This is a genomic window from Achromobacter arsenitoxydans SY8, assembly GCF_000236785.1.
Taxonomy (GTDB): Bacteria; Pseudomonadota; Gammaproteobacteria; order Burkholderiales; family Burkholderiaceae_B; genus Achromobacter; species Achromobacter arsenitoxydans.
In genome coordinates this window covers 1-55,444 of record NZ_AGUF01000032.1, presented here as the reverse complement: position 1 = coordinate 55,444, position 55,444 = coordinate 1, and the positions used below count along the sequence as shown (strand labels likewise).

General features: G+C 66.5%; 55 protein-coding genes and 2 tRNA genes (1 of these 57 cut by a window edge). 8 read left to right on the top strand and 49 right to left on the bottom strand.

Features of this window, described 5'->3' with window-relative positions:
• The 4 genes from KYC_RS07395 to KYC_RS07380 all read right to left on the bottom strand — a co-directional run.
• Positions 1-1,376, bottom strand: the 5' portion of a protein-coding gene (locus KYC_RS07395) for an ABC transporter substrate-binding protein (protein ID WP_008160517.1). The gene continues 232 nt to the left of window position 1, outside the view; the window shows 1,376 of its 1,608 coding nt (coding positions 1-1,376); its start codon is at positions 1,374-1,376; its stop codon lies off the left edge, out of view.
• A 356-nt stretch (positions 1,377-1,732) separates the two neighbouring features.
• A complete protein-coding gene (locus KYC_RS07390) occupies positions 1,733-3,121 on the bottom strand; it encodes a GTPase/DUF3482 domain-containing protein (protein WP_008160516.1) in 1,389 nt (462 codons plus the stop codon).
• Positions 3,114-4,547, bottom strand: coding sequence for a DUF2868 domain-containing protein (locus KYC_RS07385; RefSeq protein ID WP_050814842.1), 1,434 nt, complete (start codon positions 4,545-4,547; stop codon positions 3,114-3,116). Before KYC_RS07385 ends, KYC_RS07390 begins: the two co-directional genes overlap by 8 nt.
• A gap of 101 nt (positions 4,548-4,648) precedes the next feature.
• Positions 4,649-5,539, bottom strand: coding sequence for a helix-turn-helix domain-containing protein (locus KYC_RS07380; protein ID WP_008160514.1), 891 nt, complete (start codon positions 5,537-5,539; stop codon positions 4,649-4,651).
• Between the two features lie 158 nt (positions 5,540-5,697).
• Between KYC_RS07380 and KYC_RS07375 the strand changes: the two genes are divergently transcribed.
• Positions 5,698-6,600 (top strand): DMT family transporter, encoded by a 903-nt coding sequence (locus KYC_RS07375; RefSeq protein ID WP_008160513.1) that lies wholly within the window; start codon positions 5,698-5,700, stop codon positions 6,598-6,600.
• On the opposite strand, the gene KYC_RS07370 is transcribed toward KYC_RS07375, so the two are convergent.
• From KYC_RS07370 to KYC_RS07350, 5 genes are all read right to left on the bottom strand, one after another.
• Positions 6,597-7,799, bottom strand: a complete 1,203-nt coding sequence (locus tag KYC_RS07370; RefSeq protein WP_008160512.1) for an aminotransferase class V-fold PLP-dependent enzyme — start codon at positions 7,797-7,799, stop codon at positions 6,597-6,599. The two genes, KYC_RS07375 and KYC_RS07370, sit on opposite strands and share 4 nt — an antisense overlap.
• A 20-nt stretch (positions 7,800-7,819) precedes the next feature.
• Positions 7,820-8,293, bottom strand: a complete 474-nt coding sequence (locus KYC_RS07365; protein ID WP_008160511.1) for a RidA family protein — start codon at positions 8,291-8,293, stop codon at positions 7,820-7,822.
• A gap of 107 nt (positions 8,294-8,400) precedes the next feature.
• On the bottom strand, positions 8,401-9,321 hold the full coding sequence (gcvA, locus tag KYC_RS07360; RefSeq protein ID WP_008160509.1) for a transcriptional regulator GcvA: 921 nt from the start codon (positions 9,319-9,321) through the stop codon (positions 8,401-8,403).
• A gap of 138 nt (positions 9,322-9,459) precedes the next feature.
• Positions 9,460-9,535 (bottom strand) — tRNA-Asn (locus tag KYC_RS07355).
• 68 nt (positions 9,536-9,603) lie between these two features.
• A complete protein-coding gene (locus KYC_RS07350; protein ID WP_008160506.1) occupies positions 9,604-10,416 on the bottom strand; it encodes an IclR family transcriptional regulator in 813 nt (270 codons plus the stop codon).
• Between the two features lie 136 nt (positions 10,417-10,552).
• Between KYC_RS07350 and KYC_RS07345 the strand changes: the two genes are divergently transcribed.
• From KYC_RS07345 to KYC_RS07335, 3 genes are all read left to right on the top strand, one after another.
• On the top strand, positions 10,553-11,989 hold the full coding sequence (locus KYC_RS07345) for an amidase (RefSeq protein WP_008160503.1): 1,437 nt from the start codon (positions 10,553-10,555) through the stop codon (positions 11,987-11,989).
• A gap of 31 nt (positions 11,990-12,020) precedes the next feature.
• Entirely contained in the window at positions 12,021-12,986 is a 966-nt protein-coding gene (locus KYC_RS07340; protein WP_008160500.1) for a Bug family tripartite tricarboxylate transporter substrate binding protein, read from the top strand.
• Between the two features lie 195 nt (positions 12,987-13,181).
• A complete protein-coding gene (locus KYC_RS07335) occupies positions 13,182-14,570 on the top strand; it encodes a GntP family permease (RefSeq protein ID WP_008160498.1) in 1,389 nt (462 codons plus the stop codon).
• Positions 14,571-14,620: 50 nt separating this feature from the next.
• Here the strand turns inward: KYC_RS07335 and KYC_RS07330 are convergent.
• From KYC_RS07330 to petA, 6 genes are all read right to left on the bottom strand, one after another.
• A tRNA-Thr gene (locus tag KYC_RS07330) sits at positions 14,621-14,696 on the bottom strand.
• A gap of 68 nt (positions 14,697-14,764) precedes the next feature.
• Complete coding sequence (locus tag KYC_RS07325) at positions 14,765-15,217, bottom strand: ClpXP protease specificity-enhancing factor (RefSeq protein ID WP_008160496.1); 453 nt, start codon at positions 15,215-15,217, stop codon at positions 14,765-14,767.
• A gap of 13 nt (positions 15,218-15,230) precedes the next feature.
• Positions 15,231-15,842 carry a glutathione S-transferase N-terminal domain-containing protein gene (locus tag KYC_RS07320; RefSeq protein WP_006388039.1) on the bottom strand — a complete coding sequence of 204 codons (612 nt, stop codon included), beginning with the start codon at positions 15,840-15,842 and terminating at the stop codon, positions 15,231-15,233.
• A gap of 154 nt (positions 15,843-15,996) precedes the next feature.
• Complete coding sequence (locus tag KYC_RS07315) at positions 15,997-16,848, bottom strand: cytochrome c1 (RefSeq protein WP_008160490.1); 852 nt, start codon at positions 16,846-16,848, stop codon at positions 15,997-15,999.
• Between the two features lie 24 nt (positions 16,849-16,872).
• Positions 16,873-18,261: a cytochrome b gene (locus KYC_RS07310; RefSeq protein ID WP_008160488.1), complete on the bottom strand. Its 1,389-nt coding sequence runs from the start codon at positions 18,259-18,261 to the stop codon at positions 16,873-16,875.
• A gap of 70 nt (positions 18,262-18,331) precedes the next feature.
• Positions 18,332-18,973 carry a ubiquinol-cytochrome c reductase iron-sulfur subunit gene (gene petA / locus KYC_RS07305; protein ID WP_008160486.1) on the bottom strand — a complete coding sequence of 214 codons (642 nt, stop codon included), beginning with the start codon at positions 18,971-18,973 and terminating at the stop codon, positions 18,332-18,334.
• Positions 18,974-19,113: 140 nt separating this feature from the next.
• Here petA and mscL point away from each other — a divergent pair, with 140 nt between their 5' ends.
• Positions 19,114-19,560 carry a large conductance mechanosensitive channel protein MscL gene (gene mscL, locus KYC_RS07300; protein ID WP_008160484.1) on the top strand — a complete coding sequence of 149 codons (447 nt, stop codon included), beginning with the start codon at positions 19,114-19,116 and terminating at the stop codon, positions 19,558-19,560.
• Between the two features lie 126 nt (positions 19,561-19,686).
• Here the strand turns inward: mscL and KYC_RS07295 are convergent, their stop codons facing one another.
• Entirely contained in the window at positions 19,687-20,448 is a 762-nt protein-coding gene (locus tag KYC_RS07295) for an aldolase (protein WP_008160482.1), read from the bottom strand.
• Between the two features lie 145 nt (positions 20,449-20,593).
• On the opposite strand from KYC_RS07295, the gene KYC_RS07290 reads away from it, so the two are divergent.
• On the top strand, positions 20,594-21,616 hold the full coding sequence (locus KYC_RS07290) for an AraC family transcriptional regulator (protein WP_008160480.1): 1,023 nt from the start codon (positions 20,594-20,596) through the stop codon (positions 21,614-21,616).
• Between the two features lie 26 nt (positions 21,617-21,642).
• On the opposite strand, the gene KYC_RS07285 is transcribed toward KYC_RS07290, so the two are convergent.
• From KYC_RS07285 to KYC_RS07275, 3 genes are all read right to left on the bottom strand, one after another.
• Positions 21,643-22,974: an MFS transporter gene (locus KYC_RS07285; protein ID WP_008160477.1), complete on the bottom strand. Its 1,332-nt coding sequence runs from the start codon at positions 22,972-22,974 to the stop codon at positions 21,643-21,645.
• A gap of 50 nt (positions 22,975-23,024) precedes the next feature.
• Entirely contained in the window at positions 23,025-23,651 is a 627-nt protein-coding gene (locus KYC_RS07280; protein ID WP_008160475.1) for a glutathione S-transferase family protein, read from the bottom strand.
• 271 nt (positions 23,652-23,922) lie between these two features.
• On the bottom strand, positions 23,923-24,699 hold the full coding sequence (locus tag KYC_RS07275) for a Nif3-like dinuclear metal center hexameric protein (RefSeq protein ID WP_008160473.1): 777 nt from the start codon (positions 24,697-24,699) through the stop codon (positions 23,923-23,925).
• Between the two features lie 19 nt (positions 24,700-24,718).
• Here KYC_RS07275 and KYC_RS07270 point away from each other — a divergent pair, with 19 nt between their 5' ends.
• Positions 24,719-25,873 carry a trypsin-like peptidase domain-containing protein gene (locus KYC_RS07270; protein ID WP_008160471.1) on the top strand — a complete coding sequence of 385 codons (1,155 nt, stop codon included), beginning with the start codon at positions 24,719-24,721 and terminating at the stop codon, positions 25,871-25,873.
• A 6-nt stretch (positions 25,874-25,879) separates the two neighbouring features.
• Here the strand turns inward: KYC_RS07270 and KYC_RS07265 are convergent, their stop codons facing one another.
• The 26 genes from KYC_RS07265 to KYC_RS07140 all read right to left on the bottom strand — a co-directional run bounded on the left by KYC_RS07265 (position 25,880) and on the right by KYC_RS07140 (position 45,923).
• Positions 25,880-26,287, bottom strand: a complete 408-nt coding sequence (locus KYC_RS07265; protein WP_043517814.1) for a helix-turn-helix domain-containing protein — start codon at positions 26,285-26,287, stop codon at positions 25,880-25,882.
• Positions 26,288-26,396: 109 nt separating this feature from the next.
• On the bottom strand, positions 26,397-27,188 hold the full coding sequence (tatC, locus tag KYC_RS07260) for a twin-arginine translocase subunit TatC (RefSeq protein ID WP_008160467.1): 792 nt from the start codon (positions 27,186-27,188) through the stop codon (positions 26,397-26,399).
• The gene (gene tatB / locus KYC_RS07255; RefSeq protein WP_008160464.1) at positions 27,185-27,715 is read right to left on the bottom strand and encodes a Sec-independent protein translocase protein TatB; all 531 of its coding nucleotides are present in this window, start codon (positions 27,713-27,715) and stop codon (positions 27,185-27,187) included. The genes tatC and tatB overlap by 4 nt, the downstream gene beginning before the upstream one ends.
• 75 nt (positions 27,716-27,790) lie before the next feature.
• Positions 27,791-28,018, bottom strand: a complete 228-nt coding sequence (tatA, locus tag KYC_RS07250; protein ID WP_008160462.1) for a Sec-independent protein translocase subunit TatA — start codon at positions 28,016-28,018, stop codon at positions 27,791-27,793.
• A 14-nt stretch (positions 28,019-28,032) separates the two neighbouring features.
• Positions 28,033-28,401 (bottom strand): histidine triad nucleotide-binding protein, encoded by a 369-nt coding sequence (locus tag KYC_RS07245; RefSeq protein ID WP_008160460.1) that lies wholly within the window; start codon positions 28,399-28,401, stop codon positions 28,033-28,035.
• A gap of 17 nt (positions 28,402-28,418) precedes the next feature.
• Positions 28,419-28,769, bottom strand: coding sequence for a phosphoribosyl-ATP diphosphatase (locus KYC_RS07240; RefSeq protein ID WP_008160458.1), 351 nt, complete (start codon positions 28,767-28,769; stop codon positions 28,419-28,421).
• Positions 28,766-29,170, bottom strand: coding sequence for a phosphoribosyl-AMP cyclohydrolase (gene hisI, locus KYC_RS07235; protein WP_008160455.1), 405 nt, complete (start codon positions 29,168-29,170; stop codon positions 28,766-28,768). Before hisI ends, KYC_RS07240 begins: the two co-directional genes overlap by 4 nt.
• 2 nt (positions 29,171-29,172) lie before the next feature.
• Complete coding sequence (gene hisF / locus KYC_RS07230; protein WP_008160453.1) at positions 29,173-29,994, bottom strand: imidazole glycerol phosphate synthase subunit HisF; 822 nt, start codon at positions 29,992-29,994, stop codon at positions 29,173-29,175.
• On the bottom strand, positions 29,991-30,731 hold the full coding sequence (gene hisA / locus KYC_RS07225; RefSeq protein WP_008160451.1) for a 1-(5-phosphoribosyl)-5-[(5-phosphoribosylamino)methylideneamino]imidazole-4-carboxamide isomerase: 741 nt from the start codon (positions 30,729-30,731) through the stop codon (positions 29,991-29,993). Before hisA ends, hisF begins: the two co-directional genes overlap by 4 nt.
• A 57-nt stretch (positions 30,732-30,788) precedes the next feature.
• Positions 30,789-31,487, bottom strand: coding sequence for an imidazole glycerol phosphate synthase subunit HisH (locus KYC_RS07220; protein WP_008160448.1), 699 nt, complete (start codon positions 31,485-31,487; stop codon positions 30,789-30,791).
• Positions 31,488-31,523: 36 nt separating this feature from the next.
• Complete coding sequence (hisB, locus tag KYC_RS07215) at positions 31,524-32,111, bottom strand: imidazoleglycerol-phosphate dehydratase HisB (RefSeq protein WP_008160445.1); 588 nt, start codon at positions 32,109-32,111, stop codon at positions 31,524-31,526.
• 1 nt (position 32,112) lies between these two features.
• Entirely contained in the window at positions 32,113-33,279 is a 1,167-nt protein-coding gene (gene hisC, locus KYC_RS07210) for a histidinol-phosphate transaminase (RefSeq protein WP_008160443.1), read from the bottom strand.
• Entirely contained in the window at positions 33,276-34,580 is a 1,305-nt protein-coding gene (hisD, locus tag KYC_RS07205; RefSeq protein ID WP_008160441.1) for a histidinol dehydrogenase, read from the bottom strand. The genes hisC and hisD overlap by 4 nt, the downstream gene beginning before the upstream one ends.
• A 55-nt stretch (positions 34,581-34,635) precedes the next feature.
• The gene (gene hisG, locus KYC_RS07200; RefSeq protein ID WP_008160439.1) at positions 34,636-35,286 is read right to left on the bottom strand and encodes an ATP phosphoribosyltransferase; all 651 of its coding nucleotides are present in this window, start codon (positions 35,284-35,286) and stop codon (positions 34,636-34,638) included.
• Between the two features lie 19 nt (positions 35,287-35,305).
• Entirely contained in the window at positions 35,306-36,574 is a 1,269-nt protein-coding gene (gene murA, locus KYC_RS07195; RefSeq protein ID WP_008160437.1) for a UDP-N-acetylglucosamine 1-carboxyvinyltransferase, read from the bottom strand.
• A complete protein-coding gene (locus KYC_RS07190) occupies positions 36,574-36,819 on the bottom strand; it encodes a BolA family protein (protein WP_008160436.1) in 246 nt (81 codons plus the stop codon). The genes murA and KYC_RS07190 overlap by 1 nt, the downstream gene beginning before the upstream one ends.
• 5 nt (positions 36,820-36,824) lie before the next feature.
• Positions 36,825-37,637, bottom strand: coding sequence for an ABC transporter permease (locus tag KYC_RS07185; RefSeq protein WP_008160434.1), 813 nt, complete (start codon positions 37,635-37,637; stop codon positions 36,825-36,827).
• Entirely contained in the window at positions 37,634-38,446 is an 813-nt protein-coding gene (locus KYC_RS07180) for an ABC transporter ATP-binding protein (RefSeq protein ID WP_008160432.1), read from the bottom strand. The genes KYC_RS07185 and KYC_RS07180 overlap by 4 nt, the downstream gene beginning before the upstream one ends.
• Positions 38,447-38,617: 171 nt before the next feature.
• Positions 38,618-39,247, bottom strand: coding sequence for an MlaC/ttg2D family ABC transporter substrate-binding protein (locus tag KYC_RS07175; protein ID WP_008160429.1), 630 nt, complete (start codon positions 39,245-39,247; stop codon positions 38,618-38,620).
• Between the two features lie 37 nt (positions 39,248-39,284).
• A complete protein-coding gene (locus tag KYC_RS07170; protein WP_008160427.1) occupies positions 39,285-40,073 on the bottom strand; it encodes an MlaA family lipoprotein in 789 nt (262 codons plus the stop codon).
• Positions 40,074-40,155: 82 nt separating this feature from the next.
• On the bottom strand, positions 40,156-40,656 hold the full coding sequence (gene mlaD / locus KYC_RS07165; protein ID WP_008160425.1) for an outer membrane lipid asymmetry maintenance protein MlaD: 501 nt from the start codon (positions 40,654-40,656) through the stop codon (positions 40,156-40,158).
• A 12-nt stretch (positions 40,657-40,668) separates the two neighbouring features.
• On the bottom strand, positions 40,669-41,457 hold the full coding sequence (gene mlaE, locus KYC_RS07160; RefSeq protein WP_008160424.1) for a lipid asymmetry maintenance ABC transporter permease subunit MlaE: 789 nt from the start codon (positions 41,455-41,457) through the stop codon (positions 40,669-40,671).
• Positions 41,454-42,290: an ABC transporter ATP-binding protein gene (locus KYC_RS07155; protein WP_008160422.1), complete on the bottom strand. Its 837-nt coding sequence runs from the start codon at positions 42,288-42,290 to the stop codon at positions 41,454-41,456. The genes mlaE and KYC_RS07155 overlap by 4 nt, the downstream gene beginning before the upstream one ends.
• A gap of 321 nt (positions 42,291-42,611) precedes the next feature.
• Complete coding sequence (locus KYC_RS07150) at positions 42,612-43,673, bottom strand: NAD(P)H-dependent flavin oxidoreductase (protein ID WP_043517811.1); 1,062 nt, start codon at positions 43,671-43,673, stop codon at positions 42,612-42,614.
• Positions 43,674-43,691: 18 nt separating this feature from the next.
• A complete protein-coding gene (locus KYC_RS07145; protein WP_008160416.1) occupies positions 43,692-44,669 on the bottom strand; it encodes a Bug family tripartite tricarboxylate transporter substrate binding protein in 978 nt (325 codons plus the stop codon).
• A 24-nt stretch (positions 44,670-44,693) separates the two neighbouring features.
• Entirely contained in the window at positions 44,694-45,923 is a 1,230-nt protein-coding gene (locus KYC_RS07140; protein WP_043517809.1) for a YbfB/YjiJ family MFS transporter, read from the bottom strand.
• A 64-nt stretch (positions 45,924-45,987) separates the two neighbouring features.
• Between KYC_RS07140 and KYC_RS07135 the strand changes: the two genes are divergently transcribed.
• Entirely contained in the window at positions 45,988-46,860 is an 873-nt protein-coding gene (locus KYC_RS07135; protein WP_043517807.1) for a LysR family transcriptional regulator, read from the top strand.
• A gap of 40 nt (positions 46,861-46,900) precedes the next feature.
• Here the strand turns inward: KYC_RS07135 and KYC_RS07130 are convergent, their stop codons facing one another.
• The 4 genes from KYC_RS07130 to KYC_RS07115 all read right to left on the bottom strand — a co-directional run bounded on the left by KYC_RS07130 (position 46,901) and on the right by KYC_RS07115 (position 55,174).
• Positions 46,901-47,542, bottom strand: coding sequence for an OmpW/AlkL family protein (locus tag KYC_RS07130; RefSeq protein WP_008160410.1), 642 nt, complete (start codon positions 47,540-47,542; stop codon positions 46,901-46,903).
• 196 nt (positions 47,543-47,738) lie between these two features.
• The gene (locus KYC_RS07125; RefSeq protein WP_008160409.1) at positions 47,739-49,205 is read right to left on the bottom strand and encodes a glutamate synthase subunit beta; all 1,467 of its coding nucleotides are present in this window, start codon (positions 49,203-49,205) and stop codon (positions 47,739-47,741) included.
• A gap of 8 nt (positions 49,206-49,213) precedes the next feature.
• Positions 49,214-53,953, bottom strand: coding sequence for a glutamate synthase-related protein (locus tag KYC_RS07120; RefSeq protein ID WP_008160407.1), 4,740 nt, complete (start codon positions 53,951-53,953; stop codon positions 49,214-49,216).
• 459 nt (positions 53,954-54,412) lie between these two features.
• Positions 54,413-55,174, bottom strand: a complete 762-nt coding sequence (locus KYC_RS07115) for a hypothetical protein (protein WP_008160405.1) — start codon at positions 55,172-55,174, stop codon at positions 54,413-54,415.
• Positions 55,175-55,444 lie beyond the last annotated feature (270 nt).

Genomic DNA, 55,444 nt, shown 5'->3' with positions numbered 1-55,444 from the left:
TTGAACTGGCCCGCGGCCGTTTTTGCGTCGCGGCATGAGGTCAGGTTGAGCAGCGTGTTGTGGGCGTCGGTCGAGCTGGGCGTCCAGCCCAGCATGTACATGCTGGTCTGGTTGCCGGCCTGCAGCAGGATCTTGCCGAAGTACTTCGACTTGGTCTGCGCCAGCAGGTTGATCTTGATGCCGACGCGCGCCAGCATGCCGGCCACGGCCTGGCAGACCTTTTCGTCGTTGACGTAGCGGTCGTTCGGGCAATCCATGGTGACGGTGAAGCCCTTGGGATAGCCGGCTTCGGCAAGCAGCTTCTTGGCGCGTTCGGGATCGGGCTTGTACGGCGCGCCGAAGGATTCGTCGTAGCCGTTGATGGCGGTGGCGATCAGCGAACCCAGCGGTTTGGCCGCGCCGCGCATGATTTTCTCGTTGATGGCCTTGGTGTCCACGGCCAGCACGACGGCTTCACGCACGCGAGCGTCCTTGAACGGGTTCTTGCCCTTCACGTCGGAGAACAGCAGTTCGTCGCGGTCCTGGTCCATGCCGATGAAGATGGCGCGGGCTTCGGGCGCGGTCAGCGGCTTCACGCCCTTGGCGTCTTCCAGGCGCTTCCAGTCCTGCACGGGCACGGGCTGCACCACGTCCATTTCGCCGGAGATCAGCGCGGCCACGCGCGTGGCTTCCTGCGAGATTGGCTGGAAGATGACCTCGTCGATGTTGCTCTTGATGTTCTTGTTCCAGTAGCCGTCGTAGCGCTTAAGCACGGTCTTTACGTCGGGCTGGCGTTCGGTCAGCATGAACGGGCCGGTGCCGTTGGCGTGCAGGTTGGCGTAGTTGCCCTGGTTGTCGCCCTTGACGTTAGTGGCTTCGGTGGTCTTGTTCTTTTCCGCCCACGTCTTGCTCATGATGTACAGGAACACCCATTCGCGCGGCAGGATGGGGTTGGGCGTGGGGGTGGTGACTTCGATGGTGTAGTCGTCCACCTTCTTGATGTCGGACGCCTTGGCGCCGTAGCCCTTCATGTCGGAGCCGGGCGTCAGGCTGCGCTTCCAGGAGAAGATCACGTCGTCGGCCGTGAAGGGCGAACCGTCGTGGAACTTCACGCCCTTGCGCAGCTTGAAAACCCACTTGATGGGCTCGGGGTTTTCCCAGCTTTCGGCCAGCAGCGGGGTGAGTTTCAGGTTGCCGTCGTAGCCGGCCAGGGTTTCGTAGATATTGCCCTGGAAACCCAGCGTGAAGGTCTCGTTCAGGGCCATCGGATCCATCGACGTGGCGTCGCCCTGATACGACCAATGCAGGGTCTTGGCGGCCGCGCCGGCGCTGAATGCCAGCGAGGCGGCCACGGCAGCGGCGAGCGCCGCTTGCTTGAAGTGGGTAAAAGTACGCATAGCCCTCATGCTCCGTGTGGTGCGCGGATAGCGCGACAGAAGTGACAGGGCCCCGGCCCCATGGGGATCCGGGGCATGGCGTTGCTGCTTACGACGATGGAAAGGTTGGGGCCGGGCGGCGCGCGGCGCGAACTGCGCACGGGCCGAGGCGGGCGTTGCCGGGAATCACTGCGCAGGACTTCGACTTCACGATAGACCCAACCCCTTGTGATTGACATGACGGGGACGGACCCGCGCCGATGCAGATCGAATCTTATCGACGCATTCGTTTAAGCGTCAATCGGTTTGGATTGGGGTTATCACGCGCTTGCCGGATGTCTTGAATGGTGCGTTCGGCGGGGCATGCGGGCGCCGGGTCAATCGGCCGGCAGCGGCGCGGATGCGAGGGTTTTCGCCAATTCATGCAGCACGCGCTTGCGGCGGTCGCTGTCTTCATAGTGTTTACCCAGGGCCGACCATTCGGGCCGGCTGCGGGCTTCTTTCAAGGCTTCCGGCAGCGGGCCCTTGCGCCAGGCTTCATCGTCCGGAAGATCCAGCCTCAATGGTTCACGCGCCGCGTGGCCGCGGCGTTCCAGCGCGTCGATCAGTTGCCTTTGGCGCAGCGCAAGCAGGCGCAGCACGGCGTCGTCCACGCTGATCTCGCGCCAGCCGCGCAGCTTGCCCGCCACGCGCTTGCCCAGCTTTTCGACGCCCTGCCACAGGCCGCCGGCGGCGGCGCCGATCAGCATGCCGGTGCCCAGGCTCAGCCCCGCGCTCATCAGGTCGACAGCGGCGCCCGCCATGGCGCCGGCGGCCGCGCCCATGCCCACCTGCACGCCCATGTCCTTGAGCGCCTGCGGGTGGAACAGATCCATGCCCCAGCGCTCGCCCTGCAGCGGCAGCGCGTCGTCGGCGTAGTCCGAAGAGCGAAAGTTGTAGAGCGCGAGCAAGGCGTTGACGCAGGTCTGCTCGCGCTGGCGCACCTGGTCGCGCAGCTGGCTGGAAGCCGCGGCCAGTGCGGCGTCGTCGCTGGGGCTGGACAAGTGCAGTGCGGCCACGTCGATCAGCAGATCCGCCAGCAATTCATAGGCGGCCGCATGGCGCTCGCGGCGCTGAGCGGCCAGGCTGTCGGACAGCCGGGCCAGCGCGCCGGCGTGGCGGTCCAGCAGCACGCCCAGCTTGGCGTAGAGCTGCTGTTCGCCGTCCAGCGGCGGCGCGACGGTGTCGAATTCGACCACGGCATGCAGGCCCAGGCGCGCCATTGCGTCGCGCCATTCGTCGGCGCGGTGCGCGGGCGCATTCACGAAATTGAGCACCGGCAGCAAGGGGCGTCCGCATGCGGCCAGGATGGCGAGCTCGTCGCGATGCTTGCCCAGCACGGGATCGCGCGCGTCGATCACGTACAGGGCGGCGTCGCAGTCGAGCATTTTGGTCAGGACGCGGGCTTCCTGTTCATAGCGGCCGTGAGCTTCCGGCGTGTCCAGGAAGCGGCGGACTCGCGCGGGTCCGTCCAGCCGTTCGCCTGGACCTTCCAGGCGTTCCAGGTACTCCAGCAGCGCGATGCTGTCTTCCATGCCCGGCGTGTCGAACCATTCCAGCACGGGGCGCCCGTCCAGCCGCAGGCGCGCGCCTTCGACGTGGCGCGTGGTGCCGGGACGATCGGCCACTTCGCCGAAAGAGGTGTCGCGCGTGAGCGTGCGCAGCAGCGAGGTCTTGCCCGTGTTGGTGTGGCCGACCAGCGCGATCTTGATGAGGGGCTCAGCCATGGCTGGACTCCAGCCAGCCGAGCGGCGCGGCGGGCGCTTGCAGGATGGCGTCGGTGTTCAGGCCCAGCGCCAGCAGGCGGTCGCGCCAAAGCGCGGCGCGCGTGTCGGCGCCGGCGCCGGGCGTGATCAGCCAGACGCCGGTCTGGCCCGCGTGGGCGGACAGATCGGCGATCAGGGAGAGCGTGCCGCGGTCGGGTGTCTGACGCGCATCGCAGGCGATCAGCAGGCGCGAGGCCGCGGATTGGGAAAGCGCGTCCAGCACGCGGTTGCGCTCTTCGCGCGTATCCAGGTTGCCGGCCTGGCGGATGCCGGCGGGCAGGTCCGCGGGCGGCCATGGCAGGTCGGCCGGCAGTTCAAGGCCCAGCAGCACGGGCTGGCCGCCCAGACCGTCGAGCGACGGCGATTGCACCCGCGGTTCGTGCAGGGGATCGACGGGGCGGTCGATGCCGGTGGAGAGCGCGGGCGGCTCAAGGCGGTCGCGCAGCGTCGAGAAACCGGCGAGCGCGGGGTCGATGCGCACGGCGCGCAACGCGCGCGCCGTGGCGGCCACGCACAGGGCGCCCGCGAGCAGACGCGGCAGGATGCCATAGACAACCAGGACGCCGATCAGCCAGAGCGACCATTGCGCCTGCGCGCTGGCGGGCAAGGCCTGCGAGCCGTCGCTGGCGCGGATGGTGGCGGCGTCGGGCATGGGAAAGCCCAGATGGGCGGGCAGCCAGCCGATGGCTTGGGTGAGCCAGACGAAGGTGTCGGGCGCCAGCAGCGTGGTGGCCCAGATGAAGCGGTAGCTGGCGGTGGACAGCACGGCCAGCAGCGTCGCCAGCGCCGCGCACAGCGCGGTCAGCCACAGCAGATGGCTGATGCTGCCGAACAGGCCGCGCAAGGCGCCCGCGCGCGTCAACAAGTTCAGAAAGGCCTGAGGCACCAGCGCGCTGTCCGGGCCGCGCGCCAGCTTGCGCGTGGCCCAGAGCCACAGGCGGCCAAGCCCGGTCACGGCGGCGGGTCTGAGCAGGAAGCTGGCCAGCCACAGCGCGAACGTCAGCGCATGCAGGCCTAGCAACGCGCCCAATGCCCACAGGACGTTGACCGGCCGTGATCCGTCGCCCAGGGCGCCCAGCGCCGCGCCCGCGCCCGACGCCAGCGCCAGCAGGAACAGGACAGCCAGGATGGCGGCAGCGCTGCGGCGCCATGCATCCACCAGGGGCGGCAGGTTTTCGCGTTGCGCGAGCAGGGCGGCGCGCGCCAGGATGCGGGATGGCAAATCGGTGTCGAGCTGGCGGACCTGCCGGACGGCCTGAGCATCTTCAAGCGGCCCCCAATGCGCTTCGCGCAGCCGGATCAGTTCGGCCAGCCAGTGCGCGCGCAAGGGGCGTTGGCTGACGCTTTCGGCAAGGAGGGGGAGGTCGCGAGAGGTCGGGGACGGCATCGCGTCGGTCGGGGCGAGGTCAGGCCGAGTGAGCCCGCTAGGGCGATGCGCCATTGTAGACCGGGCATTGCGTAAAAACGGACCCGCGCGAAGGTTCGGGTTCAGTGCCCGCCGCGCGCGCTGCGGAACTGGCCGGGGGTGACGCCGACGGTGTCGCGGAACACCCGCGACAGATGGCTTGCGTTGCCGAAACCGCTGGCCTGCGCGATGCCCGCCAGATCGCCCTTGTCCGCCGCCAGCAGGCACTTGGCGCGAGCCAGGCGCCTTCCCCGGACCCAGGCGTGCGGGGGCTCGCCGAAAGAGGCGTGGAACATGCGGGCAAAGTGATATGTAGACAGCGCCGCCACCCGCGCCAGTTCGTCCAGCGTCAGGGCTTCGGCCAAGTGCGCGTCCACGTAGTCCATGATGCGGCGCCGCACGCCCGGCGCCAGGCCGCCCCGAGCCGGTTGTGGCGTCTTGCGCGCGACGCCCTGCAGCAGCAGATGATGCAGCACGGTTTCAGCCGCGCTGCTGGCGGCAAGACGGTCCGCGGGCTGGTTCCAGTCGGTGCCCAGCAGCCGCCGGCAGACGTCGATCAGCGAGTCGTCCTGGATGTAGGTGCGGTCGCGCAGCTCCAGCGTGCGGGGCTCGCAGTCCAGCCGCATGACGGCTTCGCGGGCCAGGCGCTGCGGCGCGATGTACAGGTGCAGGAAGTGCACGTTGTCGTTCATGCTCCAGCGCGAATGGTGCTCCGCCGGCAGCACGCAGAACTTGCCCGCGCCGCCGTGCAGCGAGTCCTGGCCGACGCGGAACGACTTGTCGCCGCCGTGCAGGTACAGCGATAGCGTGTGGTGGCCGGGCGTCTCGTAGCCCAGGGTCTCGCGGGCGCTGCGCGACCACTGCGAGATCGCCATGCCCTCGCCCAGCGAGGCGGCGCGTTGCAGTGTCGCGGTGGAGCGCGACAGGGTGCGGAAAACGGAAAAATCGGCCGGGGCCGAAGCGTGAGTGCCCATGACGGTGAATGCTACTGCGATCCCGCGCGCGCGACGCGCCCGATCCGGACAAAAGCGCAAGAACAGGCAATCCGGGCCGCCCACCGGGGCGCACACTGGGCGTCCGGCCGCCAATTCGGCTGCCGTCGTCCGTTTTTGATCTTGCCGCGCCCCGTATCGTGAACCTGCTCCTGTACTTTCTTACCGTCCTCATCTGGGGCACCACCTGGATCGCCATCAAGCTGCAACTGGGCGTGGTGGCCATCCCCGTGTCCATCTTCTACCGCTTCGCGCTTGCCGGCCTGTTGCTGTTCGCGGTGCTGCTGCTGACGCGCAAGCTGCAAAAGCTGGACCGGCGCGGCCACTGGCTGTGCGTGGGACAGGGTCTGTGCCTGTTCTGCCTGAATTTCCTGTGCTTTTATTCGGCCACGCAGTGGATTCCCAGCGGCCTGGTGTCGGTGGTGTTTTCCGCCGCAACGCTGTGGAACGCCGTGAATGCGCGCCTGTGGTTCGGCACGCGCATTTCGCCGCGCGTCATGGCCGCGGGCGCGCTGGGCTTCTCCGGACTGGTGCTGCTGTTCTGGCCCGAGCTGGCCAGCCAGCAGCCCAGCCACGAAACATTGCTGGGCCTGGGCTTTGCGCTGTTGGGGACGTTCTGCTTTTCCACGGGCAACATGCTGTCGTCCCTGCAGCAGCGGGCCGGCATCCGGCCGCTGACCGGAAACGCCTACAGCATGCTTTACGGCGCGGCCATCCTGCTGGCGGGCTGCGTGGCCGCCGGGCTGCCGTTCGACTTCGACCCGTCGCCGCCGTATGTGGGCGCCTTGCTCTATCTGGCCGTCTTCGGGTCCGTGATCGGTTTCACCGCCTATCTGACGCTGGTCGGCCGCATGGGGCCGGCGCGCGCGGCGTATTGCACCGTGCTGTTTCCCGTCGTGGCGCTGAGCGTGTCGACGGTGGCCGAAGGCTACCGGTGGACGCCGTTCGCGCTGGCGGGCCTTGCGCTGGTGATGCTGGGCAACCTGCTCGTGTTCACGAAATGGTCGCCGTTCAGCCGCCGCGCGGCGGTTGGACGCGCCTAGGAAAGGTCTGCAATCTTGCGCAGGGCGTCGAGCAGGCGGTCGATTTCGCCGGCGCTGGTCAGATAGCTCACGGATGCGCGGGCAATGCGGGTCAAACCGCGCGCCTCCATGTCGAGCGGCGTGTAGGGCACGCCGTTGCTGCCGATGACGATGCCTTGCGCCGCCAGCTTGCGCTGCACAACCGCCGCGTCGTGGCCGGCCAGGTTGAAGGCGATGAGGCCCGAGCGTTCACGGCCCTGGTCCAATACATCGACGCCGGGAATGGCCGCCAGTTCGGTTCGCAGCGCCTGGGCGTTGGCGTCGATGCTGGCGCGGATGGCGTCCAGCCCCAGGTCCAGCGCTTCGCGCAAGGCATTGGCCAGGCCGCAGCGCAGCGCCAGCGAATTTTCGGCGGATTCCAGGCGCGTGGCGTCGGGACGCAGCACGGGCTCGCCATCGGTGTCCAGCGGCGCGGAATGGGTGTCTACGAAGGCGGGCGTCAGTTGGTCCAGGAATTCGCGCCGCACGTACAGCAGTCCGGTGCCGCGCGGTCCGCGCAATGCCTTGCGTCCCGCGCCGCTCAGCACGTCGCAGCCGATCTGGGCCACGTCGATCGGCAACTGGCCCACCGCCTGCGCCGCGTCGATGAAATACGGAATGGCGTGCTTGCGGGCCACGCGACCGATGGCGGCAGCCGGGTTGATGAGGCCGCCGTTGGCGGGCAGCCAGGTCAACGCGATGAGGCGTACCCGATCGTCCAGCATGGCTTCCAGCGCCTCGGCGTCCACGCATCCGCTGTCGTCCGACGGAATGGTCTCCAGCACCGCGCCCGCGCGTTGGGCGTGCAGCCGCATGCAGGCCAGGTTGCCGCCCCATTCGTGGCGGCCGACCAGAATGCGGTCGCCGGGCCGCCAGGCAGGCAGCGCCGCGAAGGCAGCACCCCATCCCGACGAATTGCCGGTCGTCAGCGCGATCTCGCCCACCTGCGCGTTGAGCAGTTGCGCAGCCAGGGCGCGGGCCGATTCGGTGAGTTCGCGCGATGCCACGCCCGCCTCCATCGGACCTTGCGCCGCCTCGCGCTCCAGATGCGCATGCACCGCCTGCAGCGTGGCCGCGGAAGGCAGTGAAGCGCCGGCATGGTTGAAGTGCACGGTGCTGCGCGTGCCGGGCGTCAGCGCGCGCAACTTGTCGACGGCGGACGGGGTCAGGGGGGCAGGCATGGCGGTTCCTTGGGGCCGGATCAGGCCTGTGTCAGCGCGATGACGGCTTCAACTTCGACCGCCACGCCTTGCGGCAGCGAGGCCACGCCGACGGCGCTGCGCGCGTGGCGTCCGGCATCGCCGAATACGTCGACCATCAGGTCGGATGCGCCGTTGGCGATCGCGCTCTGGCGGTTGAAATCGGGCGTGCTGGCCACGAACACGCCCAGGCGCACGACGCGCGCCACGCGGTCCAGCTGGTCGCCTGTGGCGGCGGCGATCTGGGCCAAAATGCCCAGTGCGGACAGGCGCGCGGCTTCCACGCCATCGGCGTCCGATACCTGGTTGCCCAATTGCCCCAGATAGGCGGCCTTGCCGGCCTTGCGGGAGATCTGGCCCGAGATATAGAGCAGGTTGCCCTCCTGCACGAAGGGCACGTAGTTCGCGGCCGGCGCGGCGGCGGCTTCCAGGGCAAGGCCAAGTTCGGCAACGCGGCCGGAAATGCTGCGGGTCATAGCGGTTCACCTGAGTAGGGGTTGGAAAAGACCATGAGGCTACCCCGATGCTATCGGTCCCGGCGCCGCGTGACCAATCAATTCTTGCGCGGTACGCATGAGCAAAACTAATGCGTGCCGTTCTCGCCGGATGCCGCAGCCATTTGCGCCAGCCAGTCGCGCAGGGACTGCACGGGCTGGGAGAGTGCACCGCGCGGCGTGACGAACCACCAGCCGATGTGTGGATCCTCCAGCGCGGCGCCGGGCAGTGCGGGCACGAGCGCGCCGCTGGCCAACTGAGGGCCGATCAGCCTGTGCCGGCCCATCGCGAACCCTTGTCCCGCCAGCGCGGCTTCTACGACGATGTTGTAGTCGTGCAGGCGCACGGTCCGGGCGCGGCCCAGGTCCAGGCCATGCCGCCGCGCCCAGGCGTCCCATTCAAAGGGCCGTTTGGTGTGCGACGCCAGCAGCGGATGGCGCAGCAGATCCGCCGGCGTGCGCGGCCGCTTTCTGCCCGCGATCAGCGACGGCGCGCAGACGACCGACAGGCGTTCCGTCATCAGCAGCACGGACTGCACGCCGGGCCAGCCGCCTCGGCCATAGCGAATCGCGGCGTCTACCTCGCCGCCGGCCACGTCCGCCAATTCGATGTCGGGTTGCAGCTGCAATTCGATGTCCGGGTGCGCGGCCGCGAAAGCAGGCAGGCGCGGCGCCAGCCAGCGCGTAGCGAACGAAGCCAGCAGCCCGATCCGCAGGGTATGCCTGGCGCCCGAAGGCGCGCGGATTTCGTCCGTGCCCCGGCGCAATAGTTCGAAGGCCGCATGCACGTGGTCGTAATAGGCTTGACCCGCGGCGGTAAGCGCCACGGCGCGCGTGCGCCGTTCAAAGAGCGCGACGCCCAGCTCGGATTCCAGGCGCTGGATGTGGTGGCTGACGGCGCTTTGCGTGACGAACAGCTCTTGCGCCGCTTGGGAAAAGCTCAGCCGCCTCGCGGCCGCTTCGAAGGCGCGCAAAGAGACCAGGGCGGGCAGGGATCGCGTTGAACGCATGGAAGAAATTCAGGGGACAGTGGCCGATGCAGGCCATGCTACGCCAAGTGAAAAGCAAAGCCATCGCCGTCCCAATGCAAAAAGCCCGCAAACAAGGTTGCGGGCTTTTTTAGGGATACTGCGGTACTGCAAAATTCTTGGCTCCCCGAGCTGGGCTCGAACCAGCGACCTGCGGATTAACAGTCCGTCGCTCTACCGACTGAGCTATCGGGGAACAGGTAGAGGGGGCGAATTATGCACAAAAAATCGAAAGAATGCAAAACGAGGCGAAAAATCGCATCTTTACCCGTGCTGGATCGCGTGCGCCGTGCGAAACAACTGGGGCACGATCTCTCGCTGCAGGCGGTCTAGCGCGTAGTCGTGGCGCGGCGCGCTGACACTGATGGCGGCCAATGGGACATCGCGCGCGTCCCGCAACAGCACGGCCGCGCCTACCTGGTTCTGCAGCACTTGGTCCTCGGTCAGCGCATAACCGTCGCCGCGGGCTTGCCGGACCAGATTCAGCAGGGCACCGGGTTCCACGACGGTACGCGGCGTGAAGGCGCGCGGCGGCGTGCGCTGGATCGCCTGCCGGACGGCGTCGTCGTCCAGCTGCGTCAGCAGCATGCGCCCGCCGCTGTTGCACCACGCGGGCATGCGGCGGCCCGGCAGCATTTCTGCCAATGTCAGCTGGCGGCTCGGCAGGCGCAGCAGATAGATCATGTCGCTGCCCGCCAGCACGCTCATGTGCACCGCCAATCCGCAGCGGTCGCGCAATGCGACCAGGTGCGGCGCGGCCATGGACACCAGACGATCGGTGCGCAAGAAGAAATAACCCAGCTCGACCACGCGCGGACCAAGCCGATAACGGCGTGTCGCGGCGTCCTTGGCCAGATAGCCCAACCGTTCCCAGGTGTGTACGAAACGCTGCGCGGCGCTTTTGCCCAGGCCTGTCAGCGCGGCGATCTCCGTCAGCCCAAGTGAATCGGCGGCGTCGCGGAACGCCTCCAGCACCCGCATGCCTTTTTCCAGCGACGCGACGAACAGCGGGTCGTCGGCGGGGTCCGGCGCGTCTGTCGATGAGGCTGGCGTGGATTCAGGCGTGCGTGTCGTCATGGCGTGTTCTTGGATGTGGACGGGGGCGGCCAGGCACGGCAGCAGCCAGGGAGCGCTAGTTTCCCCGAATTGTCGGGCATCGGAATACCCACTATAAAGTTGATTATTCAATACTTTGTATCGCATGGCAATACTAATGAGCTTTACGACGACCTCCATGACCCCGACGCTGTGCGACTTGAGCGCGTCGGCGTTGCGCGACGAAATCGCCGCCGGCCACGTCAGCGCGCGCGACGTGATGGCCGCCCACCTGGACCGCATCGCCGTCTGGAATCCCAAGGTGAATGCCGTGGTGACGCTGGACGCCGAAGGCGCCATGGCGCGGGCGGCGCAGGCCGACGCGCATCAGGCCGCCGGCCGTCCCCTGGGCCTGCTGCACGGCCTGCCGATCCTGCACAAGGATTCGTTCCTGACGGCCGGCATGCGCACTACCTATGGCTCGCCGCTATATCGAGACTTCGTGCCGGACCGCGACAGCCTGATCGTCAGCCGCGAACGCGCGGCGGGCGCAATCACGCTGGGCAAGACCAACCTGCCCGAGTTTGGCGCGGGCTCGCAGACCTTCAACACCGTGTTCGGCGCCACGCGCAATCCCTACGATCTGCGCATGACGGCCGGCGGCAGCAGCGGCGGCGCGGCGGCGGCGCTGGCCACGCGCATGGCGTCGCTGGCGGACGGTACGGACATGGGCGGCTCGTTGCGCAACCCGGCTTCGTTCTGCAATGTGGTGGGCCTGCGCCCGTCGCCCGGCCGCGTGCCGCAATGGCCGACTGCCAGCCCGTACAACGCGTTGACGGTCGCAGGGCCCATGGGGCGCACCGTGGCCGACGTGGCGCTGCTGCTGGCCGCCACGGCTGGCCCGGACGCCCGCGATCCGCTGGCGATCGAACAGGACCCTGCACGCTTCCTGGACAGCCTTGCGCGCGACTTCAATGACGTGCGCATCGCCTACGCGCCGACCTGGGGCGGCCTGCCCACGCAACCGGCCGTGGTGCGCGCGCTGGAACGCCAGCTGCCGGTATTCGCCGACCTGGGCGCGCGGGTGGAACCGGCCTGCCCCGACTTCGCCGGCGCCGACGCGTCGTTCCAGGCGTTGCGCGGCCAGACCTTCGCCGTGGGCTACGAGGCTGCGCTGCGCGATCATCGCGATCAGCTCAAGGACTCGGTGATATGGAACATCGAACTGGGGCTGAAGCAGACGGCGGCAGCCGTGGTGCAGGCCGAGCGCGACCGTGCGGCGCTGTTCGCGCGTATGCATGCCTTCATGCAGACCTATGAATTCATGATCGGACCGGTCAGCCAGGTGCTGCCGTTTCCGGCCGAGCAAGAGTCCGTGGACCGCATCGAAGACACGCCGATGCGCAACTACATCGACTGGATGCGGTCGGGCTATTACCTGTCGTTGACGGGACACCCGGCCATCTCGGTGCCTTGCGGATTCTCCGAGGACGGGCTACCCGTCGGCATCCAGATCGTGGGGCGCTATCGCCAGGAGCATGCGCTGCTGCAACTGGCCCATGCGTTCGAGCAAGCCACGCAGTACTGGCGCCATGCGCCGGTGCTGCCGCAATAAACACCTGACAAACAACACAAGGGGAACTTCAATGAGCAAACACATCGCCCGCGCGCTCACGCTGTGCGTCCTGGCCGCCGTGCCGGTCCTGGCGTCGGCGCAGGACTATCCCAGCAAGCCGATCACCATGGTCGTGCCGTTCCCGCCGGGCGGGTCGACGGACGTCATCGGCCGGCTGTTCGCCGCCAAGCTGGGCGCGCGGATGGGCCAGACCGTGGTGGTCGAGAACAAGCCCGGCGCCAACACCAGCATCGGCGCGTCCGCCGTAGCGCGCGCCGCGCCGGACGGCTACACCTTCATGATCACGGGCGCGCCGACGTTCACGCTGAATCCGCTGCTGTATTCCAACCTGAACTACGACCCGATCAAGAGCTACGAGTACGTCGCGATCGCAGGCAGCACGCCGTTCGTGATCCTGACCAATCCGCAGACCGGCATCGGTACGGTGGGCGACGTCGTCAGCAAGTCCGACGCGCAACCGCTCAGCTTTGGATCCTTCGGCAACGGCTCCACGCCGCACATCGCCGGCGAATCGCTGGCCCAGCGAACCGGCGCCAAGCTGCTGCACGTGCCCTACCGCGGCAGCGCGCCCGCCATGACCGACCTGATCGGCAATCAGATTCCGCTGTCGATCGACACGCTGGTGGCTGGCCTGCCCCAGATCAAGGCCGGCAAGGTCCGCGCCGTGGCGCTGACGGGCCGTGCGCGTTCCTCGCTGGTCCCGGACGTGCCCACGGTCGCAGAAGGCGGCGTGGCGGGCTATGACTTCGAAACCTGGTTCGGCGTGGTCATGCCGCAAGGCACGCCCGCGCTCATCGTGGCGCGCCTGTCCAAGGAGATCGAAGCTGTCATGGCCGAACCCGACACGCGCGCCAAGCTGCAGGAGCTGGGCTTCGACGCCACCTATTCCGACCCCGCGGCGTTCCGCCGCAAGGTGGAAACAGAGTTGGAGCGCAACGTGGCGATCATCAAGGCGGCGGGGATCAAGCCGGACTGACGGACCGGATTGTGCGGCGCGACATCGGTCGCGCCGCGCGCGCACGACGCAGGCATTCAGCAAGTTGTATGGAAAACCGGCCGCGCGATGCCAATTCGCCCGTGCAGCGGACGCCCGGGACGGGCGGCTGGCCTATCCCTTATCATGGCCCCAGAAGAAGGCTCGCGACCTCTCACGTTTTTTCTGGGTTCATACATGTCTTCGTTCGACATTCAATTGCTGCTCACCGCCCTGGTGAGCGTTCTGGTGCTGGTTGCGCTCATCGTGTCGCGCATCCGCATGCACCCGCTGCTGGCGCTGCTGATCGTCTCCATCGGCGTCGGGTTCGCTACCGGCATGGCGCCGGTGGCCATCGTCAAGAACCTGACGGACGGCGCGGGCAAAACGCTGGGCGCGGTAGGCGTGGTGATCGCGCTGGGCGCCATGCTGGGCAAGATCCTGGCTGATTCCGGCACCACCGAGCGCCTGGCCAATGCGATCCTGCGCCATACCTCGCCCCGCATGATTCCCTGGGCGATGACGCTGGTCGCGTTCGTCATCGGTATCCCGATGTTTTTCGAAGTGGGCCTGGTGGTGATGCTGCCGCTGATCTTCAGCGTGGCGCGCAAGCTCGAAAGCCAGCAGCGCTTCAAGGGGTCGGCCTATGTCTATGTTGGCGTGCCCGTGATCTCGGCCTTGGCGGCCATGCACGGCATGGTGCCGCCGCACCCGGGTCCGCTGACCGCGATCGCCACGCTGAAGACCACGGTCGGCCCGACCATGATCTACGGTTTCATCGCCGCCCTGCCAGCCATGATTTTCGGCGGCCCGCTGTATGGCGCATTCATTGCGCCGCGCATGACGACCCGGCCGGACGAAGCGCTGCTTGAGCAGTTCACGTCGACGAGCGAAGACGGATCCGGCAAAGCTGCGCCCAGCGTGGGCCTGGGCGTCCTGGCGGCCTTGCTGCCTGCCCTGCTGATGCTGGTGCATGCCTTGGCCGAGATGCTGCTGCCCAAGGATTCCAGCGTGACGCACGTCGCCGCCTTCCTGGGCAACCCGGTGGTCGCAATGCTGCTGGGCGTGCTGTTCGCGGCCGTGACCCTCGTCTTCATGCGCGGGGGCGATGCCGAGAAGCTGCGCGGCGCGTTGGGTCAAAGCCTCAAGCCGATCGCCGGCATCATGCTCATCATCGCCGGCGGCGGGGCCTTCCAGCAGGTGCTGACCAGCGCCAAGGTGGGCGACGCCATCGTGCACCTGACCCACCAGTTCGCTTTCCCGCCGCTGATCCTGGGCTGGCTGATCGCCATGCTGCTGTCGGTGTCCACCGGCTCGGCCACGGTCGGCATCGTGGGCGCCGCCGGCCTGCTGGCGCCGCTGGCCGGCGCCGACCCCACCCTGAATCTGCCGCTGCTCGCCCTGTCGATCGGCTGCGGTTCGCTGTTCTTCAACTATGCCAACCACGCGGGCTTCTGGATGGTAAAGGAATCCTTCGGCATGACGATGGGCGAAGCCACGAAGACGATCTCGGTCGTGCAGTCGATCGTGGCGGTGGTGGGGCTGGTGATGGTGCTGCTGTTCGACATGCTGCCGCCGCTGGGGTGATACGAAGCAAAAAGCCCAACCTCGCGGTTGGGCTTTTTGCTGAAATCCATTGGTGCCGGTGAAAGGAATCGAACCCTCGACCTTCTCATTACAAGTGAGCTGCTCTACCAACTGAGCTACACCGGCGGTGCGTGCCGGGGCACGCGCAGGGACTGCATTGTAATGAAAAAAATGCAGGCCCTGCGTCGGGGGCGTTATTTGACGATGGTCAGGCGCGGACGCTTGGGTTCGTCGTCGTCGCCGTCATCGCCGCCGGGGGCGGGGTCGGCGTCCGGGCCCTCGGGCGCGGCGGCGTTTTGCGTCGCGCCTTGAGCGCCTTCTTCGGGCGGCTCGTAGGGCTGGACTTCGAAGCCCATGCCGGCGCCGGTCTCGCGCGCGTAGATGGCGCTGACGGCGCCCACGGGGACGTAGACGTTTTCGGTCACGCCGCTGAAGCGGGCCTGGAATTCGATGAATTCATTGCCCAGCACCAGGCGGTTGGTGGCCAGCGTGCCCACGTTCAGCGTGATCTGGCCGTCGCGCACGTGGGCGACGGGCACCATCGTGTGCTCGTCGACCTGCACGGTGATGTACGGCGTGTAGCCGTTATCGGTGCACCATTCGTGCAGTGCGCGGATCAGGTACGGTTTGGTCGAAGTTTCACCCATCACACAGCCAGCCTTAACGACGCATCACTTTTTCCGAAGGCGTCAGCGCTTCGATGTAGGCCGGACGCGAGAAGATGCGTTCGGCGTACTTTTGCAGCGGAGCCGCGTTCTTGGGCAGTTCGATGCCGTAGTGGTCCAGGCGCCACAGCAGCGGAGCCACGGCCACGTCGAGCATGGAGAACTCTTCGCCCAGCATGTACTTGTTCTTGAGCAGCATGGGAGCCAGCTGGGCCAGGCGGTCGCGGATGTTCTGGCGCGCGTTCGCCAGCTTCTTTTCGTCGGGCTTGGCGCTGCGGTCTTCCAGCGTCGAGACGTGAACGAACAGTTCCTTCTCGAAGTTGTAGAGGAACAGGCGCGTGCGGGCGCGCATGACCGGGTCGGCGGGCATGAGCTGCGGGTGGGGGAAGCGCTCGTCGATGTACTCGTTGATGATGTTCGACTCGTACAGGACCAGGTCGCGTTCGACCAGAATGGGCACTTGACCGTACGGGTTCATCACCGAGATGTCTTCGGGCTTGTTGTACAGGTCGATGTCGCGGATCTCGAAATCCATACCCTTTTCGAACAACACGAAGCGGCAGCGTTGCGAAAACGGACACGTGGTTCCGGAATAGAGCACCATCATGGCGGTAAGTCCTTTATTGAAAAACGAAAGGCCAGCGCCTAAATCTAGCAGGCGCTGGCCCCAATTGCCAGACGGGATAGGCGTACAGCCCTATCCGCCTCTTCCGTCCCTGTATTAAAACGGGGCCGGTTGGGAACCTGGCGGGGCGTTGCGGTTAGCGCACGTGTTTCCAGTACGAGGCATTCAGGCGCCACGTAACAAAGAAGAACAGGAGCAGGAACAACATGACACCGACGCCGATTCGGACACGGAGTGTCTGGACCGGTTCAGCCATCCAGGACATGAACGCGGTCAGGTCGGCGACGTCGTTGTCGTATGTTGCGGTTTGGGCCGGGTTGGCGGCCTTAAATTTGGCCTCGAAGGTGGCATGGCCGCGGTAATTGTCTACCGGTTCGGCCTTGACCGTGGAAAAACCTTGAGCATCGTACACCGTCGTGACGCGTTCCCAGGTTTTGGGGGCGCCTTCCTTGCCTTCGACCTCGTGCATGGCGACCGTGGTGAGTTCGCGCGGACCCTGGTCTTGCCACAGGATGTGGGGCATGCCGACGGCCGGGAAAACCAGGTTGTTCCAGCCCGTGGCGCGGGAGGTGTCGCGGTAGTACGTGCGCAGGTAGGTGTAGATGTAGTCGGCTCCGGAGGGGCCGGCGTTCACGGATTTGGCGCGCGCGATCACGGACAAGTCCGGGGGCGTCGTGCCGAACCACTGCTTGGCGTCCTTGGCGGTCATGGCGATGTGCATCATGTCGCCCACCTTTTCGCCGGTGAACAGCAGGTTTTCCTTGATTTGCTGGTCGGTCAGCCCGATGTCCTTGAGCTTGTTGTAGCGCATCGAGGACGCGCTATGACAGTTCAGGCAGTTGTTGACGAACAGCTTGGCGCCATTTTGCAGCGACGCCATGTCGTTGACGCGGTACGGCGCCTTGTCCAGCGGGAAGCCGCCTCCGGCGGCGAAAGTAGCGGTACACGTGAGCATCAAGGCCACGGCACCAATCAGCTTCTTGATCATGGTTAGTCCGTTATTCTCGTTGGCTCAGTGGGCGTGGAACGTGACGCGGTCGGGCACTTGCTTGAAGGTGCCCAGGCGGCTCCATACCGGCATCAGGAAGAAGAATGCCAGGTACAGCAGCGTGCCGATCTGCGACGTCAGGTTCAACGGCGGACTGGGCGGCTGCGTGCCGATGTAGCCGAGCACCAGGAAGTTGACCATGAAGATGCCGTAGATCCACTTGTGCCACGTGGGGCGGTAGCGGATCGACTTGACCGGCGAATGGTCCAGCCAGGGCAGGAAGAACAGGATCACGACCGTGCCGCCCATGGCCACCACGCCCCAGAACTTGGCGTCGATGACGCGCAGCAGCACGGCGACGACGACCAGGATGCCGGGGATGGCGATGCGCATGAAGCCCTTCAGGTTGCTCTTGACGAGCAACGCGATGGCGCCGAGCACGGACGCGCCTGCCAGCACCCACGTGAATTCGTCGGTGGTGGCGCGCAGCATCGAGTAGAACGGGGTGAAGTACCAGACCGGCGCGATGTGCGGAGGCGTCTTCAGCGAGTCGGCGGGAATGAAGTTGTTGAACTCGAGGAAGTAGCCGCCCATTTCCGGGGCGAAGAACACGATCGCCGCGAACACGAGCAGGAAGCCCGCCACGCCCACCAGGTCATGCACCGAGTAGAAGGGATGGAACGGGATGCCGTCTTTCGGGCGGCCGTACTTGTCCTTCGGGCCCTGCTTGATTTCGATGCCGTCCGGGTTGTTCGAGCCGACTTCGTGCAGCGCCACCAGGTGGGCAGCCACCAGGCCGATCAGCACCAGCGGAATGGCGATGACGTGGAAGGCGAAGAAGCGGTTCAGCGTGGCGTCCGACACGACGTAGTCGCCGCGGATCCAGATGGACAGTTCAGGGCCGATGAACGGAATGGCGGCGAACAGGTTCACGATCACCTGGGCGCCCCAGTACGACATCTGGCCCCACGGCAGCAGGTAGCCGAAGAAGGCTTCGGCCATCAGACAGAGGAAGATCGCGACGCCGAAGATCCACACCAGTTCGCGCGGCTTGCGGTACGAACCGTAGAGCAGCCCGCGCAGCATGTGCAGGTAAACGACGACGAAGAACATCGACGCGCCAGTGGAGTGCATGTAGCGCACCAGCCAGCCCCAAGGGACCTCGCGCATGATGTATTCGACGGATTGGAACGCGCGTTCGGCATCCGGCTTGTAGTGCATGACCAGGAAAATGCCGGTCACGATCTGCAGCACCAGCACCAGCAGGGCCAGCGAGCCAAAGAAGTACCAGAAGTTGAAGTTTTTGGGCGCGTAATACTCTGACAGATGGGCTTTCCAGGTGGAGGTCACCGGAAAGCGCCGGTCCAGCCAGCCCAACAGGCCTGTCGTCTCGACGGTTTTCTCGCCAGCCATGTAACGGCTCCTTCTCTAATACGTGGCGTATTGTTTTACTTACGTAATTCGGGAAAGCGCGACGCGAGCGTCAGGCCTTGTTGTCTTCATCGACGCCCACGATGATGCGGGTGTCGCTGAGATACTGGTACGGCGGAACTTCGAGATTGTCGGGAGCGGGCTTGTTTTTGAAGACCCGGCCCGCCAGGTCGAACGTGGAGCCGTGGCAGGGGCAGAGGAATCCGCCTTGCCAGTCCGCGCCCAGACCGCCGCCGCCACCCGTTTCGAAGTGCGAAGTGGGCGAGCAGCCCAGGTGGGTACAGATGCCGACACAGACGAAGATCTCGGGCTTGCGCGAGCGGCCTTCGTTTTCGGCATAGGCAGGAGTGAAGCCGGGCCGCTGGGATTGCGGGTCGGCTAGCTGGGAATCCAGCGTTTTGAGGCCGGCGAGCTGCTCGGGAGAGCGGTGGAGGATCCACACCGGCTTGCCGCGCCATTCAACCGTTTTCATGGCGCCGACAGGGATGTCGCCGATATCCACTTCAACGGGGGCTCCCGCCGCGCGGGCTTTTTCGGAGGGAGAAAATGTGCTCACAAGCGGCACTGCCGTTGCGACACCTGCTACGCCACCCACAGCACAGGCGGTGGTAACCCAGAAACGTCGCGAAGGATCAGGTGGCAGGTTGGGATCAACCGCACCGTCATCGTCGTGCACCAGCGTATCCTGACTCATCTTCCTATCCTTGTTGATGCGCCCGCTCTACGAGTAGCATCACTTCTGCGGCATCGGGTTCGCGGGAATATGTAACAACATAGCAACCGCGTATTATAGGCCAGCCCACCCACGGGCGTATCACGAATGGAGTGCTTTTTATGAGCAAAGCGACTGGTTTCGTCAAAGAATTTCGAGATTTCGCCGTCAAAGGCAATGCCGTCGACCTGGCCGTCGGTGTCATTATCGGCGCCGCGTTTGGCAGGATTGTCGACTCGCTGGTCAGGGACATCGTCATGCCGCTGGTCAATTTCGTGCTTGGCGGTTCAGTCGACTTTTCGAACAAATTTCTCGTGTTGTCGATGCCCGACGGCTACACCGGCCCGATGACCTACGCCGAATTGACCAAGGCGGGCGCCAACGTATTCGCGTGGGGCAATTTCGTCACGATCATCATTAATTTCGTGCTGCTGGCCTTCGTGATTTTCTGGATGGTCAAGGCCATCTACAAGGCTCGCAACAAGGCCGAAGAGGCGCCGGCGCCCGCCGCGACGCCCGAAGACGTGGCGCTGCTGCGCGAAATCCGCGATCTGCTCAAGAAGCCCTGATTCGAATTCGCCGCGGGTCCGGGCTGCGTGCGCAAGCGCGCGGCCGGGCCGCGGCGAGCGGACGTTCCCGCCGGCGCAGGCCGGCCCCCGCCGAACCGCCCGCTGTCCGCTCCTTCCCCGCCAGTCTTATTCCGCAGCCATTTGCCGTTCGATGCGGCGCGCGAACATGGCGAAGCTCGCGCGCACGATGCTGGGCTTCAGCAGGAAATCGTGCGATTCGGCGGCCAGCGCATCATTGACCGGTTTCACCTCGCCATACGCGGCGGCGGCCTGCAGCTGGTTGCGGGCCGCGCGTTCGATCAGCACGGACAGGTACAGCGCTTCCTCGATGCAGGAGCCGGCGGCCAGAAAGCCATGATTGGCCAGCAGGATGCAACGTTTGTCCCCCAACGCCGCCGAAATGATCTCGCCCTCCTGGTCGGCGATGGGCAGGCCGGGCCATTCCTTCAAGTGGGCGCAATCGTTGTGGAATGGCGTCGCATCCATGTGCGCGACGACCAGCGGCTGGCCCGTCATGGACAGCGTCGAGACATGGGGCGGGTGCGTGTGGATGATGCACTGCACGTCGGGGCGCTGGCGATAGACCCAGAAATGGAAGCGCACGGCCGGGTTGGGCGTGCCGGGGCCGTCGAGCACCTCCATGTCCTCATTGATGCGGATGACCGAGGCCGGGATGATTTCGTCGAAGGCCTGGGCCATGGGCGTTGTCAGGAACGAGCCGTCTTCCTTGCGCACGGTGATCTGGCCCGCCAGGGTTTCCGAGTGGCCTTCACTGGCGAGAATGCGGCAGCTCAGGGCGACCTTTTCCTTCTCGCCCCAGTTTCCGAAGTCGAGCTTGTTCGCGGAGCGCGCAAAGAAGGCGTCGGCGTGGGCTTTTTTTTCCAGCATGGGGGCTCCTTGGGGATAATGGCTCCATTACACGCCCGCCTCCGCCGCCGGCGATTGACCAATCACGAATGCGGGTTGATCCAGTGCGACAGGACGACGGGCGCTTTTCGGCCATTGCCGGCCGGCCCGACAGAGTGTTCCCAGCATGCCACGCGCCAGCCTCCCCGCCTCTCATTCCGCCCGGCCCGCCTGTACCGAGGCGGACCTCAACTTCGCGCCGCAGTTCCGCCCTTTCTACGCGCAGGAGATCGCCGGCTACGAGCGCGAACTGGACAAGCTGGTCCTGCCGGGGGAATTCACGGCCCTGACCGAGCAGCCCAGAGTGCAATTGCAGGCCTGTCGCCTGCGCGCGGGCGGATTGGTGGTGAGCCTGGAGTCCACGCCGATCAGCGTGCATCATCGCGCCGAGCACGCGGCGGATCTGGACCACGCGGAATTCCTGGCAAGCTTCGTGATCGCGGGGCACGGCGTCATCGTCCAGAACGATGCCACGCTGCCGCTGGAACCCGGCGACATCATCTTCCGCACGACGGCGTTGCCGTCCGAGATCCGGATGTACACCAATTCGCGCATCGTGGTGGTCAAGGGGCCGTTGGCGCGCCTGTTGGGCGCGCACAGCCTGGCGATGTCCCAATTCACCGCGCAGCGCGGCGTGGCCGGCCTGGCCATGGTGCAGACCGCCCATCGCTGCCTGCATCACGTGTTCTTCGACAAGGCGGAATCCAACCCTACGTCGTCGCTTTTCGCCGAGCAGGCGCTGCTGGCGCTGCTGGCGTCGATCTACACCAGCCAGGCGCTGGAAAAGATACCAGGCGATGCGCGGGCGCCCGCCGACAATTGGCAGGTGCTTGCCAGCTACATTGATGCCCACATCACCGATCCGGAGCTCTCGGTGCAGGCGGTGGCGGACGTGCTGCGCGTAACCACGCGATGGGTGCATCGCCTGTTCAAGATGCGGTCGCTGCAATACACCGGCTATGTGCGCGAACGCCGCCTGCAATTGGCCAGGGAAGCGCTGGAGGATCCCCTGCGCTCGCAGGTGGAGATCAAGGAAATCGCCGCGTCCTGCGGCTTCCAGCACGCGAGCCACTTCATCCGCCGCTTCCATGAGCGTTTCGGCATGTCCCCCGCCGTATACCGCAGGACGGCCGGAAGCGGCGGCGCCTAGCTTGGCGCGCCGCTGCTTCCGGCGCGTTAACCGCGGCGCAGGTCTTGCGGCGTGGGCTTCATGAGAAACGCCGAGGCGCCCGCCACGATGCCCAGGAACGCCAGGTAGACGCCGACCGGAACAATGCTGTCGAACTTCTGGACCAGCGTGGCCGAGATCAGCGGCGCCAGGCCGCCGCCGATGGCCGCCGAGAACTGGACGCCGATGGACAGTCCGGAATAGCGCAGGTCGGCGGGGAACTGGGCGCTGTAAAGACTGGATTGCGGCGCGATCATGATGGCGTAGTTGAAGGCCATGGCGATGAAGACGGCGAGGCTGTATGCCACCAGCGACCCGCTGCCCACCGCGAGAAAAATGGGGATGGCCATGAGACCCAGGAACATTCCTCCCCAGCCGCAGACGCGGCGCGCGCCGATGCGGTCGGCCAGCACGCCGAACAGCGGAATGGTGAACATCAGCACGCCGGCGCCATAGAGCAAGGCATGCAGCGCGTCGGCGCGGCTGAATCCCAGCTTGGACACGGCATAGGACACCGAGAACACCAGGAAGGTATAGATCAGGGTGACTTCGGCGATCTTGCAGCCTATGCACAGCAGCAGCGATTTGCCATGCGCGCGCAGCAGTTCGCTCAGCGGCATTTTGTCCTGCAGCGGCTGCTTGGCCCGCGCCTTCTCGCGCTTGACCTCTTCAAACTCCGGCGATTCGTCGATGCCGTGGCGGATGAACAGGCCGACGACAATGAGCACGGCGCTGGCGAGAAACGGCAGGCGCCAACCCCAGGACAGGAAGTCCTCTTCCGGCAACCGTGTCACCAGCGCGAAGGAGCCTACCGACAGCAGGATGCCCAGGGGGGCCCCTACCAGCGGCAGGCTGCCGAAGAACGCCTTCCATTTGGGCGGCGCATGTTCGACGGCCATCAACATCGCGCCGCCCATTTCACCGCCGAACGACAGCCCCTGGCCGATGCGCAGCACGACCAGCAGCACGGCCGCCGAAATGCCGATCTGTTCATAGGTCGGCAGCAGGCCGATGAGCACGGTGCATATGCCCATCAGCAGCAGGCTCAGCGTCAGCATGGACTTGCGGCCGATGCGGTCGCCGAAGTGGCCGAACAGGATGCCGCCGATCGGCCGCGCCAGCATGCCGCTGGCGAAGGCGCCGAACGCGGCCAGCGTGCCGGTCGCCGGATCGAATTGGGGGAAGAAAATTTTGTTGAACACCAGTGCCGCGGCGGTTCCGTAGGCGAGGAAGTCGAAGGCTTCCACGGCGGTGCCGATGACGGTCGCGGTGGCGACCCGGAACAGGTTCGGTTTCTGGCGTGATTGGGCAATAGGCTGCGCGGCCTGGATGGCGTCCATGTGATTCCCTCTTGTCTTGTAGTAATGGTTGTTGTCGTCGCGTGCGGGGCTCAGGCGTCCGGCGGAACGTAGCCGGGCAACTGCCGAATCCGCTCGCGCCATGCCGCGATGGCGGGATAGGCGGCGATGCCGATGCCGGCTTCTTCCGCCAGCGCCGCATAGCCGTAGCAGGCAATATCGGCCACGGTCGGCGCGTCGCCGCCAGCCAGCCAGGGGGTGTTCGCGAGGTGCTTTTCCATGCGGTCCAGCACGCGTTCGGTGCGGGCCTGCATGCCGGGCACGTCGAGCAGCGCGTCGCTTACGCCCAGGTGATGGGCCGCTTCGGCGTGGCTCACGACGCGCGTCAGCCGCAGCGGTTGCAGGCTGTTGGCGATTTCGTTGGCCGACACCGATATCCAGGCGTGCATGGCGCCCAGGCGGGGCAGCGGCGCCAGCCATTCGGGGGCGTAGTGGTGCGCCAGGTGCAGAAGGATGGCGTGGCTGTCCCAGATGGCGGTGTCGCCGTCGGTCAGCGCGGGGATCTGCTGGAAGGCGCTGACGCGTTCGAACTCGGCGGTCTGGTTCTTTCGTGCCAGCACGTCGACGAAAGTGCGTTGGTAGTCTTTGCCGATGAGCGCAAGAAAGAGGCGAACCTTGTAGCAGTTGCCGGAGCGTGGGTGGTCGTAGAGTGTCAGCATTCAATGGCTCCGCATGGAGGATGCCCAGCTGGGACAGACCCGGCGGCGGGCGGCTGCATGGAATGCTAGGGCGGCGGATTGCGCCCGGAATTGATAGGGAGAGAACCGCGATTGACCAGATGCGACGCACAGGCGTTGCTTTGATCGCGCCCTCTGGTTTTCCCGTAGCCCAGTCCGGTCTATCGGGACCGCAACGGGCCCTGGCGGCCGGTGGCGCCTTGAAATGAAAACGCCCCCTTGCGGGGGCGGATGAGGCGATGCGTGGGGCCTGTCAGGCCGGGTTGTCGATGTCGACGAATTCGACCTTGATGCCGAAGCGCTCCGCGACCGCCTGTCCCAATGCCTGCACGCCATAGCGCTCGGTGGCGTGGTGACCGGCGGCGATAAAGCCCACGCCGGTTTCGCGCGCCAGGTGGACCGTGGATTCGGAGACTTCGCCCGTGATGTACGCCGTGGCGCCCGCATCCACCGCGTCGGCCATCATGCCCTGCGCCCCGCCCGTGCACCAGGCGATTTGCGCCAGCGGCTGGTCCGGGTCGCCCACGACGAGCGGCTGGCGTCCCAGGCGCTGGGCCACCTGGGCGCCCAGCTCGCCCAGCGTGCGCAGGCCGGTGGCCTCGCCCAGCCAGACCAGGCCGTCCTGCCCGCAGGTCAACGGAACGCCGTCTTCACGGCGCGCGGGCGCCAGGCCCAGCACCCGCGCCAGCTGGGCGTTGTTGCCCAGCGTGGGATGCGCGTCCAGCGGCAGGTGGTAGGCGTACAGGTTCAGGTCGTTTTTCAGGGCCAGGGCCATGCGTGTGCGGCGCGTGCCGATGACCCGGCGATCTTCGTTGCGCCACATCCAGCCGTGGTGCACCAGCACCGCATCCGCGCCGCGTTCGACCGCCGTGCGCAGCAATGCCTCGCTGGCCGTGACACCGGCGATAATGTGTCCGATTTCGGATCGGCCTTCCACCTGCATCCCGTTCGGACAGTAGTCCTTGAAACGGGCTGCCTGCAGGGTGTCGTCCAGCCAATTGGCCAGGACGCGGGAGTCCACTTTACTCATTGCTAGTCCTATCAGAAACATGCGCCGATATTGGCTGATATTTGCTCAGGCCGTCACGGTCTGCCTGGCTATTCTATTCGTGGTGACGACTTTGCGGCCCGACCTGCTGCGCCTGGGCGGGCCGGCGACGTCCCAGCAGGCCGCTAACGGGCGCCCGCCCGCGGGGCGGGACGTCGGGGCGGTGTCGTATGCGGACGGCGTGGCGCGCGCGGCGCCGTCGGTCGTCAACGTGTTCACCACCAAGCACGTTAACGTGCCCCTGATTCCCCTGCCCGACGATCCGGTGCTGCGCGAGTTCTTCGGCCAGATGCCGGGAGTGAGCCGGCGGGAAGCGTCGACCAGCCTGGGGTCCGGGGTGATCGTGAATCAGGATGGCTACGTGCTGACCAATTATCACGTGGTGCAGGCCGCCGATGCGATCGAGGTTGCGCTGAAGGACGGCCGCCGCGACGTCGCCAAGGTGGTGGGCGCGGACCCGGACACCGACCTGGCGGTGCTCAAGCTGGCGACGCTGCGGTCCCTGCCGGCCGCGACGCTGGCGCCCGACCGTGGCCTGCGCGTCGGCGACGTCGTGCTGGCGATCGGCAATCCGTTCGGGGTCGGCCAGACCACCACGCAGGGCATCGTGTCCGCGCTGGGCCGCAACGGCCTGGGCCTGAACACCTACGAAAGCTTCATCCAGACGGACGCGGCGATCAATCCCGGCAATTCAGGCGGCGCGCTGATTGATGCCTACGGCAACCTGGTGGGCATCAACACCGCCATCTATTCCGAATCGGGCGGGTCGATGGGCATCGGCTTCGCGACGCCCATCGAGATCGCGCGCAAGGTGATGGACGAAATCGTGAAGACCGGCACCGTCAAGCGCGGATGGCTGGGCGTGGAGCCGCAGGACATGACGCCCGAACTGGCGCGGGCCTTCAACCTGGACCGCAGCGCCACGGGCGTGATCATCGCCGGCGTCATGCGCGACGGCCCGGGGGCGCGGGGCGGCCTGCGCGTGGGCGACATCGTGCAGTCGGTGAACGGCAAGCGCGTGGCGGACACCATCGGCCTGCTGGCCGAGATCGCGCAGCTGCCCCCGGGGCAGCGCGCCACGTTGGGCATTCTGCGCGCCGGCAAGCCCGTGGAACTGGCCGTCATGGTGGGCACACGGCCGGGCAAGCCGCGCTAGGCCCGTTTAGCGCTGCGTGGGGGCGTTCCGCGAGCGGCTTTCCGGACGTTGGGCGATCTGACGTACCAGCGCAAGCACCAGCTTTTTGGTGCTGTCCGGCTGCTGGCTCAGTTGCGCGCAGATTTCGGCGCAGTAGCCGTCGATATTCCGGCCCGCGGCATGCGCGGCCGGGGTTGTACGGCCCGTGGCGGGATCGGGCGTGGGCGCAACTCCGTCGGTCAGCCATGGCACCGTGGTGTCCAGCGCCTGCGCCAGGCGTATCAGGGTGCCGCGCGAGGGCGAATAGCGGTCTTCGCGGCGGGTAAGAATGCGGTGGATGCAGGACTGCGGCACGCCGGAGATGCGCGCGAGCTGGTTCTGGCTACGGATGCCGCGCCACCGCATCAGGGTGCGCAGTCTTTGAGAGAGCGACATGACTGCAATGTAGGGTTGCAGCCATGGTCGAACAAGCGTGAATCGGTCTTAATTTGCCCGGCGCAAGGCGTTCCGGGAGGGGCAGCCTGGCGGCCGCCCCGCGTTGGACTTATTGGCGTTCCGTCAGCGAACCGGAACCCTCGTCGTCCGTGGCGCCCTCTTTGGGCGTGACCATGCGGGCGCAGATCAGTCCGACCTCGTAAAGCAGGCACAGCGGCACCGCCAGCATGAACTGGCTGACCACGTCGGGCGGCGTGACCACGGCGGCGATGATGAAGGCGCCGACCACCACGTAGCCGCGCGCGGCCTTGAGCTTGGACAGTTCGACCACGCCCATCTTCACCAGCAGCACGACGGCCACGGGCACTTCGAACGTGATGCCGAATGCCAGGAACATCGTCATGACGAAGCTCAGGTAGGCCTCGATATCGGGCGCCGGCGTGATGGACTGCGGCGCGAAGGTGGCGATGAAATGGAACACCGTGCGGAACACCACGAAATAGCAAAACGCCATGCCCGCGATGAACAGGAAGGTGCTGGAGATGATCAGCGGCAGCGCCAGGCGCTTTTCGTGGCGGTACAGACCGGGCGCCACGAAGGCCCAGGCCTGGTACAGCACGACGGGCAGGGCCAGGATGAACGCCGCCATCATGGTGACCTTGACTGGCACCATGAACGGCGTGATGACGCCCGTGGCGATCATGCGCGTGCCTTCAGGCAGCGAGGCCAGCATGGGCGCGGCCAGCACGTCATAGATGGCCGAGGCGCCGGGATAGATGAACAGCACGACGAACACGGCCACCACGGCGCCGACGGCGCGCAGCAGGCGGGTGCGCAGCTCGACCAGATGGGAGATGAAAGTCTCCTGCTGGCCTTCTTCTTGGGATGCGTCCTGGGTCACGACGGTGTTCCGGAGGGCAAGACGGGCTTGGCGGCGGGCGCGGCGTCGTCAGCCTTGGGCGCGCTGGGCGCCGGGGCGGGTTGTTGGGGGGCGGCCGGAACGGGCGCGGGCTCTGCGGCGGGCAGGTCCAGATCCAGATTCTGGTTCTGGCCCGGCGGGGCGATGGTGCGCGCGGGTTCGGCCGGCGTTTCCGGCGTGGCGGCCGGCGCGGCCTTGCCGCTGGCTTCGCGCGCGACTTCGTCGAGTTCCGCGCGGAATTGCTGCACGGGTTCCTGCAGCGAGGCCTGCGTTTCGTTCAACGACTGTTGCACGCCTTGGGCGGCGTCTTCCATTTCGGTCTTGAACTTGCGCAGTTCGTCGAGTTCGATTTCGCGCTGGATATCGGACTTGACGTCATTGACGTAACGCTGCGCGCGTCCGAGCAGATGGCCGACGGTGCGGGCCACCTTGGGGAGGCGTTCGGGGCCGATGACGATCAGGGCGACGACGCCGATCACCATCAGTTCAGTGAGGCTGACATCAAACATTCGACGGCCGCTCGGGAATTGAAGCAATAAGGGCCGGCCCGTTCAGGGCTGGCCCGGAGGGAGGCTGGCTGGCGCTCAGGAGTTGGACTTTTCCTTGGCCTGCACGTCGATGGTGTCGCCGCCGACGCGCTGCTGCGCGATCGGTTCAGCGGGCTTTTCGCCGTTGGCGTCTTTCATGCCTTCCTTGAAGCCCTTGACTGCGCCACCGAGGTCCGAGCCGATATTGCGCAGCTTCTTGGTGCCGAAAATCAGCGCGACGATGACCAGAACAACCAACCAATGCCAAATGCTGAAACTACCCATGATGTTTCTCCGAATTACGCAGTGGGGGCCACGCGCCCTTTCCAGGGTCGCGAGCCGCCGATGATGTGGAAATGCAAATGCGGGACTTCCTGGCCGCCTTCGACGCCAGAATTGATCATGATGCGAAATCCGCCATCAGGGCCCGGACGGCATCCGTTCTCGGCGGCAAGCCGCGGCGCCAACGACATCATTCTACCCAACCAATCTGCGTCCTCACCCGTAATATCCTGCATGGATGTGACATGACGTCGAGGAATCAGCAGCAAATGCACCGGCGCGGCCGGATTGATATCGTGAAATGCAACAAAGTCCTGGTCTTCGTAGACCTTCTTGGACGGGATGTCGCCGGCGGCGATCTTGCAAAACAGGCAGTTGTCGCTCATTGGTTCGGGTTCCGTGGTCAGTCTTGCGGGCGGCTTGCCTTTTCCGCCAGGCCCGACAGGCCCTCGCGGCGGGCCAGCTCGGCCAGCACGTCTTCGGGCCGCAGGTTGAAATGCGTCAGCGCGACCATGCAGTGAAACCACAGGTCGGCGGTTTCGCTGACGATGCGGTCCGGCGCGCCGTCCTTGGCGGCCATGACCAGTTCCGTGGCCTCTTCCCCGATCTTCTTCAGGAACGAGTCGGGTCCCTTGGCCAGCAGCTTGGCGGAATAGGACGCCTTGGGATCGCCGCCGTTTTCGGGACGGCGGGTTTCCAGGGTGTCTGCGATGCGGGCCAGGACGTCGGCCGCGCTCAGGGCTTGATCTGTCATTTGTAGATGAGCTCGGGGTCTTTGAGCACCGGGTCCACCGTGACCCAGGCGGCCTTGTCGGTCTGGCCTTCCAGGCGGCGGTAGAAGCAGCTTGCGCGGCCGGTGTGGCAGGCGATGCCGCCTTCCTGGTGGACCTTCAGCAGGATCACGTCGCCGTCGCAGTCCAGGCGCAGTTCATGCACTTGCTGGACGTGGCCGGATTCCTCGCCCTTGCGCCACAGGCGCTGGCGCGAGCGCGACCAGTAGACGGCGCGGCCGGTGGCGGCCGTTTCGGACAGGGATTCGCGGTTCATCCAGGCCACCATCATGATCTGGCCGTTGTCGGCGTCTTGGGCGATGGCGGGGATCAGGCCGTTTTCGTCGAAGACGACGTCGGCCAGCCAGGCGGGTTCGTTGCTCATGTTCAGTCCAATCGTACGGCGATGCCCTGTTCGGCCATGAAGCGCTTGCATTCGCCGACCGTGTGCTGGCCAAAGTGGAAGATGCTGGCGGCCAGCACGGCGCTGGCGCGGCCGGTGGTGACGCCGTCGGCCAGGTGTTGCAGGTTGCCCACGCCGCCGGAGGCGATGACGGGCACCGGCACGGCGTCGGAGACCGTGCGGGTCAGTTCCAGGTCGAAGCCCGACTTGGTGCCGTCGCGGTCCATGCTGGTGAGCAGGATTTCGCCGGCGCCATAGGCGGCCATGCGGCGCGCCCAGGCCACGGCGTCCAGCCCGGTGGCCTTGCGGCCGCCATGGGTGAAGACTTCCCAGCGCGCGGGTTCGCCGGGCGCCGAAACCCGGCGCGCGTCGATGGCCACCACGACGCATTGCGAGCCGTGGTAGTCGGACGCGGCGCGGACCAGTTCGGGGTTGGCGACCGCGGCGCTGTTGATGCTGATCTTGTCGGCGCCGGCGTTCAGCAGGCGCTGGATGTCGGACACCTGGCGCACGCCGCCGCCCACGGTCAGCGGAATGAAGACCTGCGACGCGACCTGCTCGATGATGGGCAGGATCAGGTCGCGGCCGTCGCTGGTGGCGGTGATGTCCAGGAACGTGAGCTCGTCGGCGCCCTGCTCGTTGTAGCGGCGGGCGATTTCGACGGGATCGCCGGCATCGAGCAGGTTGACGAAGTTCACGCCCTTGACGACGCGGCCGGCCGTGACGTCAAGGCAGGGGATGATGCGGCGGGTCAGCGCGTTCTGCAACGGCGCGCCGGCCCCGGGGGTGCTGCTGGAGATGGTCATTTTGCCAATTCGTCGGCGCGCGCCTGCGCTGCCTGGAAGTCGAGCGTGCCTTCGTAGATGCTGCGGCCCAGGATGGCGCCTTCGACGCCCTCTTCTTCGACGGCGCACAGGGCTTCGATGTCCTGGATGCCGGCGATGCCGCCCGATGCGTACACGGGGATGCGCACGTGCTGGGCCAGGCGGACCGTGGCTTCGACGTTGACGCCCGACAGCATGCCGTCGCGGCCGATGTCGGTGTAGATGATGGCTTCGCAGCCGTAGTCTTCGAACTTCTTGGCCAGGTCGAGCACGTCGTGGCGGGTCAGCTTGCTCCAGCCGTCGGTGGCGATCTTGCCGTCGCGCGCGTCCAGGCCGACGATGATCTGGCCCGGGAAGGCGCCGCAGGCGTCCTGCAGGAAGCCCGGATTCTTGACCGCGGCGGTGCCGATGATGACGTACGAGATGCCGGCGTCGAGATAGCGTTCGATGGTGTCGAGATCGCGAATGCCGCCGCCGATCTGGACGGGGATGTCGTCGCCGACGGCGTCCAGGATCGCCTTGATGGGGGCTTCGTTCTTCGGTTTGCCGGCGACGGCGCCGTTCAGGTCGACCAGATGCAGGCGGCGGGCGCCCTGGTCCAGCCAGCGGTTGGCCATGGCGGCGGGGTCTTCGGAGAACACCGTTGCATCGTCCAGGTCACCCTGGCGCAGGCGTACGCAGCGCCCGTCTTTGAGATCGATGGCGGGGATCAGCAGCATGGTTGGCAGCAAGAAAAATAGAAAGGTTGAACGGGCTGGCGCTTGCAGGCTCTAGGCCTACGGCTGCCAGTCTACAAAATTGCGATACAGGCGCAAACCGTGCTCGGCGCTCTTTTCAGGGTGGAACTGCACCGCGAAAATGTTAGCTGCCGCCACCGCGCAGGTAAAGGCGACGCCATAATCGGTTTCACCAACAGTCAGGCCCGGATCAGCCGGATCGGCGTAGTAGCTATGGACGAAATAGAAGTGCGAGTCGTCCGGAATGCCGTCCCAGATCGGGTGAGAGCGCGTATGGCGGACTTTGTTCCATCCCATGTGCGGCACTTTGAGCAGCTCGGGGCGGGTGTCGGCCAGGCCTGCCGCGCCCGTGTCGGCCAGGCAGGCTTCATTGTCGGCGGGAATCAGGTCCGCGAAGCGCGGGCCGGAAAAGCGGCGCACGACGCCCGGGAACAGGCCCAGGCAGGCGGTGTCGCCTTCTTCGCTGGCGTCGAACAGCATCTGTTCGCCCACGCAGACGCCCAGCAGGGGCTTTTCGCGGGCGGCGCGGACGACGGCTTCACGCAGGCCGGATTCGTTCAGGGTGCGCATGCAGTCCGCCATTGCGCCCTGGCCCGGAAACACGACGCGGTCGGCTGCGGCGATTTCCTGGGGCTGGTTGCAGATGCGGATGTCCGCGTCTGGCGCGGCGTATTTCAGGGCGCGTGCGACGGAATGGAAATTGCCCATTCCATAGTCGACGATGGCGATAGTGGTCACTTCTGGCTGCCTGGTGCGGTGCGGTGTTGTGTGGGGTTACAGCACGCCCTTGGTGGAGGGCACGACGTCGCCCATGCGGGGGTCGACTTCCAGGGCCATGCGCAGCGCACGGCCACAGGCCTTGAAGACCGTTTCCGCCTGGTGGTGCGAGTTGAAGCCGCGCAGGTTGTCGATGTGCATCGTGATGAGCGCGTGGTTGACCAGGCCCTGGAAGAATTCGCGGGTCAGGTCCACGTCGAAGCTGCCGATGTGGGAGCGCGTGAAGGGGATGTGGTATTCCAGGCCGGGGCGGCCGGAGAAGTCCACCACCACGCGCGACAGCGCTTCGTCCAGCGGCACGTAGGCGTGGCCGTAGCGGCGCAGGCCGGCCTTGGTGCCGGCGGCCTTGGCGATCGCCATGCCCAGCGTGATGCCCACGTCTTCCACCGTGTGATGCGCGTCGATATGCAGGTCGCCCTCGGCCTTGATGTCCAGGTCGATCAGGCCGTGGCGCGCGATCTGGTCCAGCATGTGGTCCAGGAAAGGCACGCCCGTGTCGATCGTCTGCTTGCCGGTGCCGTCGAGGTTGATGGCCACGCGGATGCGGGTTTCGTTGGTGTTGCGGGTGATTTCTGCGGTACGCATGTTAAGCACTCAAGATCTCTTGCAGGGCGGATAGCAAGGCGGCGTTCTCGGCCGGGGCGCCCACCGAGATGCGCAGGCAGTCGGCCAGCAGCGGGTGGGCATTGGAGAAGTTGCGAATCAATATTTTGCGCGTTTTCAACGCAAGATGCACGGCGTTGCCGTCGAGCTTGCCGGAAAAGCGCACGAGTATGAAGTTTGCGGCGGAAGGGAATACCCTGACGCCCGGCAATTGGGCCAGCGCCGCAGCCAGCGGTTCGCGGTCGGCGCGCATCCGGGCGGCCTGCTCGTCCAGCACCGGCTTGTGGCGCAACACGGCCAGCAGCGTCGCCTGGGTCAGCACGTTCAGGTTGTAGGGCGGGCGGACCTTGTTCAGCTCGGCGATCCAGGCGGGATGGCCGGCCAGGTAGCCGAACCGCAGGCCCGCCAGGCCGATCTTGGACACGGTGCGCATGACGACCACGTTGGGGGCGTCCAGCACGCCCGGCATCCAGGTATGACCGGCAAACGGCTGATAGGCCTCGTCCAGCACCACCAGCCCCGGAGCCGCGCGCACGATTGCGTCGACGTCCTCGGGCGACCACAGGCCGCCGGTGGGATTGTTGGGCGTGGCCAGGAACACCACCTTGGGCTGGTGTTCCCGGATGGCCGCCAGCATGGCCGGCAAATCCAGGGTCAGATCAGGCGTGAGCGGCACGCCGACGAATCGGGCATGGTCGAAGCGGGCGGCCATGTCGAAGTACACGAACGACGGCCAGGGCGACAGGACGACGTCGCCGGGGTTGCAGCAGGCCTGCACCATGATGTGGATGAGCTCGTCCGACCCGTTGCCGAACAGCACGTCCGCCGCGTCGGGGATGCCGAAGGCCGTCTTGACGGCGGCCTGCAGCCCGGACAGATCGGCGGACGGATAGCGGTTCAGCGCGGTGTCGCGGACGGCGCGCGCGATATCGTCGCGCACGGCCTCGGGCAGCTCATACGGGCATTCCATCGCGTCCAGCTTGATGCAGCCTTCGGCGTGGGCGACGGGATAAGCCGCCAGTCCGAGGATGTCGGGCCGGACGGTGCCGGCGATGCGGCCGGCGACGTCGGCCGCCGGGGCCGCGCTCGCCGGACTGCCGTCGCGCTGCGCACTCCGGTATTCGCCGTTGGGGCGGCCCGGCAGGTTCATGGCTTGTCGATCCGGTACTGGGCGCTGGCCGCGTGCGCCTGCAGGCCTTCGCCCAGCGCCAGTTCGGCGGCGATGCGGCCCAGCGTCTGGGCGCCTGCGTGCGAGACCTGGATCAGGCTGGAACGCTTCTGGAAGTCGTACACGCCCAGCGGCGACGAGAATCGGGCCGTGCGCGAGGTGGGCAGCACGTGGTTGGGACCCGCGCAGTAGTCGCCCAGGGCTTCCGAGCTGAAGCGGCCCATGAAGATGGCGCCGGCGTGGCGGATCCGGGCGGTCCAGACCTCGGGCTGCTCCGTGGAGATCTCGAGGTGTTCGGGGGCGATGTCGTTGGCGATCTGGCAGGCCTCTTCCAGGCTCTGGACCAGGATCAGCGCGCCGCGGTTGGCCAGGCTGACGCGCAGGATGTCGGCGCGCGGCATCGTGGGTAGGAGGCGGGCGATGGACGCTTCGACTTCCTCGATGAAGGCGGCGTCGGGGCACAGCAGGATGGACTGGGCGAGTTCGTCGTGCTCCGCCTGCGAGAACAGGTCCATGGCGATCCAGTCGGCCGGCGTCTTGCCGTCGCAGATGACCAGGATTTCGCTGGGGCCGGCGATCATGTCGATGCCGACCACGCCGAACACGCGGCGCTTGGCCGCGGCCACATAGGCGTTGCCCGGGCCCACGATCTTGTCCACGGCGGGCACGGTGTCGGTGCCGTAGGCCAGCGCGCCCACGGCCTGCGCGCCGCCGATGGCGAACACGCGGTCCACGCCGCTGATCGCGGCGGCGGCCAGCACGATGGGATTGCGCGCGCCGTCCGGGGTGGGCGTGACCATCACCAGTTCCTGCACGCCGGCGACCTTGGCCGGGATGGCGTTCATCAGCACCGACGACGGATAGGCGGCCTTGCCGCCGGGCACGTATAGGCCCACGCGATCCAGCGGGGTCACCTGCTGGCCCAGCAGGGTGCCGTCGGCTTCCGTGTAGGTCCAGGTCTCGGCGCGCTGGCGTTCGTGGTAGGCGCGCACGCGGTCCGCGGCGGCTTCCAGCGCGTTGCGCTGGGCGGCGGGCAGCGCGGCCAGGGCCGCATGCCAGTCGGCCTTGGGGATCTCCAGCGTATGGGCGGTCGCGCCGGGCATGCGGTCGAAGCGCTGCGTATATTCCACCAGCGCGGCGTCGCCGCGGGCGCGCACGTCCGCCAGGATGCTGGCGGCGGCGCGGTCGATGGATTCGTCCTCGGCGGCTTCGAAGGCCAGCAGCTTGGACAGGGCGGATTTGAATCCGGGATCGCGGGAGTCGAGACGATTGATCAGGGCCATGGCGTCATGGAGCAAAGCGGGTAACGGCCGCCGCGACGGGCGCGGCGGGCGGGAGTCAGACGTTGCGGGAAGCGGCTCTTGCGAAGGCGTCCAGCAGCGGCTGCAGGCGGTCGCCGCGGGTCTTCAGGGCGGCCTGGTTGACGATCAGGCGCGACGAGATCGGCATGACGTCTTCCACGGCGACCAGGTCGTTGGCGCGTAGCGTGCCGCCGGTGGACACCAGGTCGACGATGCAGTCGGCCAGGCCGATAAGCGGCGCCAGTTCCATCGAACCATACAGCTTGATGATGTCGACGTACACACCCTTGGACGCGAAGTGTTCACGGGCTGAGTGCACGTACTTGGTGGCCACGCGCAGGCGTGCGCCCTGATGCACGGCGGCGTCGTAGTCAAAGCCGTTGCGCACGGCCACGGCCAGGCGGCACTTGGCGATGTTCAGGTCGATGGGCTGGTACAGGCCGCCGGGGTGCTCCTTGGCGTGCTCGATGAGCACGTCCTTGCCCGCGATGCCCAGGTCGGCCGCGCCGTACTGCACGTAGGTGGGCACGTCGGACGCACGCACGATGATCAGGCGCAGGCCCGGATCGCTGGTCGGCAGGATGAGCTTGCGCGAGCTTTCCGGGTTCTCGGGAACCTCGATGCCGGCTTCCGCCAGCAGCGGCATGGTTTCTTCGAAGATGCGGCCCTTGGACAGCGCCAGGGTCAAAGGGGGGACGGGGTGTTGTTCACGCCTGTTCCTTGCGGGTAACTCGTTGGATATCGGCGCCCAGGGCGCGCAGTTTCACTTCCATCTGGTCGTAGCCGCGATCCAGGTGATAGATGCGGTCGACCAGGGTGTCGCCGTCGGCCGCCAGGCCGGCGATGACCAGGCTGGCCGAGGCGCGCAGATCGGTGGCCATGACGGTGGCGCCCGACAGGCGCGGCACGCCGCGCACGACGGCGGTGTGGCCGTCGATGTCGATCTGGGCGCCCATGCGGCGCAGTTCCTGCACGTGCATGTAGCGGTTTTCGAAGATGGTCTCGACGATGACCGAGGTGCCGTCGGCCACGGCGTTCAGGGCCATCAGCTGGGCCTGCATGTCGGTGGCGAAGCCGGGATATTCATGCGTGCGGAAGCCCACGGCCTTGGGGCGCGCGGACATGGCGCCGCGGATCCAGTCGGGGCCGGTTTCGATGGTCAGGCCAGCCTGGGCCAGCTTGTCCAGCGTGGCGCCCAGGATGCCGGCGTCGGCGTTTTTGAGCAGGATGTCCCCGCCGGCCGCGCCCACGGCGCACAGGAAGGTGCCGGCTTCGATGCGGTCGGAGATGACGCGGTGCTCGGCGCCGTGCAGACGGTCCACGCCGTCGATCACGATGCGGTCGGTGCTATGGCCCTGGATGCGCGCGCCCATCTTGATGAGCAGTTCGGCAAGGTCGACGACTTCAGGTTCGCGCGCGGCGTTTTCCAGCACGGTCTGGCCTTCAGCCAGCACGGCGGCCATCAGCAGGTTTTCCGTGCCGGTGACCGTGACCATGTCGGTGCGGATGGAGGCGCCCTTCAGGCGCTTGGCGCGCGCCACGACGAAGCCGTGTTCGATGCTGATGTCGGCGCCCAGCGCGGCCAGGCCCTTGATGTGCTGGTCGACCGGGCGCTGGCCGATGGTGCAGCCGCCGGGCAGGCTGACGCGGGCCTCGCCGAAGCGCGCAACCAGCGGGCCCAGCACCAGGATGGAGGCGCGCATGGTCTTGACCAGGTCGTACGGCGCTTCCAGGTTGTCGACGTTGTCGGCCTGCAGCGTGACCACGCCGTCGTTGCCGCGTTCGGCGCGCACGCCCATGCGGGACAGCAGGCGCAGCATGGTGCCCGTGTCGTTCAGGCGCGGCACGTTGGACAGGGCTAGCGTGTCGGAAGTCAGCAGGCCGGCGCACAGGATCGGCAGGGCCGAGTTCTTGGCGCCGGAAATCGAGATCTCGCCGTGCAGCCGCGCGCCGCCGGTGATGCGTATCTTGTCCATCATTCGCCCGCTTTCTGGTATTCGGCGGGGGTCAGGGTGCGCATCGACAGTGCGTGGATCTCGGCCTTCATGCGGTCGCCCAGTGCGGCATAGACCAGTTGATGACGCTGGATCAGGCGCTTGCCTTCGAAGGCGGCGCTGACGATGACCGCGTCGAAGTGCGAACCGTCGCCCTGCACGTCAAGGTGTTCACAGGGCAGGCCTTCCGCGATGTATTGGCGGACTTGCGCGGGAGTGGGAAGCATGGACGTCAGTTCCTGAGTTTGTAGCCGCTGGCCAGAAGCCGCAGCGCATAAGTCGAGAGCGCAAGGAACACCCCCGTCACCACCGCCAGGCTGTGCCAGGGGGAGACGTCCGACACCGAGAAGAATCCGTAGCGGAATCCGTCGATGGTGTAGAAGATGGGGTTCCAGTGGGACACGCTTTGCCAGAAAGGCGGCAGCGTGTGGATGGAATAGAACACGCCGGACAGGAAGGTTGCCGGCATGATCAGGAAGTTCTGGAAGGCCGCGAGCTGGTCGAATTTCTCGGACCACAGTCCGGCCACGAGTCCCAGCACGCCCATGATGCCGCAAGCCAGCACGGCGAACAGCAGCACCCACAGCGGGTGCGCGGGCGCCAGCGGCACGAAGAACAGCGCGACCACCCACACGCACAGCCCGACCGCCAGGCCGCGGACGATCGCCGCCAGCACGTAGGCGCCGAAGATGTCCCGGTGCGATAGCGGCGGCAGCAGCATGAAGACCAGGTTGCCGGTGATGCGGCTCTGGATGAGCGACGACGACGGGTTGGCGAACGCGTTCTGCAGCATGCTCATCATCATGAGCCCCGGGATCAGGAACGAGGTGTACGGCACGGTGCCGTACACCGTGACCCGTCCTTCCAGGACATGTGCGAAGACCAGCAGATAGAGCAGCGCGGTGATGACCGGGGCGGCGATGGTCTGGAAGCTGACCTTCCAGAAGCGCAGCAATTCCTTGCGCAGGAGCGTCGGGAAGCCGGATCCCGCGTCCAGGCGGGGCTGCACCAGCGGCTGGCCGGCGGTCGCGGTGGGCTGGGTCATGACGAAATCTCTTCGGGTTGCAGGGACGGCGCGGCGGGCTCGTCGTCCTGGTGCATGATGCGCACGAATGCGTCTTCAAGGTCTACGCCGCCCACCCGGGCCAGCAGGGCCTGCGTCGTGTCCAGGGCCACGATGCGCCCGCCCTTGAGCATGGCGATGCGCCCGCACAGCGCTTCCGCCTCTTCGAGGTAGTGGGTGGTGAGCATGATGGTGTGGCCGGCCTTGTTCAGGCGCGAGATGAATTCCCACAGCGTGCGGCGCAGGTCCACGTCCACGCCCGCAGTGGGCTCGTCCAGCACGATCACGGGGGGGCGGTGCACCAGCGCCTGCGCCACCAGCACGCGGCGCTTCATGCCGCCGGACAGCGCCCGCATGTTGGAGTTGGCCTTGTCGGCCAGGCCCAGGTTGAACAGGATCTCGTCGATCCAGTCGTCGTTCTTGCGCAGGCCGAAGTAGCCGGACTGGATGCGCAGGGTCTCGCGCACCGTGAAAAACGGATCGTAGACCAGCTCTTGCGGCACCACGCCCAGGGCGCGCCGGGCCGACTTGTAGTCGGCCACGACGTCGTATCCACAGACCGAGGCGCGTCCGGCCGTGGCGTGCGCCAAGCCGGCCAGGATGGAGATCAGGGTGGTCTTGCCCGCGCCGTTGGGCCCGAGCAGGCCGAAGAATTCGCCGTGCTCGATCTTCAGGCTGACGTTGTCCAGCGCCTGGAAGCCCGGACCGGGCGTGCGCCCGAGCAGCTTCTGCCAGCCGCGCTGGCGCGGCGAGTAGATCTTGGAGACGTTTTCTAGGCTGACGGCGGACATGACGGGGGGAGGTGGCCCGGAAAGAGCGAATTGACCATTATATAAGCGCGATGTAACGGCAAGCTGCGATGGCCCCGGCGGCCGTGGGGGCGTCGCGATGTTGTGTCCCCAAAATGATAGGCCCGGCGGACCCCGAGGGGCGCGCCGGGCCGATGCTGCCTGGACGGGGAATTACTTGTTGCGCTGGTTCAGCGCCTGGATCAGGCCGTCGATGCCGTTCTGGTTGATCTGCTGCGCGAACTGGTTGCGGTAGTTCTCGATCAGCCAGATGCCTTCGACGTTCATGTCGTAGATCTTCCAGCCCTGGGGCGTCTTTTCCAGGCGGTAGTCCACGCCGATCGGCTGGCTGTTGGACTGGTTGATCAGCGTGCGGACGACCACGTCGTCGGCCTTGGCGTCGCCGCGGAAGGGCAGCCCCGTGACGCTCGTGCTGGGCGTGACGCGGGTCAGCGCGCCGCTGTAGGTGCGCACCAGGGTGCCGCGGAAGGCTTCGGCCAGGGCCGTCTTCTGCTGGTCGGTGGCCTGGCGCCAGTAGCGGCCTGCGGCCAGGCGCGTCGTCTTCTGGAAGTTGACGTACGGCAGGATGTGCTTATCGACGACCTCGTTGATGCGGGCGGTATTGCCGGCCTTGACCGCGCCGTCGGCCTTCAGGACGTCAAGGGCTTCGTTGGCGGCGGCCAGCACGAACTGGTCGGGCGGGCCGTTGGGATCCGGCTTGGCTTGCGCGGCCGTGGCGGCCGCCATCCCGAGCAGGCCCGTGAAGACCAGTCGTTGCAGCAGGGAGGTAATAGAAAAACGCATCAAATCTCCTTCAGTACCGAAAGCGCAATCCCGCAGCTTACTTGGTAGCGGGTTGCGGCGCGGGCGCGGCGGGGGCGTCGCCCTCGTCGTCCTCGTAGTTGGGCAGCGACGACTCGTCGTCCACGCGGTGGCCCAGCACCATCGCGGCGCGGCGCTGCAGGAAGGCGTCGCGCACGAAGCTGTACGGATCCAGCGCGACGCGGTCGATCGTGTCGGTGGTGTCGAGCAGGTTGGCGCGCGTATCCACGATGCGCAGGCCCCACAGCGAGTTGCGCAGGCGGACGTTGTCGATCGAGTCCACGCCCATGTAGCCGTAGGTCGTGCCGTAAAAGTCGCCAGCCAGGCCGATGCCGTCGCGCACGCTGGACGCGCCGAAGAACGGCAGCACCAGGTACGGGCCTTGGCTGAAGCCCCACACGCCCAGCGTGGTGCCGAAATCGTTGGGGATCTTGCGCGCGCCATTCGCGGAGGCGACGTCGAAGCAGCCGCCTACGCCCATGGTGGTGTTGAAGAGGAACCGGCCCAGCGTGTTGACGAAGTCGTGGCCGCGGCCCTGCAGGAAGCTGTTGGTGCCCGACCAGAGGTCGCCGACGTTGCTGAAAATGTTGTGGATGCAGCTGCGCACCGGCTGCGGCGTGACAAAGGTGTAGGCCTGCGCGACGGGCTTGAACAACGCGCGGTCGACTGTATCGTTGAACTGGTAGACGCCCCGGTTGAAGCCTTCCCAGGGGTCGCGCGGATCGGGATTCTTCGGCGCGGCGCAGCCGGCCATCAGCGCGCCCGCTGCGGCGACGGTGGCAATTCGGGAAATAGCTTTCTTGTTCATGTTCCGGGTATCCCTATCAACAATTCTTATCTTATTGCGGTCTTGAGACGCGCCGTTGTAACGGCGTTTTCCGCGGCAGCCTTTAATCGGGCGTCTTGGCGGCGGGTTCCGGCGCGGCGTTCGAGCCCTGCTTCTCGGCCGAACCGTACAGGAACTGGCTGATCAACTGCTCCAGCACCACGGCGCTTTGGGTGTAGCGGATCTTGCCGCCGTCGGCAAAGTTCTCTTCTTCGCTGCCGGCGGTCAGGCCCAGGTATTGCTCGCCCAGCAGTCCCGAGGTCAGGATGGACGCCGAGGAGTCCTTGGGGAACTGGTAAGCCGTTTCCATGTTGACCGAAACGATCGCCTGGAAGGTCTTGTCGTCGAAGGAGATGCCGGCAACCCGGCCCACCACGACGCCGGCGCTTTTGACCGGCGCGCGCACCTTGAGGCCGCCTACGTTATCGAAGTTGGCGGTCAGCGTATAGGTCGGGGCGAAGGAAAAGGTGCTCAAGTTGCCGGCGCGCAACGCCAGGAACGCAAGCGCGACCGCGCCCAGCAATACAAACAGGCCTACCCAGAAGTCGGTTTTTTCGCGTGACATGATAGATCCGTATCAATTTCCAAACATCAAGGCGGTGAGCAGGAAGTCCAGCCCGAGAACCGCCAGGGAGCCCACGACCACGGTGCGCGTGGTGGCGCGGGCGACGCCTTCAGGGGTGGGCTTGGCCTGCCAGCCCTCGTAGAGCGCAACCAGCGTCACCGTGACGCCGAACACCACGCTCTTGATGGCGCCGTTGGCCACGTCCTTCCAGACGTCGACCCCATTCTGCATTTGCGACCAGAAGGCTCCGGCGTCCACGCCGATGAGCAGCACGCCCACGACCCAGCCGCCCAGGATGCCCACCATGGAGAAAACCGCCGCCAGGATGGGCATGGCGATGATGCCGCCCCACAGGCGCGGCACCAGCACCCGGCGTATGGGGTCCACGGCCATGACTTCCATGGCCGAAAGCTGTTCGCCGGCCTTCATCAGGCCGATTTCGGCGGTGAGCGAGGTGCCGGCCCGGCCCGCGAACAGCAGCGCCGTCACGACCGGTCCCAGTTCGCGCACCAGCGACAGGGCTACCAGCAGGCCCAGGGCCTCTTCAGAGCCGTAGCGGTTCAGCGTGTAATAGCCCTGCAGGCCCAGCACGAATCCCACGAACATGCCGGACACGGCGATGATCAGCAGCGAATAATTGCCGATGAAATGGACCTGCTGCGACACCAGGCGCGGGCGCGACAGCGCGATGCCGCTGCGGGCGAGCAGCGCGCCGAAGAAGCGGGTGAAGTAACCGATGCCGGCGACCTGGGCGCGCACCCAGTGGCCCAGCCCGGTGACGGCGTTGTTGGATGCGCTCATGCCTTGCGCCTTTTCTGTTCTGACAGCCACTTCTGGAAAGCGGGCGTCTCGGGGTACTGGAACGCAACCGGGCCGTCGGGCTCGCCCTTGAGGAACTGCTGCACGTAGGGGTCGTCCGAGGCCGACAGCGTCTGCGGCGTACCGGCGGCGGCGAGCTTGCCCCGGCCCACCAGGTAGACCTGGTCCGCGATGGCGAAGGACTCGTGCACGTCGTGCGTGATCAGCACCGAGGCGCAGCCCAGGCGGTCGGCCAGGCTGCGGATCAGGCGGGCGGTGATGCCCAGCGAGATCGGGTCCAGGCCGGCGAAGGGTTCGTCGTAGAGGATGAGTTCGGGTTCCAGCACCACTGCGCGGGCCAGCGCCACCCGGCGGGCCATGCCGCCGGAGATCTCGGATACCTTCAGGTGCGCGGCGGCGCGCAGGCCCACGGCGTCGAGCTTGTCTAGGACGCGCTCGGTGACGTCGGTTTCATCGAGGCGGGTGTGTTCGCGCAGCGGGAAAGCGACGTTTTCGAAGACGTTCAGGTCGGTGAACAGCGCGCCCTGCTGGAACAGCACGCCCATGCGCTTGCGCAGGGATTGGACTTCGTCGCGCGTGGCGTTGCCGATGTCCTGGCCGAAGGCCAGCACGCGTCCGTGCTGCGCGGTGATCTGGCCGGTAGCCGCCCGCAGCAGCGTGGTCTTGCCGGAGCCGGAGCCGCCCATGACGGCGACCACCTGGCCTGCCCGGACGTCCATGGAAATGTCGCGCAAGACGGTGAAGTCACCGTAGCCAAGCGCCACACCTTCCAGGCGCAGGGCGAATTCCGGGGTGCTGCTGGTTTGAGCGGACATGGGCAACGAAAGGGAGTTTCGGCGGCGGAGCTTGCCCTGCCGTCCTGTCGACACGCTGGACCGGGAACCTGGCCGGCGCGGGCAGACGGGCTGCGTCGGGAAGCGCCCTGTTACTCAGATGCCGGGGGCGAGGTCGGGCCTTGGCTCCCGGCGGCGAGGCGCCATTGTAGCCCGAGGCTTTGTAATCACAATCCGACAGGCCGTGCGTGGAACAGTGTTTTCGGCCTCGGGAACAATCTGGCGAGCCGGCGGCGCGGCGCCGGCTCGCCAGATTCCGGCCGCCCGCCGCCGATTTCTATCGTTGCGTGCGCAGCGGCGCGCTCAGCGGCGCGCCTGCGCGGCCGCGGTTTCCCGTGCCAGGCGCTGAACCAGGTCGGCGGCGCTTTCCCGGCGGGTCAGCGGGGCGCCCTGGCCGGCCCACAGGGACAGAACATTGATATTGCCGCTCTTGCCCCCCGCCGTGCGCATGGGGCGCGTCAGCGCGTTCTGCAGCGGGTACGGCAGGATGTCCGCGGCGATCGCGTCGGCATCGCGCATGAAGGCGTTGGCGATGCCGCGGGCGGGCCGGCCGGAGAACGCCCGGGTGATGCGGGACTGTTCGGAGCGCGAGGCAGGCAGGACCGCCTTGTAGGCGTCGCTGATGCCGCATTCCTCAGTGGTCAGGAAGGCGGTCCCCATTTGTGCGAGATCGGCGCCCAGGGCCAGCGCGGCCGCGATGCCGCGCCCGTCCATGATGCCGCCGGACGCGATGACCGGCACCGAGACGGCGTCGGCCACCTGGGGCACCAGGGCCATCGTGCCAATCAGGGACGCATCGAATGCGTCCAGGAAGGTGCCGCGATGCCCGCCAGCCTCGGCGCCCTGCGCCACGACGGCGTCCACCCCGTCCTGTTCCAGCGCAACGGCTTCACGGACAGTGGTGGCGGTGCCCACGGTCAGGATGCCCAGCTCGCGGCAGCGCGCCAGCACGGCGGCCGGGATGCGTCCGAAGGTGAAGCTGAAGACCGCGGGCCGCACGCGCAGGATGGCCTCGATCTGCCCCGGCAAGGGATCCGCCTGAGGGCCGGGCGCCTCGGGCGCCGGGAGGCCAAGCTGCTCGTGGTAGCGCGCCATCAGGGCCAGCATCCGTCCGGCGTCGCCCTGCATGGGCTCGTCCGGCACGGTGGCGAACAGATTGATGGCGAAGGGGCGCGGCGTGCGGGCGCGGATCGCGTCCGCCGCCGCCTCGATCTGTTCGGGGCTCATGTAGGCCGCCCCGAGCGATCCCAGGGCGCCCGCCTTCGACGCCTCGGACACCAGTTCCACCGTCGTCGCGCCGCCGGCCATGGGCGCCTGGATGACGGGAAGGTCCAGCTTGAGCAGGTCAATCAAAGGGGTAGCCATGGGAAAACTCCTGGGGGGTTATTGAAGCTGGATGTTTCCAGCCTTGATGACGTGAGCCCACTTTTCGCTTTCGCTCTTGATGAAGGCCGCGAATTCCTCGGGCGTGCCGCCGCCGGCCTGGCTGCCGGTATCGGCAATGGCCTTCTGCACATCCGGTTCCTTCAGGATGCGGTTGAACTCGGCGTTGAGCTTGGCGATGATCGGCGCGGGCGTGCCGGCCGGCGCCACGATGCCCTGCCAGTTGTACGACTCGAAGCCCGGCAGGCCGGATTCGGCCATGGTGGGAACATCGGGCAGGACGGCCAGGCGCTTGGCGGACGTAACGGCGATGGGGTGGATCTTGGCGCCCTGGATGGCCGGCAGCGCGGAATAGCCCATTTCGAACATCATCGAGATATGGCCGCCCATCAGGTCGGTCGCGGCCAGGCTGCCGCCCTTGTAGGGAACGTGGATGATGTCGATGTTGGCCTGCTCGCGGAACATCTCGCCGGACAGGTGGTGCGCGCCGCCGACGCCGGACGACCCGAAGGTCAGCTTGCCGGGCTGCTTCTTGGCCAGCGCGATCAGGTCCGCCAGCGTCTTGACGGGCAGTTCATTGTTCACGCTCAGGACCAGCGGGCTGTTTTCGATCAGGATGATCGGCGCCAGGTCCTTTTGCGGGTTGTAGGGCATTTCCTTCATCAGCGACGGGTTGACCGCCATCGGGGCCAGATTGCCCGTGCCAATGGTGTAGCCGTCCGGCGCCGCCTTGGCGATCAGGTTGGTGCCGACCACGCCGCCCGCGCCCGCCTTGTTCTCGACGACGATGGGCTGGCCCAGCGATTCGCCTAGCTTGCGCGCCAAGAGGCGCACGCGCGTGTCGGCAAAGCCGCCCGGCGCGTAGGGCACGATCATGGTCACGGGTTTGGCGGGCCAATCGCCGGTCTGGGCCTGGGCGGCGCCGCCGAAGGCGGTGGTGGCCGCCAAAGCGGCGATCAGGGGGCGCAATGCTTTCATGCTGGGATCTCCTCTTCCTGCTCTCTAATTGCTATGTGAACGGCCCTGGGGGCCGATCGCATTATGCCCAGCGCCGGCGCCGTCTGTCGTGACTTTTCCCAAGGCCCAGGCCGACGCCGCCAGCAGCACCGCGCCGGCCTCCAGGACCTGAGGCAGGTCGGCGCCCCAGCGCGCCGCCCACGAGGCCAGCAACGGTCCCAGGATCTGACCTGCGGCGAACGCCGCGGTCATGATGGCCGCCGCGCGCGGGGCCGCCGGGCCGGACAGTCGCCTGGCGGTCAGCATGCCCGCCTGCGTGATCACCATGAACGTGCCGCCCACCAGCAGCGCCGCCAGGATCACGGCGGCGATGTGATGCCACAGGGCCACTGCCAGCATGCCGGCCGCCATCAGAAGCTGGGCGCAGCGCCACACCTGCCTGTCGTCGCGGCCGCGGGCCAGCCGGGGAACCAGCAGACACGATAGCGCCGCGGCGAGTCCGAACAGCGGCCAGGCCCAGCCGAAGATTGCGGGATCGGGCAAGATTTCCTTGGCCATCGCGGGCAGAAAGGTGGCGGGAATGATGTAGCCGACCCCGAAAACGCCGTAGTGCAGAGAAAGCGCGCCTATGCCGCGCGGCAGCCGCGCCGGCGGCATGGCGGCGGCAGACGTGCGGGCCGGGGGCGACTGCCGGCTGAGCCTTGGCCAGGCCGCCACGGACAGCGCCAGAGTCAGCCCGCCCAACGCGACCCAGGTCTGGTTCGCGCCGGCGCCCCAGGCCATCAGGGCCAGGCAGGCGAGTCCAGTGAGCGCGATGCCGGCGCCCACGCCGGCGTATGTCACCGCGGACACCGAGGCCTCGCGCGGATCGCCGGCGGGAACGGAGCGCCACGCGGCCACGCAGATGAAGGCGCTGGCGCTGGCGTAGCCCGCGGCCAGGCGCAGCGCGGACCAGCCGGCCACGCTGTCCAGCAGCGGCATGGCCAGGGTCAGCGCCGCCACGGCGGCCAGGCTGGCCGCCAGCGTCGCGCGTAGCCTGCGCACGGGCCAGGCGATCGCCGCCAGCGCGCCCAGCAGATAGCCTGCGTAGTTCGCGGACGCCATCCAGCTGCCCTGGGCGAGAGACAGCCCGGCCTCCTGCGCCATCAGCGGCCAGACAGGCGTGAAGGCGAAACGGCCGATGCCCATGGCCGCAGCCAGCGCAAGCGCCGCGGGCCAGGCCAGGCTTGCCGCGCTGGCCGACATGGGAGGGGAAGGGTAAGCAGGCGTTGACATGGCCCTACTCTACGGCTGTACTAATATCTTGAATAGTGAATTATTAAGAACACGAGTTCCTGAAATGAGAAACTTGGACCTAGACGCGCTGCAGATCTTCAAGACCGTGGCGGACCAGGGCGGCGTTGCGCGTGCCGCCGCGCACCTGAACCGGGTGCAGTCCAACGTGTCGACGCGGTTGAAGCAGTTGGAGTCCTCGCTGGGAACGCCCCTGTTCCGGCGCCAGAACCGCCGCCTGGTGCTGTCCGACCAGGGGCGCGTGCTGCTGTCCTATGCCGATCGGCTGCTGCGCCTGTCCGACGAGGCCCAGTCCGCGGTGCGCGCGGGCGCCCTGCAAGGCGTGCTGCGCATCGGCACCATGGAAAGCACGGCGGCGGCGCGCCTTCCGCCCATTCTTGCGGCCTATCACGCGGCGTGGCCGCAGGTGCGCATAGAGTTGGTCACGGGCACGTCGGGCGCCCTGGCCGCCAAGGTGCGCAATTACGAGATAGAGGCCGCTTTCGTCGCGCAGCCCTTCCCGTCCGAGGGGCTGGCGGCGATGGATGCGTTCAGGGAGGAACTGGCGCTGATTTCGCCCATGGCCTGGGAGCCGGTCGACAGCGCGAAGGAATTGGGCGACCGCACCGTCATCGCGTTCGCGGCGGGGTGCTCATACCGGCGCATCCTGGAATCGTGGCTGAACCAGGAAGGCGTCGCGCCCGGCAAGGTGATGGAATTTGCTTCGTATCACGCCATCGTGGCGTGTGTGGCGGCAGGTTCCGGCGTGGCCATCGTGCCGCGCTCGGTGCTGAAGGTGCTGGGGGCGGAGAACTCTGTGCGCGTCGGCGCCCTGTCAGGACCTTATGGTCAGGCCCTGACCCAGCTGGTCTGGCGTGCCGACGACGATACGCCGGCATTGCAGGCCTTGCGGCGCAAGCTGGAGGCGCCGCAAGGTTGACGGATGCTTGCTCGGGGGCCGCATCCGCCTTGGTCTCCGCTTAGAAGCGGTAGCCGATGCCCACCGTGGCAACCCACGGGTCGATGCGGGCCGTGCCGACGCGTTGGCCGTCCAGCTTCACCTTCGACTTGATGTCGATGTAGCGGATGTCGGCGTTCATGAACCAGCGGTCGTTGATCTTGATGTCCGCGCCCAGTTGCGCCGCGACGCCCCAGGAATCGCTCAGCTTCAGGTCGGAACCCTTCAGCGCGCCTTCGGCCTTGGTGTCGAAGAAGTGGGTGTAGTTGATGCCGACGCCGATGTACGGCTGGATCATGCTGTCGGGCAGGATGTGCCATTGCAGGCTGAGCGTCGGGGGCAGCTGCTTGCTGGAGCCGATCTTGCCAAGGCCGCCGCTGCCGCTGACGTCGTGCTGGAAGGGCCAAGCGCCCAGCAGTTCGATACCGATATTGCGCGTGGCCATGTAGGCCAGCGTGAAGCTGGGGCGCACATTGTTGTTCACGTCCAGCTTGACGGAGCCATCAAGCACCGAGCCGTTGTTCTGCGAGGGGCGCACTTGCGTCACGCCGACGCGGAACAGCACGTCGCCTGCCTCATGAGCATGGGCGGGAGCGGCAAACGCGCCGGCAGCAATCAGGCCGGCGATGGCGGTGGCGCGGATACGCCCGTTCAGCGAAAACATTTTCTTCTCCGATCTTTCCGTTGGGATGAGCGCACAGGTTCTCAGACCTGCCGCGTCCCCCGGTTGATATGTGTCAATCCGTGAAAAGACCGTTTTTGAAAAGTGGTTATGTCGCAACAGGCATCCGGGATGCGTGCGCAAAAAAAACGCCGCCGGCGCGTTGGCGCTCGGCGGCGATGATGAGTGCAGGATGCCGTCAGCGCGGCAGTTCCGAGCTTCCCATGAGGTAGGCATCGACGGAGCGCGCGCACTGGCGGCCTTCGCGGATGGCCCAGACCACCAGGGACTGGCCGCGGCGCATGTCGCCCGCGGTGAAGACCTTTTCCACGCTGGTGCGGTAGTCGTCGGTGTTGGCGCGCACGTTGCCGCGGGCGTCGCGGTCCACGCCGAAGGCGTCCAGGACCGTCTGCACCGGCGACACGAAGCCCATGGCCAGCAGCACCAGATCAGCCTTGATCTCGAATTCCGAGCCTTCGACCTCGCGCATCTTCATCTGGCCGGTGGCGTCGTCCTTGAACCATTCGACGCGCGCGCCGATCAGCTTTTCGACCTTGCCGTTGGCGCCCTTGAGCAGCTTGGTGGTCACCGACCAGTCCCGGTCGCAGCCTTCTTCGTGCGACGACGAAGTGCGCATCTTCAGCGGCCAGTACGGCCACGTCATCGTCTTGTTCTCGGATTCGGGCGGCTGGGGCATCAGTTCGAATTGCGTAACCGAGGCCGCGCCATGGCGGTTGCTGGTGCCGACGCAGTCGGAACCGGTATCGCCGCCGCCGATCACGACCACGTGCTTGCCCTTGGCCAGCGTCTGGTCGATCAGGCGGTCGCCCGCCACGGCCTTGTTCTGCTGGCGCAGGAAGTCCATGGCGAAATACACGCCAGACAGCTCGCGGCCCGGCACCGGCAGGTCGCGCGGCGTTTCCGAACCGCCGCTCATGACGACGGCGTCGAACTCGGCCAGCAGCGATTGCGGCGTGCGCACGGTCAGCCCGTCGGCAACGGGATCCTTCGGGTTGCCGATGTAGGTCGACGGCGCGAATTCCACGCCTTCGGCTTCCATCTGCGAGATGCGGCGGTCGATCTGGTGCTTTTCCAGCTTGAAGTCGGGGATGCCGTAGCGCAGCAGGCCGCCGATGCGGTCGCTCTTTTCGAACAGGGTCACGGAGTGGCCCGCGCGCGCCAGCTGCTGCGCGCACGCCATGCCGGCGGGGCCGGAGCCCACGACCGCAACCTTCTTGCCCGTCTTGCGCGCCGGCACCATCGGCGAAATCCAGCCTTCGGCCCAGCCCTTGTCGATGATCGCGTGCTCAATGGACTTGATGCCCACCGCGTCGCTGTTGATGTTCAAGGTACAGGCGGCTTCGCACGGCGCCGGGCAGATGCGGCCCGTGAACTCCGGGAAGTTGTTGGTGGAATGCAGGACGTCCAGCGCGCGGCGCCAGTCCTGCTTGTACACCAGGTCATTCCAGTCGGGGATGATGTTGTTGACCGGGCAGCCGTTGTTGCAGAACGGGATGCCGCAGTCCATGCAGCGTGCCGCCTGCTGCTTGGCCTGGTCGTCGGTCAGGTGCAGCACGAATTCGCGCCAGTTCTTCAGACGCTTCTGCGGGGCCTCGGAGGCCTCCTGCAGACGCTGAAATTCCATAAAGCCGGTAATCTTTCCCATGGTATCCCTCACGCAGCCAGTTGTTGCGGGTTGGCTGCACGCCACATTTCACCCAATGCGCGGCGGTAGTCCGTCGGCATGATCTTTACGAATTTGCCGCGCGAGGCTTCCCAGTCGCCCAGGATTTCGCGTGCGCGGTAGCTGCCGGTATAGCGGAAGTGGTCTTCCACCAGGCGGCGCAGGATGGTTTCGTCCGTTTCGCGTTCGCCGCCGCGCTGCGCGCTGTGCCAGATGTCGATGTTGTTCTGCGACTGCTGCTCGGCGTGCGGCGCCACAGCTTCCAGTTCCACCATCGACAGGTTGACGCGGTGCTTGAGCGTGCGGTCCGGATCCCAGACGTACGCCACGCCGCCGGACATGCCTGCCGCGAAGTTGCGGCCGGTGGCGCCCAGCACCACGACGGTGCCCCCCGTCATGTATTCGCAGCCGTGGTCGCCCGTGCCTTCCACGACCGTCGCGGCGCCGGAGTTGCGCACCGCGAAGCGTTCGCCCGCCACGCCGTTGAAGAAAGCTTCTCCGGACAGCGCGCCGTACAGCACGGTGTTGCCGGCGATGATGTGGTCGGGGCCGAAGCCGCGGAAGTCGTTGGGCGAGCGCACGATGATGCGGCCACCGGACAGGCCCTTGCCCACGTAGTCGTTGCCTTCGCCCACCAGGTCCATCGTGATGCCGTGCGCCAGGAAAGCGCCGAAGCTCTGGCCCGCGGTGCCGTTGCACTGGATGTGGATGGTGTCGTCCGGCAGACCTTCGTGGCCGTAACGCGACGCCACCGCGCCCGACAGCATGGCGCCGATCGTACGGTTGCGGTTGCGCACCGGCACGATGAACGACACCTTTTCGCCGCGCTCCAGCGCGGGCTTGCTGCGGTCGATCAGCTGGTGATCCAGCGCGCCGGCCAGGCCGTGGTCCTGCTCTTCGGTCTGGCGCACCTCGGCGTCGGATTGCGTCTGATGGAACACGCGGGCGAAGTCCAGGCCCTGCGCCTTCCAGTGCTCGACGCCCGAACGCATGTCCAGCAGGTCGGAGCGGCCGATCAGGTCGTCGAACTTGCGGATGCCCAGCTGGGCCATGATTTCGCGGACTTCTTCGGCGATGAAGAAGAAGAAGTTCACGACGTGCTCGGGCTTGCCCTGGAACTTCTTGCGCAGGACGGGATCCTGCGTGGCCACGCCCACCGGGCAGGTGTTCAGGTGGCACTTGCGCATCATGATGCAGCCTTCAACGACCAGCGGCGCCGTCGCGAAGCCGAATTCGTCGGCGCCCAGCAGCGCGCCGATGACGACGTCGCGGCCGGTCTTCATCTGGCCGTCGGCCTGCACGCGGATGCGGCTGCGCAGGCGGTTCAACACCAGCGTCTGCTGCGTTTCGGCCAGGCCCAGTTCCCAGGGCGTGCCCACATGCTTGATGGACGACACCGGCGATGCGCCCGTGCCGCCGTCATGGCCGGCAATCACGACGTGGTCGGCCTTGGCCTTGGCCACGCCCGCAGCCACCGTGCCCACGCCCACTTCGGACACCAGCTTGACCGAAATCGAGGACTTGGAATTTACGTTCTTCAAGTCGTGGATCAGCTGGGCCAGGTCTTCGATGGAGTAAATGTCATGGTGCGGCGGGGGCGAGATCAGGCCCACGCCCGGCACCGAGTAGCGCAGCTTGGCGATGTATTCCGACACCTTGTGGCCGGGCAGCTGGCCGCCTTCGCCAGGCTTGGCGCCTTGCGCCATCTTGATCTGGATCTGGTCGGCGGACGACAGGTATTCGGCGGTCACGCCGAAACGGCCCGACGCCACCTGCTTGATCTTCGAGCGCAGCGAGTCGCCCTTCTTCAGTTCGACGTCGGCTTCGATGCGGTCCGAGCCCAGCAGCGAGGCCAGCGTGTCGCCGTCCTTGATGGTGCTCTTGCCTTCGCGCATTTCGGCGCGGTAGCGCAGTTCGTCCTCGCCGCCTTCGCCGGTGTTGGACTTGCCGCCGATGCGGTTCATGGCGACGGCCAGCACCGAGTGCGCTTCGGTCGAGATCGAGCCCAGCGACATGGCGCCGGTGGCGAAGCGCTTGACGATGTCCTTGGCCGGCTCGACGTCGTCCAGCGGAATGGCGCGCGACGGATCGAAGCGGAATTCGAACAGGCCGCGCAGGGTCATGTGGCGACGGCTCTGGTCGTTGATGATCTGCGCGTATTCCTTGTACGTGCGGTAATTGTTGGCGCGCGAAGCGTGCTGCAGCTTGGCGATCGAGTCCGGCGTCCACATGTGCTCTTCGCCGCGGACGCGGTAGGCGTATTCGCCGCCGGCGTCCAGGTCGTTGGCCAGCACCGGGTCGGCGCTGAACGCGGCGCGATGCTGGCGCAGCGCTTCTTCGGCCACCTGGAAGATGCCGATGCCTTCAATGTTGGACGAGGTGCCCGTGAAGTACTTGTTCACCAGGGCGCTTTGCAGGCCCACGGCTTCGAAGATCTGCGCGCCGGTGTAGGACATGTACGTGGAAATGCCCATCTTGGACATGACCTTGTTCAGGCCCTTGCCGATCGCCTTGATGTAGTTCTTGACGGCCTTTTCGGGGTCATTCAGCTTGCCCAGCGATTCCAGCGCCAGGTAGGGATGGATGGCTTCGGCGCCGTAGCCGCCCAGCAGCGCGAAGTGGTGGACTTCGCGGGCCGAGCCGGTTTCCACGACCAGGCCGGTGTTGGTGCGCAGGCCGGCGCGGATCAGGTGCTGGTGCACGGCCGACGTCGCCAGCAGCGCGGGAATGGCCACGCGTTCGCTGTCGACCAGGCGGTCCGACACGATCAGGATGTTGTAGCCGCTGCGCACCGCGTCGACGGCGCGGGCGCACAGGGCCGCCACGCGGGCTTCGATGCCCTCGGGGCCCCAGGCTGCGGGGTAGGTGATGTCCAGCTCGAAGCTGCGGAACTTCTTGCCCGTGACCTGTTCGATGTCGCGGATCTGCGCCATGGCGGCGAAGTCCAGCACCGGCTGGGACACTTCCAGGCGCAGCGGCGGGTTGACGTTGTTGATGTCCAGCAGGTTCGGCTTGGGTCCGATGAAGGACACCAGCGACATCACCAGCTGTTCGCGGATGGGGTCGATGGGCGGGTTCGTGACTTGCGCGAACAACTGGCGGAAGTAGTTGTAGAACGGCTTGGCGCGGTCAGACAGCACGGCCAGCGGGGCGTCGTTGCCCATCGAACCGATGACTTCCTCGCCGCTGGACGCCATGGGCTCCAGGATGAACTTGTAGTCTTCCTGGGTCCAGCCGAAGGCCTGCTGGCGGTCCAGCAGCGACACGGCCGATTGCGTGGCCACGGCGACCTGGCGCGGCGCGGGCAGCGATTCCAGCTTGATCTGCAGGCGCTCGATCCATTGGCGGTACGGGCGGCTGTTGGCCAGTTGCAGCTTGATTTCGCCGTCGTCGATGATGCGGCCTTGTTCCAGGTCGATCAGGAACATCTTGCCCGGCTGCAGGCGCCATTTCTTGACGATGCGGTTTTCGGGGATCGACAGGGTGCCGGCCTCGGAGGCCAGGATGACCATGTCGTCGTCGGTGACGAGGTAGCGGGCCGGACGCAGGCCGTTGCGGTCCAGCGTGGCGCCGATCTGGCGGCCATCGGTGAACGCCACCGCGGCGGGGCCGTCCCACGGCTCCATCATGGCGGCGTGGTATTCATAGAAAGCGCGGCGGCTTTCGTCCATCTGCGTGTGCTGTTCCCAGGCTTCCGGGATCATCATCATCATGGCGTGGGCTAGCGAATAGCCCGAATTCACCAGCAGTTCCAGGCAGTTGTCGAACGTGGCGGTGTCCGACTGGCCTTCGTAGACGATGGGGTACAGCTTTTTCAGGTCGTCGCCCAGCACGGCCGACTGCATCATGCCTTCGCGGGCGCGCAGCCAGTTGAAGTTGCCCTTGACCGTGTTGATTTCGCCGTTGTGGGCGATCATGCGGTACGGGTGAGCCAGCGGCCAGGCGGGGAAGGTGTTGGTCGAGAAGCGCTGGTGCACCAGCGCCAGGGCGGACACGGTACGGGTGTCGGCCAGGTCGCGGTAGTAGCGGCCGACCTGGTCGGCCAGCAGCAGGCCCTTGTAGACCACGGTGCGCACCGAGGCCGACGGCACGAAGTATTCCTTGCCGTGCGCCAGGTGCATGTTCTGGATGGCGTGGCTGGCGGTCTTGCGGATCACGTACAGCTTGCGTTCCAGCGCGTCGGGCACCATCACGTCGGCGCCGCGGCCGATGAACAGCTGGCGGATCACGGGTTCGCAGTCGCGCACGGTGGGCGACATGGGCATGTCGACGTCCACGGGCACGTTGCGCCATCCCAGCACGACCTGGCCCTCTGCGCGCACGGAGCGCTCGAGTTCCTGTTCACAGGCCAGGCGCGAGGCCGTTTCCTTGGGCAGGAACACCATGGCCACGCCGTATTCGCCGGGCGGGGGCAGGATGATGCCTTGCTGGCTCAGTTCGTCGCGGTAGAGCGTGTCGGGGATCTGGATCAGGATGCCCGCGCCGTCGCCCATCAGCTTGTCCGCGCCGACCGCGCCGCGGTGGTCCAGGTTTTCCAGAATCTTCAGGCCCTGCTGGATGATCGCGTGGCTTTTCTTGCCCTTGATGTGCGCAACAAAGCCGACGCCGCAGGCGTCATGTTCGTTCTTGGGGTGGTACAGGCCCTGGGCCGAAGGCAGGCCGATGCGGCTGGCATCAATAGGGGTCGCCTTGGGGGTGGGACAGGAATCGATCGGGGTGGTATGGGGCATGGCGCGCTCCGCAGTGGGCCTGCGTCGTAATGTTGCAGTGCAGGAGACGGACAATACCCCCGTCACGAGTAGGGTGCAACAGAAACATAAGGGGTATGACCCTAATTATTTTAATGCTCCATCATTGTGCATTAAAACAGGGACATAACAAGATCCGCGCCATCATTGGGCTTACGCGGAGGGCGGTTTCTGAGTCTGGCACGTAGATCGGTCGAATGACCAATTTTGCCGTTATGCGTCCCCATTTAAAGGGGCAATTTTCATGCGCTGGATCAAACTGGTTTGTGGCAAAAGCGCACCACGCGCCGGTGGTCAAACAGGTTTCGGGCCGATCGCAACACGCAGGGTGCGGCCGGCAAGCGGCGCCGCCTGCACGCCGCGCGGGGCGACTAGGGGCAGGCGTCAGCCGCGCCGCGGATTCCATAAAGCAGAACCCGCCATGGCGGCGGGTTCGAAAAATCAGGAGGTCGTCGGCGTTGAAGGCGCCGGTGTGGACGGCGTCGACTCGGTATCGGCCGGCGCGGGCGCGGCGGGCTTCTTGCGGGGCCGGCCGCGCTGGCCGGGAGCCACGCGCCGGCTGGCGGTGTGCGCCAGGCTGGCGATGAAGCTTGCGCCGCCCAGCGCCCACTGGCCGGAGACGGCCTGGTCGATGCGTTGTGCCTCTTCCCGCGATAGCCCGTCCTGCAGGCGCTTGCGGTAATTGGCCTGCCGGTCGAAAGGCGTGTTGCCGCAAGCCCAGTAGTCGGCGTGGTCGGACTGCCACTGCGCGGGCGCCGCCGTTGTGTTGCCGGTATGGCTGGAGGCGGACGACCAAGGCCAGGAGTCGGGGTCTTGCGACGCGCCGCTGCGCACGGGGTAGGTTTCCAGCCAGACCAGCGCTGGCAGCACCCACGCGCCGGGCTCGAGCAAGGCGGATCGGTACCGGCCCGCGAACACCCGGCCTCCGCGCAGGCGCGCGGCCAGATTGCGGCCCAGTGTCTGCATCAACCGGGGCAGGCCTTCCTCGTCTGCGGGCGTGGCCAGCAGCAGGATGCGGTCGTTGGCAAGCAGCCACCCGTGAACCGACACGCGATGGCGTTGGGCGGATTCGCCCAGCCAGGTTGCGAGCTGGTTCAGTATGTCGGCGGGCGCGGGTTGCGATGCCGCCGCCAGTGGCTGAATAAAGTTGGCCTGCACCAGTTGGGGCAGCCCAGGGGCATACAGACGGGGCAGACGGGCCATAGTGTCAGGGCTTGCGTATCAGGAAGAACGGTTTGTCTTCGCTCACGGTATATAAATAGTGCCACGGTGGGCGCTGGTCAAGTCCCGTGATCACAATATGGGCACGGAATGGCATTTTTTTTGTCGCGAGCGCCCAATGAGGGGCAGGTTAACATTCGGCGACGGAACGTCGCACCATGGATATACCCTAACTCCCCGACGTTTTTTACACCCATTTCACCGGAGAAAGCCCATGGCCGCCCTGGAACTCATTTCCCAGCATCGCTGCTT

Excerpts from the sequence above, each read along its gene's own strand:
- KYC_RS07390 (WP_008160516.1), bottom strand. The coding sequence starts at position 3,121 with ATGGCTGAGCCCCTCATCAAGATCGCGCTGGTCGGCCACACCAACACG.
- KYC_RS07385 (WP_050814842.1), bottom strand. The coding sequence starts at position 4,547 with ATGCCGTCCCCGACCTCTCGCGACCTCCCCCTCCTTGCCGAAAGCGTC.
- KYC_RS07380 (WP_008160514.1), bottom strand. The coding sequence starts at position 5,539 with ATGGGCACTCACGCTTCGGCCCCGGCCGATTTTTCCGTTTTCCGCACC.
- KYC_RS07370 (WP_008160512.1), bottom strand. The coding sequence starts at position 7,799 with ATGCCTGCCCCCCTGACCCCGTCCGCCGTCGACAAGTTGCGCGCGCTG.
- KYC_RS07365 (WP_008160511.1), bottom strand. The coding sequence starts at position 8,293 with ATGACCCGCAGCATTTCCGGCCGCGTTGCCGAACTTGGCCTTGCCCTG.
- gcvA (WP_008160509.1), bottom strand. The coding sequence starts at position 9,321 with ATGCGTTCAACGCGATCCCTGCCCGCCCTGGTCTCTTTGCGCGCCTTC.
- KYC_RS07350 (WP_008160506.1), bottom strand. The coding sequence starts at position 10,416 with ATGACGACACGCACGCCTGAATCCACGCCAGCCTCATCGACAGACGCG.
- KYC_RS07345 (WP_008160503.1), top strand. The coding sequence starts at position 10,553 with ATGAGCTTTACGACGACCTCCATGACCCCGACGCTGTGCGACTTGAGC.
- KYC_RS07340 (WP_008160500.1), top strand. The coding sequence starts at position 12,021 with ATGAGCAAACACATCGCCCGCGCGCTCACGCTGTGCGTCCTGGCCGCC.
- KYC_RS07335 (WP_008160498.1), top strand. The coding sequence starts at position 13,182 with ATGTCTTCGTTCGACATTCAATTGCTGCTCACCGCCCTGGTGAGCGTT.
- KYC_RS07325 (WP_008160496.1), bottom strand. The coding sequence starts at position 15,217 with ATGGGTGAAACTTCGACCAAACCGTACCTGATCCGCGCACTGCACGAA.
- KYC_RS07320 (WP_006388039.1), bottom strand. The coding sequence starts at position 15,842 with ATGATGGTGCTCTATTCCGGAACCACGTGTCCGTTTTCGCAACGCTGC.
- KYC_RS07315 (WP_008160490.1), bottom strand. The coding sequence starts at position 16,848 with ATGATCAAGAAGCTGATTGGTGCCGTGGCCTTGATGCTCACGTGTACC.
- KYC_RS07310 (WP_008160488.1), bottom strand. The coding sequence starts at position 18,261 with ATGGCTGGCGAGAAAACCGTCGAGACGACAGGCCTGTTGGGCTGGCTG.
- petA (WP_008160486.1), bottom strand. The coding sequence starts at position 18,973 with ATGAGTCAGGATACGCTGGTGCACGACGATGACGGTGCGGTTGATCCC.
- mscL (WP_008160484.1), top strand. The coding sequence starts at position 19,114 with ATGAGCAAAGCGACTGGTTTCGTCAAAGAATTTCGAGATTTCGCCGTC.
- KYC_RS07295 (WP_008160482.1), bottom strand. The coding sequence starts at position 20,448 with ATGCTGGAAAAAAAAGCCCACGCCGACGCCTTCTTTGCGCGCTCCGCG.
- KYC_RS07290 (WP_008160480.1), top strand. The coding sequence starts at position 20,594 with ATGCCACGCGCCAGCCTCCCCGCCTCTCATTCCGCCCGGCCCGCCTGT.
- KYC_RS07285 (WP_008160477.1), bottom strand. The coding sequence starts at position 22,974 with ATGGACGCCATCCAGGCCGCGCAGCCTATTGCCCAATCACGCCAGAAA.
- KYC_RS07280 (WP_008160475.1), bottom strand. The coding sequence starts at position 23,651 with ATGCTGACACTCTACGACCACCCACGCTCCGGCAACTGCTACAAGGTT.
- KYC_RS07275 (WP_008160473.1), bottom strand. The coding sequence starts at position 24,699 with ATGAGTAAAGTGGACTCCCGCGTCCTGGCCAATTGGCTGGACGACACC.
- KYC_RS07270 (WP_008160471.1), top strand. The coding sequence starts at position 24,719 with ATGCGCCGATATTGGCTGATATTTGCTCAGGCCGTCACGGTCTGCCTG.
- KYC_RS07265 (WP_043517814.1), bottom strand. The coding sequence starts at position 26,287 with ATGTCGCTCTCTCAAAGACTGCGCACCCTGATGCGGTGGCGCGGCATC.
- tatB (WP_008160464.1), bottom strand. The coding sequence starts at position 27,715 with ATGTTTGATGTCAGCCTCACTGAACTGATGGTGATCGGCGTCGTCGCC.
- tatA (WP_008160462.1), bottom strand. The coding sequence starts at position 28,018 with ATGGGTAGTTTCAGCATTTGGCATTGGTTGGTTGTTCTGGTCATCGTC.
- KYC_RS07245 (WP_008160460.1), bottom strand. The coding sequence starts at position 28,401 with ATGAGCGACAACTGCCTGTTTTGCAAGATCGCCGCCGGCGACATCCCG.
- KYC_RS07240 (WP_008160458.1), bottom strand. The coding sequence starts at position 28,769 with ATGACAGATCAAGCCCTGAGCGCGGCCGACGTCCTGGCCCGCATCGCA.
- hisI (WP_008160455.1), bottom strand. The coding sequence starts at position 29,170 with ATGAGCAACGAACCCGCCTGGCTGGCCGACGTCGTCTTCGACGAAAAC.
- hisF (WP_008160453.1), bottom strand. The coding sequence starts at position 29,994 with ATGACCATCTCCAGCAGCACCCCCGGGGCCGGCGCGCCGTTGCAGAAC.
- hisA (WP_008160451.1), bottom strand. The coding sequence starts at position 30,731 with ATGCTGCTGATCCCCGCCATCGATCTCAAAGACGGGCGCTGCGTACGC.
- hisB (WP_008160445.1), bottom strand. The coding sequence starts at position 32,111 with ATGCGTACCGCAGAAATCACCCGCAACACCAACGAAACCCGCATCCGC.
- hisC (WP_008160443.1), bottom strand. The coding sequence starts at position 33,279 with ATGAACCTGCCGGGCCGCCCCAACGGCGAATACCGGAGTGCGCAGCGC.
- hisD (WP_008160441.1), bottom strand. The coding sequence starts at position 34,580 with ATGGCCCTGATCAATCGTCTCGACTCCCGCGATCCCGGATTCAAATCC.
- murA (WP_008160437.1), bottom strand. The coding sequence starts at position 36,574 with ATGGACAAGATACGCATCACCGGCGGCGCGCGGCTGCACGGCGAGATC.
- KYC_RS07190 (WP_008160436.1), bottom strand. The coding sequence starts at position 36,819 with ATGCTTCCCACTCCCGCGCAAGTCCGCCAATACATCGCGGAAGGCCTG.
- KYC_RS07185 (WP_008160434.1), bottom strand. The coding sequence starts at position 37,637 with ATGACCCAGCCCACCGCGACCGCCGGCCAGCCGCTGGTGCAGCCCCGC.
- KYC_RS07180 (WP_008160432.1), bottom strand. The coding sequence starts at position 38,446 with ATGTCCGCCGTCAGCCTAGAAAACGTCTCCAAGATCTACTCGCCGCGC.
- KYC_RS07175 (WP_008160429.1), bottom strand. The coding sequence starts at position 39,247 with ATGCGTTTTTCTATTACCTCCCTGCTGCAACGACTGGTCTTCACGGGC.
- KYC_RS07170 (WP_008160427.1), bottom strand. The coding sequence starts at position 40,073 with ATGAACAAGAAAGCTATTTCCCGAATTGCCACCGTCGCCGCAGCGGGC.
- mlaD (WP_008160425.1), bottom strand. The coding sequence starts at position 40,656 with ATGTCACGCGAAAAAACCGACTTCTGGGTAGGCCTGTTTGTATTGCTG.
- mlaE (WP_008160424.1), bottom strand. The coding sequence starts at position 41,457 with ATGAGCGCATCCAACAACGCCGTCACCGGGCTGGGCCACTGGGTGCGC.
- KYC_RS07155 (WP_008160422.1), bottom strand. The coding sequence starts at position 42,290 with ATGTCCGCTCAAACCAGCAGCACCCCGGAATTCGCCCTGCGCCTGGAA.
- KYC_RS07150 (WP_043517811.1), bottom strand. The coding sequence starts at position 43,673 with ATGGCTACCCCTTTGATTGACCTGCTCAAGCTGGACCTTCCCGTCATC.
- KYC_RS07145 (WP_008160416.1), bottom strand. The coding sequence starts at position 44,669 with ATGAAAGCATTGCGCCCCCTGATCGCCGCTTTGGCGGCCACCACCGCC.
- KYC_RS07140 (WP_043517809.1), bottom strand. The coding sequence starts at position 45,923 with ATGTCAACGCCTGCTTACCCTTCCCCTCCCATGTCGGCCAGCGCGGCA.
- KYC_RS07135 (WP_043517807.1), top strand. The coding sequence starts at position 45,988 with ATGAGAAACTTGGACCTAGACGCGCTGCAGATCTTCAAGACCGTGGCG.
- KYC_RS07130 (WP_008160410.1), bottom strand. The coding sequence starts at position 47,542 with ATGTTTTCGCTGAACGGGCGTATCCGCGCCACCGCCATCGCCGGCCTG.
- KYC_RS07125 (WP_008160409.1), bottom strand. The coding sequence starts at position 49,205 with ATGGGAAAGATTACCGGCTTTATGGAATTTCAGCGTCTGCAGGAGGCC.
- KYC_RS07120 (WP_008160407.1), bottom strand. The coding sequence starts at position 53,953 with ATGCCCCATACCACCCCGATCGATTCCTGTCCCACCCCCAAGGCGACC.
- KYC_RS07115 (WP_008160405.1), bottom strand. The coding sequence starts at position 55,174 with ATGGCCCGTCTGCCCCGTCTGTATGCCCCTGGGCTGCCCCAACTGGTG.